Raw genomic sequence first — 55020 nt, forward strand, 5'->3', positions numbered from 1 at the left:
GGCAGGCGCCTCGGGAGCCTGCGCAGGCGGCGGCGCGGCCTGGCGCGCGGAGCGCGGCAGCGGCCGGTGGCTGTTGCGCTGGGGCGGCTCGGTGCCCGGCTGCACGGCGCGCAGCTGTCCGCTGTCGGACATGACCCGCTCGATGATCGCCTGCGGAGCGGTCTCGCTGGGGTCCTCGGCCCGCCTGCGGCGGCGCCGGGTGTTGCGCTGGGAGTCGCCGCCGTACTCGGCGAGCAACTCCGCGACGGTGCGCTGGGTGGGGTCGTTCGCCCCGCTGTCCCGAGTCATCGATTCCACCGTGCCCCGTGCTCAGCCGTCCGTCCAGTTCCTCGCCGCGCGTCCCCCGACTGCTCCAACCCGATCGTCGCCCTGGCCTGGACGGCGGTGCCGCCGTCTCCGTTCGTGTGGTCCAGCCGTCGCAGGATCACTCCCTCCCGCAACGCCCAGGGGCAGATGTCGAGTTCCCGCAACGACAGCGCGCGCATGGTGGCCTCCGCCACCAGCGCCCCGCCGACGAGCTGGTGCGCCCGCGCGCTGCTCACCCCGTCCAGCCCCGCCAGGTCCGCGCTGGACATCCGGCTGATGAAGGCCAGCAGCTGGCGGAGCCCGGTGTCGGTGAGCGTCCGGGGGACGCGCGGACCGGCCGAGGCCGGAGCCGCACCGGTCAGCCGCGCCAGCGAGCGGAAGGTCTTGGAACTCGCCACCACCCGGTCCGGCCTGCCCAGCTTGCGGAAGCGCTTGGCCGTGGGCGCCAGCTGTTCGTCGAGCCACTCCCGCAGCTCGTCGACCTCGTCCCGCCCCGGCGGATCGTGCAGCATCGTGCGGGCCATCCGGCCCGCGCCCAGCGGCAGCGACACCGCCAGGTCAGGCTGCTCGTCGATGCCCATCGCCATCTCCAGCGACCCGCCGCCGATGTCGAGCAGCAGCAGGTTGCCCGCCGACCACCCGTACCAGCGGCGCGCGGCGAGGAAGGTGAACCGGGCCTCGTCCTCGCCCGGCAGCACCTCCAGCTCGATGCCGGTCTGCTCCCGCACCAGCGCCAGCACCTCGGCGGCGTTGTCGGCCTCCCGGATCGCCGAGGTGGCGAAGGCCATCAGCTCCTCGCACCCGGCCGCCACCGCGGCGTCCTGGGCCGCGGCGACGGTGCGGACCAGCTCGTCGGCGTCCTCGGGCCCGAGGTGCCCGTCGTCGCCGATCCGCTCCGCCAGCCGCAGCACGGTCTTCTCCGAAGTCATCGGCGTCGGGTGGGCACCACGGTGCGCGTCCACCACCAGCAGGTGGACGGTGTTGGAACCGACGTCGAGCACGCCCAGGCGCATGACCGACAACGTTACCGGCCGAGAACTCGGTAGCGGGGCAGGTGGTGGGTTCGGCGGGCGAGGGTCACAGGAAGAAGGGGATCCGCCTTGGAAAGAAGCATCCGCCCGCTGGGCGGATGGCCCTTCGGCCATTTGAAGCCCCACCCGGGGCTTCAAACCTCGAACTTGTAACCGAGCCCCCGGACGGTGACCAGGTACTGCGGGTCCGCCGGGTCCGGTTCCAGCTTCGAGCGGAGGCGCTTGACGTGGACGTCCAGCGTCTTCGTGTCGCCGACGTAGTCGGCTCCCCACACCCGGTCGATGAGCTGGCCCCGGGTCAGGACGCGGCCGACGTTGCGCAGCAGGTACTCCAGCAGGTCGAACTCCTTCAGCGGGAGGCTGACCTCCTCGCCGGAGACGGTGACCACGTGGCGCTCGACGTCCATCCGGACCGGACCGGCCTCCAGGACCTGCGGGAGCATGTCCTCGGCCTCCCCGCCGCGGCGCAGGACCGCTCGGACCCGGGCGATCAGCTCGCGCGCCGAGTACGGCTTGGTGACGTAGTCGTCGGCGCCCAGCTCCAGGCCGACCACCTTGTCGATCTCGCTGTCGCGCGCGGTCACCATGATCACCGGCACCGCCGAGCGCTGGCGGAGCTGCTTGCAGACGTCGGTCCCGCTCATGCCCGGCAGCATCAGGTCCAGCAGGACGATGTCCGCGCCGTTGCGGTCGAACTCCTCCAACGCCTCCTGACCGGTCGCGGCGACTGCCGCCGTGAAGCCCTCCTTGCGAAGCAGGAAGGCAAGTGGGTCGGCGAAGGACTCCTCGTCCTCCACGATCAGCACCCTGGTCACCGGACTCCTCCCGTTTCGACGGTTGTGATCCCGTCCGCACTCTCGGTCTTCGACCGCGCGGGCACCCGGTCCGGCTCGGTGGCGAGGCTGCCACCTGTCTGGTGGGCAGAGCTGCCGCCGTCCTCACCGACGCCGTGCCTGGGCACCCGAAGCGTGAAGGTGGACCCGGTTCCCAACCGGCTCCACAGCTTCACCTCACCGCCGTGGTTGGCGGCGACGTGTTTGACGATGGCCAGCCCGAGGCCGGTTCCACCGGTGGCCCGCGACCGGGCCGGGTCGACCCGGAAGAACCGCTCGAACACCCGCTCCTGGTGCTCGGGCTCGATTCCGATGCCCCGGTCGGTGACCGCGATCTCGACGAACTCGCCGGACAGCCTGCGGCTTATCGAGACCGGGCTGCCCGGCGGCGAGTAGGACACGGCGTTGTCGATCAGGTTGCTCAGCGCGGTGACCAGCAGCGTCCGGTCGCCGTCGAGCAGCAGTCCGGACGGTTCGTCGACGGTGATCTCGATGCCCGCGGACTCGGCCGAGATCCGGCAGCGGCCCAGCGACTCCTCGATCACGCCGTCCACGTCGAGCGTGGTCATCTCCGGCAGCCGCTCCGCGCCCTGGAGGCGGGAGAGCGCGATCAGCTCGGAGACCAGCGTTCCCAGCCGGGTCGATTCGTGCAGGATCTTGGTGGAGAAGCGCTTGACCTCGTCCGGTTCGTCGGCGGCGTCGAGCACCGCCTCCGCGAGCAGCGCGAGCGCGCCGACCGGCGTCTTGAGCTCGTGGCTGACGTTGGCGACGAAGTCGCGGCGGGTGGCTTCGAGGCGGACCGCGTCGGACTCGTCACCGGCGTCGATGACGGCGAAGCCGTCGCCGAGCGGGCGGGCGTCGCCGAGTACTGCGGCGGGACCCCGGCCGCGCAGGACGCGGCCGAGCGGGGAGAGGTCGACCGGGGTCGGTTCGCCGGAGGCGATGGCCTGCTCGGCGGCCTTCCTGGCGCGCGGGTCGGCCTGGTTGTCCCGGATCAGGCCGAGTTCGTCGGCCCTCGGGTTGTGCAGGACGACGTCGCCGAACCTGTTCACCACGACGACACCGTTGTTGGTGGTATGGACCAGCCTCTGGAGGAGGTCGGCGACCGTGGGGCCGTTCGAGGGCTTGCGTTCGGTTCGCCGGGTGGCCCTGGCTATCCAGAAGCCGCCCGCCGCTCCGGCGAGCAACAAGGCCATGATCAGGGCGGTATAGCCCAATGCGGTCACGTCAGCATCGTAAGCAGGCGGGTGCGGGGGGAGGCCAGTCCGCGCGGGCGTTCCGTGATGCCCGTGACACGATTCGGCCCGTTCTTCACCCCCATTTCACCTGGAGGACGGGCTCGGTTCAGGTGCGCCCCGACGGACGGTTCCGCCGCGTTGGACGGAGCGACACGAACCAAACTCACATCATTCGCCCCAGTGTCACCCGTTCGGGCGGGACGTCTGCTGGGGACGTCCCGCCCGGTCCGGATCAGCGGCCCTGGTTGGCCACCGCTGCCGCGGCGGTGGCGGCGGCCTCCGGGTCGAGGTAGGTACCGCCCGGGTTGACCGGCTTCAGGTCCTCGTCGAGGTCGTAGCGCAGCGGGATGCCGGTCGGGATGTTCAGGCCCGCGATGTCGGCGTCGGAGATGCCGTCGAGGTGCTTGACCAGCGCGCGCAGCGAGTTGCCGTGCGCGGCGACCAGGACGGTGCGGCCGGCCCGCAGGTCCGGCACGATCTCGCTCTCCCAGTACGGCAGCAGCCGGGCCACGACGTCCTTCAGGCACTCGGTGCGCGGCGCGTCGATGCCGGCGTAGCGCGGGTCGGCGTCCTGGCTGAACTCGCTGCCGAGCTCGATCTCCGGCGGCGGCGTGTCGTAGGAGCGGCGCCAGAGCATGAACTGCTCCTCGCCGTACTCGTCGAGCGTCTGCTTCTTGTTCTTGCCCTGGAGGGCGCCGTAGTGGCGCTCGTTGAGCCGCCAGTCGCGGCGGACCGGGATCCAGTGCCGGTCGGCCACGTCGAGCGCGATGTTCGCGGTCGCGATGGCGCGGCGCAGCAGCGAGGTGTGCAGCACCTCGGGCAGCACGCCGCTCTCGCGCAGCAGCTCACCACCGCGCTCGGCCTCGGCCCGTCCCTTCTCCGACAGGGGCACGTCCACCCAGCCGGTGAACAGGTTCTCGGCGTTCCATGTGCTCTCACCGTGCCGCAGCAGCACCAGAGTCCCAACAGTCATGGGCTCAGGCTATAACCAGCGGTTACGGCGCAACCCTCCCCGTGACGGGAGCCTCAGTCCAGGGCGGCGTCGAGGGTGATCGCGGTGCCGGCGAGCGCGACCGAGACCGGGCAGATCTCCTTGGCCCTGCGCGCCGCGGCGTCGAAGTCCTCGGCGGTCGCGCCGGGCACCTTCGCGCGGACGGTGAGCGCGATCCCGGTGATCGCGAACCCGTCGCCCTTCGGCCCGAAGGACACCTCGGCGCTGGTGCCGATCGACTCCGGCGGCGTGCCCGCCGCGCCGAGCAGCCCGGCCAGCTGCATCGAGTAGCAGGACGAGTGCGCCGCCGCGATCAGCTCCTCCGGGCTGGTCCGGCCGTCCGGGCCCTCCACCCGGGACGCCCAGGTGACCGGCAGCTGCGCGGTGCCGGACGAGTCCAGGGTGACGTTGCCGGAGCCGGACTGGAGGGGCCCGGTCCACTGCGTGGTGGCGTTGCGATCGGTCATCAGTCCTCCTGGGCCGGTTCGGTCGGGCCGGGAACCAGGCTCCCGCAGTGCGCGGCGGACCGCAGGTTTGGTTGCCACCGTCACGCGACGGTTATCTGATCACTGTGCCGTTGTAACCCTAAAGTGGCGCCGGTCACTTCCAATTGCAAACCGACTGCGTCTTGAATCCGGTGCGTTACTTTCAGCTCAAAACATCACCTGAATGGAGTAATGAACGAGGCTTGTGACCGGTGCACGACTCTGCGAAGTTTGGCTTCGCTCTCCTTGATCGGCTCCCACGCACTCCCCGGTCAACGAGAGCGACGAGCGCGGTTCGCTTTCCCCCAAATCCGGGCCGCGCCCCGCCGGGCCGCGGGTGCCCCCCGCCCATCGGCCCGACAGGCGGGATCCCCACGCGGGGTGGTTCGAGCTCGCGACTCCCCCTCTCTCCCGAACCGCCCCGCGCGGGGTCCGCGTGGTTCACGGCTGCGACCGGCGCAGCCTCCGCCTCCTCAGCAGCAGGCCACCGGCCGCGACCGGGAGCGCCAGCACCGCGGCGAACGGCAGCACCGCGCCGAGCGCGGTCAGCGCGAACATCCCGAACCCCCGCAACGCCTCCCAACCGCCGGAGAGCCCGGCCAGGAAACCGCCGCCCTCAGGGCGCTCCGCCGCGGACACCCGCACGTCGACCGTGGCCAGCTCCACCTGGCCCGCGAGCGCGGCCTGCCTCCGCAGCAGCGCGTCCAGCTCCGTCTCGCGGGAGGTCAGCTCGCTCTCGATCTGCACGATCTCGCCGACGCTGCCCGCCCGGGCCATCAGCTCCCGCAGCCGGTCCACGCTGGCCCGCTGCGAGTCGATCCGGCTCCGGGTGTCGACCAGCTGGTCGGTGACGTCCTCGGCGCGCTGGTTGCGGGAGGTGACCTCGCCCAGCCCGGCGAGCTGGTCGAGCAGCCGGTCCAGCTGCGCGGCGGGGACCTTCACGACCAGGTGCGCGTCCCCGCGCGAACCGTCCTCCTCGGCGAGGTGGCCGCCTGCCGACTCGGCCAGCCCGCGGGCCCTGGCCGCGGTGCCCGGCACGTCACCGGTCTCGATGCCCAGCTCGGCGGTCCGCACCACTTGCCGGTCGTCCCGCGGCGGGACCGGCTGCTGCGGAGCGATCTGCTGCGACTCCGAGGACCGGCCGGTTCCGACCGCCGGTGCGGAATCTTCGCTGATCGAGCTCGAACCCGAGCTCGAACAGCCTGCCGTGACCAGCCCCGCCACCAGCAACGGCAACACCGGTAATCGCCACCTGCGTGATCTCATTTCGCCTCCTCGATCTGCGGACAGACCAAGGACGAGCGGAAGCGATCTTCGCGTTGCAGGTCAGTCGCCGCGCTCCACGAGCGCCTGGAACGGGCGGAGGTTGGCCAGCGACTCGCCGCGCGAGGTCCGCCAGTCCCACTCCCGCCGGATCGCGGTGGCGAACCCGAGCTCCAGCAGCGAGTTGAAGTCGCCGTCGGCGGCCTCCAGCACCTGCCCGAGGATCTTGTCCAGCTCGTCGGCGGTCACCGCGTGCAGGCCGATCCGGCCGACCAGGAAGATGTCGCCGTTCGAGTCGATCATGTAGTGCACGCCGTAGAGCCGGGCGTTGCGGCGCAGCAGGAACCGGTAGACGTCCTCGTGCGCCTCGTCGGGCTTGCGGCAGACGAACGCCTCCACGACCAGCGCGTGCTCGGCGACCACCAGCCAGCAGTTGGTCTGGAGCTTCTTGTGGCCGGGCAGCGTGACGAAGAAGCTGCCCTCGCCCTTGTGCTGGTACTCCAGTCCGCTGGAGTCCAGCGCGGACCTGATGACCTCGTCGAGGCTCACGCCGTCACCTCCTCGATCCGGGGGCTGGCGTCGAACGCCATCTTCGCCCGCGCGTAGGTGTCCAGCAGCGCTTCGGCGGTGCGCTCCCACGAGAACCGCGCCGCGTGCGCGGTGGTCCCGGCGGCCAGCTCGGCCCGCCGCCGCGGGTTCTGCACCAGCGAACCCAGCGCGTCCGCCCACTGGCCGGTCCCGTGCCCGGGCACCAGCACCCCGGACACGCCGTCGCCCACCGCCACCGGCAGCCCGCCGACCGCGGCGGCCACCACCGGCGTGCCGCAAGCCTGCGCCTCCAGCGCGACCAGGCCGAACGACTCGTTGTAGCTGGGGACGGCGAGGACGTCGACCGCGCGGTAGACCGCGGCCAGGTCGTCGCCGCGCTGCGGCGGCAGGAACCGCACGACGTCGCTGATGCCCAGGTCGGCGGCCAGGTCCTGCAGGACCCGCGGGCGTTCGAGCCCGGTGCCGGACGGGCCGCCCACGACCAGCACGACCAGCCGGTCCCGCAGGCTCGGGGTCCGGGCCAGCAGCTCCGCCGCGGCCTTGAGCAGCACGTCCGGGGCCTTGAGCGGCTGGATGCGGCCGACGAACCCGAGCACCACGGCGTCGGCCGGGAGGTTTAATCGCGCCCGCGCCGCGGCCTGGTCGCCGGGTGTGAAGCGGTCCAGGTCGACCCCGGGCGGGATGGTGTCGACCGCGTCCGGGTCGGCGTCGTAGCGCCCGACCAACTCGGCCGCCTCGAACTCGGTGTTGGCGACCAGCCGGTCGGCTCCGGCCACCACCTGCTCCTCGCCGACGACCCGGACCATCGGCTCCGGGGTGTCACCCGCGGCGAGCGAGGCGTTCTTGACCTTGGCCAGGGTGTGCGCGGTGTGCACCAGCGGCACGCCCCAGCGCTGCCGGGCCAGCCAGCCGACCTGCCCGGACAGCCAGTAGTGCGAGTGCACGACGTCGTAGTAGCCGGGGTCGTGCCGGGCCTCGACCCGCATCGCACCGGCGGCGAAGGCGCAGATCTGGGACGGCAGGTCGTTCTTGTCCAGCCCCTCGAACGGCCCGGCGAGCAGGGTGCGCACGGTGACGCCGGGCGCGAGCTGCGCCACCGGCGGGATGTCCGAGGAGGTGGCGCGGGTGAAGATCTCGACCTCGGTGCCCATCTCGGCGAGCTTGGCCGACGTCCGGACGACGTAGACGTTCAGCCCGCCGGCGTCCCCGGTGCCCGGCTGTTCCAGCGGCGAGGTGTGCAGGGAAAACACCGCCGCCCGACGCGGCCGAAGTTCTGTCCTGGAGCTCATCTGCGGTCCATCGACGCCTTTCCCAAGCGACCCGAGCCGTTCGGGCGCACTCCCACCCCGACATCCACGGCCGCGAAAACATTCCCGGCGCGGGGCCCGCGACGACGCTACCGCCCTGGCGGCACCGGAGGACCCGTTCGGACGCCGCCACGTGGCGCTGTTCACATCCGCCGGACGCAGGAAAAGACCGCGGACCCCGAAAGGCCCGCGGTCTTCGGTCACCGCTCTGCGAGGCGGAACCTCACAGCGCCGACTTCTGGGTCCACTGGTCCCAGTTGAGCATCCAGTCGAACACGTCGTACTGCGGCGGCATGGCGGTGTTCGACCCGGTGACCTCCACCGGGTCGCCGAGCAGCGCCTTGTCGAAGTACGCCTTCGCGTCGGCCTCGCTGAGGTTGACGCAGCCGTGCGAGTTGTTCACCTTGCCCAGCGCGGCGCGGTTCTCCTCGTTCTCGTGGATGAACTCGCCGTGGTTGGAGATCCGCACGGCCCACTTCTTCTCCACGTCGGTGTAGCCGTAGCGCGGGTTGTCCATGATCTCGACGGGCTTCTTCTCCATCACGATGTAGGTCCCGTTCGGCGTGTTGAGGTTCGGGTCCGCGGACTTGCCGTAGCTGGCCGGGTAGCTGGCCACCTGCTTGCCGTCGCGTTCCACGACCATCATGTGCGTGTTGACGTCGGCCTTGACGATCTGGGCCCGGCCGATGGTGAACTCCGTGCTCAGGTCGGCGACCCCGTACTTGCCGTCGCCGTAGTGCACGCCGTAGAGCTTGGCGTTGACCGAGACCTTGGTGTTGGCGGGCCAGTACTCCTTCGGCCGCCAGTCGACCTGGGTGTCGGACAGCCACGCCCACGCCCCCTCGACCGGAACCGAGGTCCGCACGTCCAGCGCCCGCTGCGCGGCGGCCTTGTCCTGCACCGGCTCGGCGAACTTGATGCTGATCGGCATCGCGATGCCGACCTCGGCGTGGTCGGTCGGGTTGACCGTGGCGCGCACGGTCTTGTCCGGGGACAGGGTCGTGAAGCTGCCCTCGACCGGGACGGTGGCACCGTCGTCGCCGGCGGCCTCGCCCGCCCAGGTGTAGGTCTTGCCGTAGCCCAGCGCCTCGGTGGCCGTCCAGCTCCGGCCGTCCTCGGCGAGCTCGCCCGCGACCTGCTTGCCGTCGGAGTTGGTCAGCGTGACCTCGGTGAACTTGCCGCCGTCCACGCGGGCCCGGATGGGCGCGGTCGGGTTCACGTCGGCCGCGCCCGCGCCCGGCTCGACGGCGATCCTGGCCGCCGACGCCGCCGGGCCACCGCCGCCACCGGGAGCGCTCGATCCGCACCCCGCGACCAGCAGCACCGCCGCCAGCACTCCCGCAACCGCGGCCACCAGCGCCCGCGCCCGCGAACGCCCCAACCTGCTCGACACCTCTGACCTCGTTTCCATTGCTCGGATTTCCCCGTACTGAAGACGTACGACACCTCGAAAAGATGTCGTGATCGACCAGTGTCTCGTGTCACATCGATCGGGTGAAGGCGAGGCTCCCGGTCGCGCGCTGGGGGAAGATCGGGGCGTGAGCACTGACACCCGATGGGCCGTCGTCACCGGTGCCAGCTCCGGCATCGGCGCCGCCACCGCCCGAAAGCTGGCCGCAGAGGGTTTCCACGTGGTGCTGGGCGCCCGCCGCGTGGACCGGATCAACGACCTGGCCGCCGAGATCGGCGGTCTCGCGGTCCCGCTCGACGTCACCGACCCGGACTCGGTCTCGGCGTTCGTCGACCGGGTCGAGCGCTGCAACGTGCTGGTCAACAACGCGGGCGGCGCCAAGGGGCTGGCCAAGGTCTCCGAGGCCGTCGAGGACGACTGGCGCTGGATGTGGGAGACCAACGTGCTCGGCACGCTGCGGATCACCAAGGCGCTGCTGCCCAAGCTGCTCGCCTCCGGCGACGGGCACGTGATCACCGTGACCTCGGTGGCCGCGCTGGAGGTCTACGACAACGGCTCCGGCTACACCTCGGCCAAGCACGCCCAGGCCGCGCTGCACCGGACGCTGCGCGGCGAGCACCTGGGCGAGCCGGTGCGCTTCACCGAGATCGCGCCGGGCCTGGTCGAGACGGAGTTCTCCGAGGTCCGCTTCGGCGGCGACGCCGAGCGCGCCGCGGCGGTCTACCAGGGCCTGACCCCGCTGACCGCCGACGACGTCGCGGACGTGATCACCTTCGCCGCGACCCGGCCCGCGCACGTCAACCTCGACACCATCGTCCTCAAGCCCCGCGACCAGGCATCCGCCACCCGCACCCACCGCCGCGGCAGCTGAGGCACGACGACACAACCCGGCCATCGTCCTCAAGCGGCGCAAGCCGCTTAGCCCACCCGAGCAGCTGGCACCGCCGCGGGTTCTCAGGCGTTCGCTGGCGAGGACAGCTTTTTCCGTCGTATTGGACATACGTCGGAAAAAGTTTCCGCAGCCAGCGGACGCCTGAGGTTCCGCCACCCGCACCGCCACGCAGAACGAGCCGAGAAACCCTCAAACCTCAAGCCGCTGAGTCTCGGTGTAGAGCTCGACATCGAGCTCGGCGAGCACATCGGCGATGGGGCTGGCGAACCCCGCCGCGCCGCTGCCGCTCCCGGCGATGAGCAGGCCCACGACCTGCCCGGTGCGGTCGATCACCGCCGCACCGGCATCGCCGGGCCCGGTGAACCGCGCCGGCCCGCCTGTGATGCGCAACTGCTCGCGCAGCACGCGCACACCGAGCGCGTCGCCGTGGTCGACCCGCAGCGTGGTGTCGATGGACCGGACGATCCCGGTCGTCAGCCCGGTCCCGTAGCCGCTCTTGCGGACCGCTTCGCCCGGGTACGCGCCGCGCTGACCCGTGATCGGGCCGATGCCGTCGATCGCGGCGGAGTGGTCCACGCCCTGCGCGAGCGTGACCGCGGCGGCGTCGACCCGGCCGGACAGCGCGGCCCGCGCGAGGTCGGCGTAGATCTCGCCGACGTCCGGGTCGACCATCCGGTCGCCCACCGACCACGCGTCGTCCAGGCACGCCACGTCGAAAGTGGTCAGCCCCATCGTGACGGTGGCGGGCGCGTTCCCCGTCACCAGCAGCCCGAGGGTGCCGATGCGGCGGTACTCGCCCGGCGCTGGGACCTCCTGCGAGCCCAGCCGCACGGTCCGGTCCGGGGCGATCCCGCCGCCGCCGCGGACCGCGCCGAACCGGTCGGTCCGCCGCTGCCTGGGTGTCACCGGGTCGTGCAAGCCGGTGTGCAGGTGGTGCAGGACCGGCGTCTCCTCGATGACGTCGGTGGGGATGCCGAGCACGTCACCGGGCACCCGCGCCCCGGGGAGCAGCCGCTCCGAGGGCCGCTTGCTGGCAACCGAGACGACGATGACCTGCTTGCCGGTACTTCGTCCGGCCGTGAACTTCTCACCGATGTCGACAGCGGTGACACCGGGAAGATCCAGCAACTGGTCCTCCACGGCCCGCTTGATCGGCCGGATGACCGCACGGTCGCGTAGTTCCCTGATGCTCAGCATGGTGGCCCCTCCACCTACCATTTAACACACAGGGTGATGGGTTAGTCACGAAGAGTCACTCTTACGGCCGGTCAGACGTGCCTGCTACAGGGCACAGTCCACCAGGACCGGCTCCGGGGCCAAGGACACGCCGAACCGCTCGCGGACCCCGTCCCGAACTTCACGCGCAAGGCTGAGAAGGTCCTCGGTGCTGGCAGAACCCCTGTTGGTCAGCGCCAACGTGTGCTTGGTCGACAGCCTGGCCCGGCCGCCCGGACCCGGATGTCCCTTGCCGAACCCGGCCCGCTCGATCAACCACGCGGCCGAGAGCTTGGTCCGCCCGTCACCCGCCGGGAACTGCGGAATCCGCTGGTCGGGGCCCACCCGGGCCACGATCCGGTCCAGTACCCCCGGAAGGTCGGCCTGATCCACGATCGGGTTGGTGAAGAAGGATCCGGCGCTCCACGTGTCGTGATCGGCCGGGTCGAGCACCATGCCCTTGCCCTTGCGCAGCGCGAGCACGGCTTCCCGCGCGGCGGCGACCTCCACGCGGTCCCCGATCTCGACCCCGAGCACGCGGGCCAGCTCGGCGTAGCGGACCGGCGCCGACAACCCGCCGTCGCGCAGCAGGAACCGCACCCGGAGCACCACCGCCGCGTCGCTGTGCTTGAGGACGCTGTTGCGGTAGGTCAGGCCGAGGTCCTCGGCGCGCACGGTGCGCACCTGGCCGCTGCGGCGGTCGAGCAGGTCCACCGAGACCAGCATCTCGGACACCTCGACGCCGTAGGCGCCGACGTTCTGCACCGGGGTCGCGCCGGTCAGGCCGGGGATGCCGGACAGGCACTCCAGGCCGCCGAGCCCCTGCCGCACGGTCTCGGCGACCACCGCGTCCCAGTCCTCGCCCGCCTCGGCGGTGAGCTGCACCTGCCCGTCGCCGACGCTGTCGAACCGCACACCCCTGGTGGCGATCTTCACGACGTGCCCGTCGAACCCGCCGTCGGCGACGACCAGGTTCGACCCGCCGCCCAGCACCAGCAGCCTGCGCCCCGCCGCGTCGGCGTCCCGGACCGCCCCGGTCAGGACGTCGGGGTGGTCGGCCACCACGAGCTCGGCCGCGGGTCCGCCGAGCCGCAGCGTGGTGTGGCCGGCTAGCGGAGACGCACCGGTCAGGGGGGTGCCGCCGGGAGTTCCTCCGGCACCGGACATGAAGGGCTTCACGGTTGCCAAAGGTAACCTCCGCTGCATGGCACGCCGCATCGAGCACCGCAGCACCTCGGAATGGCCCGCAGCTCGGGTGTACGAGGCGCTCATCGACGTCGACTACCTCCAGCAGCGCCTCGCCGAGATCGGCGGTCAGAAGACCGAGCTGGTCGAGCACAACGCGACCGGCGACGACGTGCGGTTCCAGGTCCGCCAGGGGGTGCCCGCGGAGTCGCTGCCGCCGATCGCCCGCACCGTGGTCGGCGGTGACCTGATGATCGACCGCAGCGAGTCGTGGCGGTGCGCCGAGGAGGGGCACTACACCGGCGAGATCGCGGCCGAGATCTCCGGCGCGCCGTGCTCGATCACCGGCTCGATGTGGCTGCGCGACCTGGCCGAACCCGCCGAGGGGCGGGTCAGCGAGTTCGTGGTGGACGGCACGGTGAAGGTCAACGTGCCCTTCGTCGGCGGCAAGCTGGAGGACTTCGTCGCCGAGCAGGTGCAGAAGCTGCTGGTCGCCGAGACCAAGTTCACCTCCGATTGGCTGTCCCGGCACAGCTGATGTCCACCCCTCGCAAGCGCGCGCCCAGGCTGGCCGCGGGCCGCGCCCGCGCGCTCGGGGTGCCGACGCGCGGCACGACCAACCCCAACCGGCTGCGCCGGATCGACCGCTGGATCGCGGGCACCCCGTGGGTCGCGGGCGCGCTTCGCGACGCCGCGGACCCCGTCGTGGTCGACCTGGGCTACGGCTCGTCCCCGGTCACGACCGTCGAGCTGGCGTCCCGGCTGCGCCCGGTCCGCCCCGACGTCCGCGTGTTCGGCCTGGAGATCGACCCGGAGCGGGTCGCGGCGGGCAAGCTCGTGGCCGATCCGCCCGCTCTGGAGTTCCGCCGGGGCGGGTTCGAGCTGGCCGGCCTGGCCGCCGGGATCGGCGGCGCGGCGGGGCCGACGCTGGTCCGCGCCCTGAACGTGCTGCGCCAGTACACCGAGCCGGAGGCGTGGAAGGCGTGGGACGAGCTGTGCTCGCGGCTGGCTCCCGGCGGGCTGCTGGTCGAGGGCACCTGCGACGAGGTCGGCCGCCGCTGCTGCTGGGTGACCCTGGACCGGGACGGCCCGCGGACGTTCACCCTGTCCTGCCTGCCGTCGGACCTCGACCGGCCGTCGGACCTCGCCGAGCGGCTGCCGAAGACCCTGATCCACCGCAACGTCCCGGGCGAGCGGGTGCACGCGCTGCTCTCCGAGCTCGACGCCTGCTGGGCGACCGCCGCACCGCTGGCGCCGTTCGGCCCCCGCGCCCGCTGGGCGGAGGCGGTGACGCTGCTGGCCGGCCGGGGCTGGCCGGTGCTGGACCGCAGGCGGCGCTGGCGGCTGGGCGAGCTGACGGTGCCGTGGGCCGCGGTGGACCCCCGGCTGACACTCCCGGGTCCGGGGTCCGGCGACCTAGACTCCGAGCCATGAGCGCATTCCTCCGCGACGCATTCGCCGAGCAGGCCGCCGCGCTGCGCGCCGCCGCCGTGCACGCCGGACCCGGCGTGCCGGTTCCGACCTGCGAGGGCTGGGACGTCGGCAAGCTGGTCCGCCACGTCGCCCGGGTCTACTCGATGGTCGATCTGTCCCTCGACCTCGAACCGGATGCGGAGCGGCCGGCTCCGGCGCCGGTCTCGGAGGACTTCGACGAGGCGCTCGCGGCCTTCGACCGCAACCTCGCGGTGGTCGCCGAGAAGCTGTCCACAATGGACCCGGATCGCCGGGTGTGGTCGTTCTTCCCCGGCGGGACGCCGGTTTCCTGGACGCGCCGGATGGCGCACGAGACCGCGATCCACCGGCTCGACGCCGAGCACGCGACCGGCGAACACGTGCGCGAGCTGCTGTTCGACCCCCGGCTGGCGGCCGACGGCATCGACGAGATGCTCGCGCTGCTGCTGCCGCTCTCGGACTGGTCCGGCTCGCAGCACGAGGGCCGGGTGCTCTACCACGCCGCCGACGCGGGCCGGGCCTGGCTGGTGACCTACCGCCCGGGCAAGCCGCCGGAGGTCAGCGCCCCGCACGACGCGGCGCTGGGCGAGTACGAAGTGGACGCCACCGTCGCGGGCACCGCGGACGCCGTCTACCGCAAGGCGTGGGGCCGCCCCAGCAACGCGGTCGTCACCGGCGACCCCGCACTCGCGGGCATCGCGGCCGGCCGCTGAGCGGCACCCGGCCCACCCACTCCCGCGAGCATCGCGGCCGGCCGCCGAGCGGCACCCGGCCCACCCACTCCCGCGAGCATCCCGGCCGGCCGCTGAACGGCACCCGGCCCACCCACTCCCGCGAGCATCGCGGCCCGTCGCCGAACGACACCCAACTCACCCGCCCCCGCAAGCATCCCGGCCAGCCGCCAAGCGGCACCGGGCTCACCCGAACCCGCGGGCATCCCGGCCCGTCGCCGAGCTGCACCCGGCGTACTCGATCGAGTACCCGCCGCGAACGGCCGGGTGTCCGGAAAGGACGGTCTCCGGCCTGCGACAATGCTGATCCGTGACCACTCCTGAACGCCGCTTCGTCATCAGCCTCGGCTGCCCGGACCGCACCGGGATCGTCGCCCGGATCGCGAGCTTCATCGCCGAGTGGGGCGGCTGGATCGTCGAGGCCGGTTACCACACCGACCCGGACACCGGCTGGTTCTTCACCCGCCAGGAGGTCCGCGCCGACTCGCTCCCGTTCGAGGTGGACGAGCTGCGCACGCGCTTCGCCTCCGTCGCGCGCGAGCTCGGCGACCGCACCGAGTGGCGGGTGCGGGACACCGGCGAGCGGCGGCGGGTGGTGGTCCTGGTGTCCCGCGAGGGCCACTGCCTGCACGACCTGCTCGGCCGCGTCGCCTCCGGGGAGCTCGACGTGGATCTGCGCGCGGTCATCGGCAACCACCCGAACCTCGGGCCGATCACCGAGGCGCACGGCGTCCCGTTCCACCACGTGCCGTTCCCGAAGGACCCGGCTGGCAAGGCCGAAGCCTTCGGCCGGGTGCGCGAGCTGGTCGACCAGCACGACCCGAACGTCGTCGTGCTGGCCCGGTTCATGCAGGTCCTGCCGCCGGAGCTGTGCGAGGCGTGGGCGGGACGTGCGCTGAACATCCACCACAGCTTCCTGCCGTCGTTCGCGGGCGCCCGCCCGTACCACCAGGCTTACGAGCGCGGCGTGAAACTCATCGGCGCCACCTGCCACTACGTGACCGCCGAGCTCGACGCGGGCCCGATCGTCGAGCAGGACGTGATCCGCATCGACCACGCCGACACCGTCCCGGACATGGTCCGCAAGGGACGCGACATCGAAAAGCTCGTGCTGGCAAGGGGTTTGCGCTCGCACCTGGAGGACCGCGTGCTCGTCCACGGCAAGCGCACCGTCGTGTTCTGACTCCGCCCCAAGGACACAGTGGACGGTCAGCGGCCGAGGGCCTCGATGACCTCCGCGCCGGGCAGCCCGGCCAGCACCGAACCAACGGTAATGATCTTGCTGCGCCGAAGCCCGCTGCCGACCACCACGGCCGGCGTCGCGGCCACCGCGGCGTCGACCAGCACCGGCCAGCCCTCCGGCAGCCCGAACGGCGTGATCCCGCCGTACTCCATGCCGGTCAGGCGCACCGCGTCGTCCATCGGCGCGAACGACGCCTTGCGCACGTCCAGCCAGCGCTTCACGGTGCCGTTGACATCGGCCCTGGTGGTGGCGAGCACCAGGCACGCCGCGTACCTGACCTCGCCGCCGCGCTTGCCCGCCACGACAACGCAGTTCGCGGAGAGCTCCAGCGGCGAGCCGTACTTCGCGCAGAACTCGGCGGTGTCGGCCAGCTCCGCGTCGATCTCGGTGACGCCGACCCGCGCGGCCTCCTCCGGGTCGAGACCGCGGACGGCGGCGGCGACCGGATCGGCGAGCAGTTCAAGGTGTTCCAGCGCGGGCGAGACTTCCAGCGTTCCCGCTGCCGGCGACCAATCGACTCCCATGCGGTGACGATACAAGCGCGTCAGCGCAGGAAGTCGACGAGCATCGCGCGGAGTTCCCGGCGGTGCGTCAGCATCGGCGCGGGCGACTGGAGGATCTCCAGCCGCGACTGCGGAAACGCCGCGGCCACCGCCTTGGCGACCTCGGCCGGGTGCAGCGGATCGTCCGTGGCGCCGATGACCAGGACCTCGGAGGTAACTGCCGCGAGCGCGGCGGCGTCCTCGACCGCGCACCGCTCGGGCAGCGCCCGCAACGCGGGTTCGAGCCGCAGCAGCGCCTCGGCGCGGCGGTCGACGTGGTCGCCGACCTCGATGCCCTCCGGCACCTCGGCGGCCACCGCCGCGCGCAGGCTCGCACCGCCGTCCGACGGCGCCGCCGCGACGGCGTCCGCCAGCCGCTCGAACGCCCACATCGCGGCGATGTCGCGCGGCCGGTCCAGCGATGCAGGCAGCAGCAGCGCCAGCCGCTCGAACCGGTCCGGGTGCTCGGCGGCGATCCGGGTCAGCGCGCCCGCGCCGAGCGACACCCCGACCGCACGGGTGGCCTGCACCTCGTCGGCTACCGCGAGCACATCGGCGGCGACGCGTCCGTAGTCCCAGTAGCCGGGCGGCGCGTCCGGCGCCTTGCCGTGCGAGGGGAGGCTGAGGACGGCGCGCGTGCCGGGAAGTCCGGAAGCGGGGATGCGGGCTTCGCCCTCGGTCGCGCCCAGACCGTGCGCGACGAGCGTGACCGGAGCACCGCGGCCGTGCAGCGTGCGGGTCGCGGCCACTACCAGGAGCTGCCCTTCTGGACTTCGGTCACCTTGGGACGCACGTCGACGATGTAGACGAGCACGGCGACCATGCCCGCGATCCAGAAGATCGTCATCGGTCCCCGGAACAGGATCAGCACCAGTGCGCCGCCGCCGGTGATACCCAGCCAGGCGGGCTTGGACAGCTTGTCGGCCGCGGTGAACGCGTCCGCGCGCTGCAACGCAGCGTGCACGAACGCGTAGATCCCGACCGGGATGCCTGCTCCCCAGATGATCAGCAGGGTCCAGAACGCCAGCTCCACGTCACCCACCCTACGTGCTCGGCCTCCCGAGCGGCACCCACGTGCGCGTGGGCGGCTGCGGGATCCGATGCGGACCGGCGACCGGTCCGCATCGGAATCGCCGTCAGCTCTCGGTGCTCTTCTCGGTCTTCTCAGCCGACTTCTTGGGGGCAGAAGTCTTGGCAGCGGAGGTCTTCGCAGCTGCCTTGCGGGTGGTGCTGCGGGTCGCGGTGGCGGCCTTGTCGCCGGCCTCCCGCACCGCCTCGGCGGCTTCCTCGGCAGCCTGCTCGGTCTGCTCGGCGGCCTTCTCGCCGTAGCTGCGGGTGGTGCGGGTGACCTTGCCGAGCACGTCGTCGGCCAGGTCGCGCACGTCCTCGACGACCTCGCCGACCTTCTCCTGGGCGGTCTCGGCCTGGGTGCGGGCCCGCTGGACCGGCTGCTGGGCCTGGATCCGCTCCAGCGCGCCCTCGCCGCGCTCGGCGAGGTAGTCGTAGAGCTTCACCGCGGACTGGGTGTAGGCGTCGAGCCGCTTGCGCAGCTCGGCGGGGTCGAGCTGCTCGCGCAGCTCGTTGAGGTCCGACGGCAGGTCGGCGCGGGCGGACTCGGCGCGCTTGTCCAGCTCGGTGCGGATGCGGCCGAGCGCGTCCTTCACCGCCTGCGCGGCCAGGTCGCCCGCGCCCAGCGCGGCCAGCAGCGGCTGGCGGGCCTGGCCGACGGCGCCCTCCAGCGCGTGCGCGGCCTGCTCGCGGATCTTCTGCACGTCCTCGGACTTGGGCAGGGTCGGCATGGAGTTCACTCCTCGAATCGCGGTTCGGTGGTCTCGGTTTCCCCGGGGGATGCCTCGCCGGAGTCCGCGTGCTCACGCCGGAACGAGACGTAGATCTCCAGCAACGCCTGCTTCTGCCGCTCGCTGAGACCGGTGTCGGCGCGGATCGCGTCGACCACCGGCCCGGCCTCGGCGCGTTCCAGGATCCCGGCCTGCACGTACAGCGCCTCGGCGGAGATCCGCAGGGCCTTGGCGATCTGCTGCAGGATCTCCGCGCTCGGCTTGCGCAGACCGCGCTCCACCTGGCTGAGGTACGGGTTGGACACTCCGGCCTTCTTGGCCAGCTGCCGCAGCGAGATCTGGGCGTTGCCGCGTTGCGCCCGGATGTAGGAGCCGAGGTCGCTGACCGCCTGGTTCACGGCTTTGTTGACCGTCTTGTCCACACGTTCCACCGGCACTCACCTCTCGGGTCGAGTCCCACGATAGGCCCGAGTGCTAGCTATTGCAAGCACACTGCTTGCACCCTTTCGAGGAGCTCACTCGCACGCGCACACGCAGAACGGGTGACCGTCCGGATCGGCGTAGACGCGGAACTTCGCGTCGAGCCGGTCCTCCGGTTGCGGGAGCGGAACGGCACCGGCGGCGATCGCCCGCTCGTGCCCCTCGTCGAGCGTCCGGACCCGCACGTCGAGGTGCATCATCTGCGGGCGCGCCCGGTCCGGCCAGGTCGGCGGCTGGTAGCCGGGGTCGAGCTGGAAGGCCAGCGGCGCACCGCCCGCCGGGTCGGCGAGCTCCACCCACTCGTCGCCGGAAGCCCGCTCGTCGATCTCCCAGCCGAGCAAGCGGCCGTAGAACCCGGCGAGCGCGCGCGGATCGGGGCAGTCGATGGCGAAAGCGGCCAGCCGCAGGGACGTGCTCATCAGTCGGTCTCCTTCTCGTCAGCGCAGGCAACCGCGCACGGCAACAGGTCCCGGATCCACCGCAGCACCGGGCTTCAGCTCCCGCACCGCGGACGCCCACCAGCGAGCGAAGCGGTCGAGCCACTCGGGCCGCAGCCTGCCGCCCTCACGCAGAGCACGGTCGACTTCGGCGTCGATGGCGGCCCGCGCGGTCCGGTCGCGACTGGGCTTCTCGGACAGCAATGCGTCGATCTGGATCGGGTTCATCACGCTGGAAACCTCTGTTCATGTTTAGATGGTTACTAACTGGCTAGATGATTATGAGGGTTACGCGACGGGGGTGCAACCTCCTATTGGCTTACGATGGTGTTCGTGAACAGCCATGCTGTCGCGCCCGAGACCGCCCGGCCTTCCGCCCAGCAGGCGACCGGCCTGGACGTCGACCGCGACCTAGTGCTCGTCCTGGCTTTCCTGAACACCTGCGACGCTGAGAAGGCCACCGACGTCCTCGACGACGCCGCCCAGTGGCGGAGATGGTGCGCCGAGCGGGAGCTCGGCGAGGCTCCGGAGCCAGCAGCGGTGCGCGAGATCCGCGACTCGATGCGGGCGGCGGTCCTCGGCCGCACGACCCCGGACCCGGCGGTGCCGCCGTCCTGGCCGGTGCAGGTCGTCCTGCGCTCGGGCCTGCCGGTGCTGACCGGGACCGATGCGCTGGGCACGGTGCTGGTGGCCGCGATCCACCTGGTGCACACGGGCCACTGGGACCGGATCAAGATCTGCCCGGCGGACGACTGCCTGTGGGCGTTCTACGACCGCTCCCGCAACCGGTCGCGCACCTGGTGCTCGATGCGGGTGTGCGGGAACCGGGAGAAGGCCCGCTCCTGGCGGGAGCGCCACTCCGGCTGACGCCGGGCCGCATCGGCCGCCGCGCGGGCCGGGACAGCAGTGGCGCGGCTTGGGCGGCAATGGCCCGGCTTGGGCGGCGGTGGCGCGGCTCAGCGGCAATGGCCCGGCTTGGGCAGCCCAAAGGAGTCACGCAACCCGGAGAATCACGCCGCTGCAGGGAGAAGCCACGCCACCCGGAGAGTCACGCCGCTCCGGGCAGGAGTCACGCCACCCGGAACGGCAGGCCCGCTCGGAACAGCAGCTGCGGATCGGGAACAGCAGCCGCCCGGCGGAACAGCAGCGACCCGCTCGGAGCGGCAGCCGCCCGGCTCAGAGCAGCAGTTGCGAGACGGTGTGGATCGCCAGCCCGGCCAGGGCGCCGACCACGGTGCCGTTGATCCGGATGAACTGGAGGTCGCGCCCGACCTGCAGCTCGATCTTGCGGGAGGTCTCCTCGGCGTCCCAGCGCTCGACGGTGTCGGTGATCAGCGTGGTGATCTCCGCCCGGTAGTTGGACACCACGTACACGGCGGCGCCTTCCAGCCAGCCGTCGACCTTCGCCCGCAGCTCCGGCTCCTCGGTCAGCCGCCGCCCCAGCGAGGCAAGCCCTTCCCGCACCCGGATCCGCAGCTCGCTGGACGGGTCCTCGGCCGCGTCGAGCAGCATCTTCTTGGCCGTCCCCCACGCGGAGGAAACGAGGTTCTGCACCTCGGGGTGGTCCAGCACCTGCTGCTTGATCTGCTCGGCCTTGGCCATGGTCTTCGGGTCGTGCTGGAGGTCGTCGGCGAACTCGACTAGGAAGCGGTCGACCGCCTTGCGCATCTGGTGCTCGGGGTCGGTCTTGACCGCCCACGCGAACGACAGCACCTCGGCGTAGATCTTGTCGGCGACCATGGCGTCGAAGAACTTCGGCGACCAGGACGGCGCCCGCTGGCTCACCACCCGCAGGACCGTGTCGTGGTTGTCGCGGACCCAGTCGTAAGCCCGGTCGCAGATCAGGTCGACGAGCTTGTGGTGGGAGCCGTCGGCGAAGACCTGCCCGAGGATGCGCCCCAGCGGCGGCCCCCACGGCTGGGCGAGGACCTTGCGCACGACGGCCTGCTCCAGCACCGCCTGGACGTCCTCGTCCCGCAGCACCTGCACGGCACCGCGCACCGCCGTCGCCAGCTCCGAGGTCACGCGCTCGGCGTGCGCGGGCTGGCTGAGCCAACCGCCCAGCCGTCCGCTGATCCCGGCCCGCCGGAGCTTGTCGCGCACGACCTGCTCGGACAGGAAGTTGGCGCCGACGAAGTCGCCGAGGCTCTGCCCGAGCGCGTCCTTGCGCGTCGGGATGATCGCGGTGTGCGGGATCGGCAGCCCGAGCGGGCGGCGGAACAGCGCGGTCACCGCGAACCAGTCGGCCAGCGCACCGACCATGCCCGCTTCCGCGGCGGCCCGCACGTAGCCCACCCAGGCCGCCGCGCCCGCGCTCTCCTGCCAGCGCGCGACGACGTAGATCACGGTGGCCGCCAGCAAGAACCCGCCGGCCACCGCCTTCATCCGCCGCAGGCCCCGGCGCTTGTCCTCATCGGAAACCGCAGTCCGCTCCACACGTCGATTGTGGCAGTGCCGGGAGGGTCCTCCGCTGTGACACCGTGCGTACCACGCAAACACGACACGGAGGACACGCCCGGTCACCGCAGCTCCCACCGGTCCGCCGACGCTCCGGATCACCTCGGCGCCCCGGTCCCGCGGGCACCGCGAGTCATCCGCCGCCGACGGGTTCCCGCCAATCGGACACCTGCTGCGCGCACCGCCCTTCGACTACGCTCCGGAAACGTGCGTACCCCAGCCCTCACCTCCCGGTTGCGTCCGTTCACGTCGACGATCTTCGCCGAGATCACCGAGCTCGCGAGGAAGACCGGGGCGGTCAACCTCGGCCAGGGCTTCCCGGACACCGACGGCCCGGAGGGCATGCTGCGGATCGCGCAGCAGGCGATCGCCGACGGGGTGAACCAGTACCCGCCCGGCCCCGGCATCCCCGAACTGCGGACCGCCATCGCCGAGCACCGCAGGAACCGGTACGGCAGCGAGCACGATCCCGACAGCGAAGTCCTGGTCACCGTCGGCGGCACCGAGGCGATGTCGGCGGCGATGCTCGCGCTGCTGGAGCCGGGTGACGAGGTCGTGCTGATCGAGCCCTACTACGACGCGTATCCGGTCGCGGTGGCCATGGCGGGCGGGGTCCGCCGCACGGTCGGACTCACCCAGGGACCGGACCACCGGTTCGTGCTCGACGTGGACGCCCTGCGCGCCGCGGTCGGTCCGCAGACCAGGGCGCTGGTGCTGAACTCCCCGCACAACCCCACCGGCACCGTGTTCACCGCCGAAGAGCTCGCGGTGATCGCGGAGGTCTGCCGCGAGAACGACGTCATCGCGATCACCGACGAGGTCTACGAGCACCTGCTCTTCGACGGCCGCAAGCACACGCCGCTGGCCACGCTGCCGGGCATGGCCGAGCGCACCCTGTCGATCTCCAGCTCGGGCAAGAGCTTCAGCGCCACCGGCTGGAAGATCGGCTGGATCTGCGGTCCCGCGGAGCTGGTCGCGGCCGTGCGCTCCGCCAAGCAGTTCCTCACCTTCGTCGGCGGCGCGCCGTTCCAGCCCGCGGTGGCGCACGCGCTGCGCAACGAGCTCGGCTGGGCCGAGCAGCTGCGCAGCGACCTCGAGCGCAAGCGCGACCTGCTTTCCCGTGGCCTCTCGGAGGCGGGCTTCGACGTCCTTTCCAGCGAGGGCACGTACTTCGTCTGCGCCGACGTGCGACCGCTCGGGTTCACCGACGGCGCGCAGCTGTGCCGCGAACTCCCGGACCGCATCGGCGTCGCGGCGATCCCGGTCCAGGTGTTCTGCGACCACCCCGAAGCGACCAGGCACCTCGTGCGGTTCGCGTTCTGCAAGCGCGACGAGGTCCTCAACGAGGCCGTCGAGCGGCTGCACAAGCTCAGCTGACATCAGCGACCTCCGTATCCGAGGCAGACGAAACCCGTTTCGCCGTGCTCCGCCTGGGCTTCCGCCAGTGCCTGCGCGGGTGGGAGTCCCCGGCGCAGCGCTGCGTGGAGCGTGACCATGACGGCCGCGGTGCGGTCGTCGGGCACCGGAATCACGCTGGCGATCACCGTCGCGGTCCCGCGGCCGAGTAGCGCCGCGGCCAGCCCGCTGAGCTGGTCGCAGCCGCTGATCGCGGACTGGCCCACCTCACACGCGGAGAGCACGACCGTCGCCGGACCGCGTTGCAGCCGGTCCAGGTCGTAGCCGTAGAGCGGACCGTCCGCCAGTTCCAGGCAGGACAGCAGCGGCTGGTCGGACCGGAACCGGCCGTGCGCCGCGATGTGCGCGACAGCCGCTCCATCCACTGTGGATAGAACGTCCTCCGCGGTGGCGGAACGGCCGGTCAGCAGTGCGCCACCGGCGACCTCGTGCAGCGCGCGGACTTCCCTTTCGGCGTCGGGCAAACCCGGTCCGGAAACCCAGACCTGACGGTCTCGCCCGGCGCCTTCCCGGAGGTCGGCGACCCCTCGAAGCCAACAGCGCAACGAGGGTGCGACCGTCACGCTCCGACCTCGGCAGGCGGGCAGGGCCGACCACGGCAGCGCGTGCAGGCTGCCAGTGGGAACGACGACGAGTGGTCGTTCCTCCGCGAGCGCGGGAAGAACCGGCCCGAGGACTTCCCGCTCCAGGATCTCCGCGGAAGAGCGGACCCAGTCCTCGAACGCCGCGCGGACGCGCAGACTCGGTCTTTCCGCCTGTCGGGAAAGGAAGTTCCGCAGCCGACCCACTTCACCTCCGACCAGAGATTCCGCCGCCAGGGAGTGGAGTTCGAACTTCCCGTCCACGATGGACACAGCGTGCAGCCGCCCACGGCTGGCGAAGAAGCTCAGCAGCACCGAGTCGCCCAGCTCGGCGACGGCGTCGGCGAAGCCCCAACGGGCCCACGAACTGTCGGTCCGCCCGCTGACCAGCATCGCCCGCCGCCGCACCCGGCTCTCCAGCTCCTCGATCCCGTCCATCGCGGCTGGTTGGTCCGCACGACCGCACACCGCGGAGCGCAACTCCACCAGCGACTCCCGCAGTTCCGGATCGGAAGGCGGGTTCAGCGCGCGGCGGCGCAGCGCGCTGGCCCGCGACCGCTCCGTCCAGCGCAGCACGAGCAGCGGATCGGCGACCCGCATCGCGGCCGAGACCGCGGTATCGGCCAGGTCCGCGGCGAGGCCGAACGTGTGCACCCGGAGCTCGAAAGCCGCGATGGCCGCGGCATGGCTCTCGATCGCCTTGAGCCCACCGGCGCACGCTTCGAACAACCTCGTCAGATCGCCGTCCTGCTCGGCCAGCAGGGCCTGCGCCAACCATCCCGCCGCCAGCTGCCCCGCTCCCGCCCGCGGCGCTTCGCGCGCCGCCGCCGCGAGCGCGAGCAGCTTCCGCGACATCGCCCGCATCCCGGCCTCGCGCGCTGCGCGCCCGGCCGTCAGCCACAGCTCCGCCGCCGGCGCCGCCCACCCGTAGCCCGCGCACACGACTCCCGCCCTCCGGGCGCTCGCGAGCGCGGAGCGCGACCGGTGGCCTCCGGCCAGCTTCGCCTGCCACTCCGTGGCGGCGGCCAGCGCCGCCCACGCCGGGCGCCGGTGCGCCCGGAAGAGCCTGCGGGCTTCGCTTGCCGCTTCGGCTGCCGCCTCCGCGTCGCCGTCCCGGAGCGCGCAGCCTGCCAGCGCGAGCCTGGTCTCGGCCAGCCGGACCTCGCGACCGCGGCCGGCGAGCCGGCCAGCGGCCCGTTCCATCTCGACCCTGGCCTCGCCGTTGAGCCCGGCCGCCGCGAGCGCTTCGGCCCGGTCGACCAGCGCTTCCGGGTTCGAGTCGGTGTCCAGGCCCATCGCCAGGGCGTCGGCGAACAACCGCAGAGCGCGTGGCAGCTCACCGGCGCGGAACGCCACGCATCCCCGGTTGTGCCTGCACCCGGCGGCGCGGCCGGGCTGGGCGCCGTCGGCGAAGATCCGCTCGGCCTCGGCCAGGTCGGACTCCGCCGCGTCGAGGCTGTTCGAGTACATCCGCGCCAGGCCGCGCCCTGCCAGGGCGTTGGCGACCCAGCGCTGATCACCTCCTTCTCGCAGGACGGGCAGGGCTTCGGTCAGTTGCGTCACCGCCGCGTAGAACCGGTCGCCCTGGCAGTGCAGGAGTCCCCGCAGGCACGCCGCTCTGGCCAGGTCCGGACCGCGCAGCCCCGGCTCGGCGCCGGTGAGCTGCTGCCAGCTCGCGTCGGCCTTGCCGCGGTCGAACTCGATCCACGCCAGCGTCAGCCGGAGCTGCGCGACCCGCTCGTCCAGTCCGGCCCGGCGTGCCACGGCGAGGCCCTGCACGGCGTAGCGCCGGGCCTCCCGGAGCCGTCCGCGCTCGACCGCCGCGAGCGCGGCGACGTGCTTGGACAGCACTCGCAGTTCCGGGCCGCAGCCCGGTTCCGCCAACCACTTCTCCGCTTCCCGCAACGCCGTTTCGGGCACCTCGCCCGCGTGTTCCCGCCACCAGAGCGCGGATTCGATCCTGGTGTCACCCGCCGGGAGCACGGCGGTCCCGGCGCTCAACAGACCAGCCAATCCGTGACGGCGGGGGCGGCCTCGTCCTGCCGCAGCACCACGCTCAGCGGGCCGCGCGGGACGTCGTCCACCTCGAAACCGCCTTGGTCGTCCAGTTCTCCGACGCATTCGCCGGTGGCGTGCCGCAGCACGACGTCGCCGCTCGGCGTGCCCTGACCGGACGAGGCGAGCACGAGCCCGGTCGCCCGGTACATGCCCTGCACGGTCGGGACCAGGTCCACTTCCAGCAGACTGCCCGGCATCGCGAAGGTGAGCACCCGTGCCTCGGCGGTGGCCGAGGTGCGGGTTTTCCCCGGTGTGTCAGCCGAATCGCCGATGAGGCGGAGCACCGCCGCACCGCGATCGGCCCAGCGCCGGGACGCCGCCGCGTAGGCGCTCTCGACGGCCCGTTCCGGTGCGGGGTCGCGAGTCTGGAAGAGCTCGCGCAGCACCCGGAGTTCGAAGGGAGGTCGAATCCTCATCACGCAGCCCCTTCCGTGACATCAAGCGCGTCCAACTGCTGCCGCAGCACCGCGAGGCATCGGCCCTTCTTCGGCCCGATGGTTCCCCTGGCGATCCCCAGCGCTTCGCTGACCTGGGCGTAGCTGGCGTCCGGTGCCATCGCGAGCACCCGGAGCAGCTGCTGACACCGCTGCGACAGGCGGCTGAACGCCTTCCACAACCGCATCTCGGCCATCGACCGGAGAACCTTGGTCTCCGGGCTCTCCGACCGCTCACCGGTGTCGAAAATCAACAGATCGAGTCCGGTCGCGGCTTCCCTGCTACGTGCTTTCGCCAACCGGATGGACTCCCTTCGCGCGGTCGTGACCAGCCAGCCCGCCAGCGCGTCCGGGCTGCGCAGCCGGTCGAGGTTCTCGGCGAGCAGCAACCAGGTCGCCTGGTAGACGTCCTCGGCGTCGGTCACGTTCGCCGAATACGCTCTGGCTGTGCCCCAAACGACTGGGCCGTTGCGGTCGACGACGTCCTTCCACGCCCGCTCATCACCGCCCGCGATCTGCCGCACCAAGGCCGGTCCGGTACCGATTTCCCGCATGACGACTCACCTTCCGTTTCTCCTGATCGATCAACTTGCCCAGATATAAGAGAAACGAGGACCGCGTATGGATTCACTTCGCGCGGTTTACCGCCCGAACGGGTAACAACGACGCACGATTTCCCGCACCGCCGCGACATCGTGGCCATCCCGGCGCGCCACGGCAGCAGCGGCCGCGACCTGCGGTGCGGCGAACGAAGTTCCGCTCCAGCGGGCGAATCCGTAGTCGCGCTCGCCCCGTTGCCGCAGCCGGACATGGCTGCTGACCACGTCCACCCCGGGTGCTGCGGCGTCGACCCACGGTCCGGAATTGGAGAACTCCGCCAGCGCGCCGTCATCCCCGATCGCGGCGACCCCGACGACCGATGTCAGCGCGGCGGGCCAGAACGGCCGGGACACCGCCTGATTTCCCGCAGCGGCAACGACAACGGAGTGCCTGAGCGCCTCGATCTCGGCTTGCAGGATCGGCGGGCACAGGTCGTCGGGCGTGTGGCAGCCCGAGGTGAGCAGGACGACGTCCGGACGTTCCCGCCGGAGCGCGCGGAGGCCGGCCGCGACGGTGACGTCGTCGGTGAAACCCAGCGAGGACAGCACGCGGCGCGGCCTGATCACCGCGCCTGGTGCGTGCTGGAGCACGATCCCGGACACGAACGTCCCGTGCCCGGCCTGGCGGTCCTGGCCGGAGTCGTCGTCGGCGTCGAGGACTTCGGGGACGGGTTCGAACCACGGCCTGCTCTCGAACCAGGGATGCGGATCGAGACCGGTGTCGAGCACGCCCACGGTGATCCGCTGCGGCCAGTCCCACTGCGGCGGCTCCACGACCGGCTCGGCCATGCGCGCCTGCGCTCCCGTTCCCCAGATCACCGGCGCGCCGAACATGCTCACCGACCCCAGGTGCACGTGGTTGACCGCGACATCGCGGTGCTCCCGCGCGATGTCGACGCACCTGTCCCGCTCGTCGGGACGGAGCCGGAGCCGCGCCAGCAGCAGGTCGTCGTCGTGGTGCACGTGGTCCACCCAGCGGCGGAGGTCGGTCACCACCGGGTCCAGCAACTCCGCCCGCGCGATCAGCTCACCCCTGCGGACCAGGCACTCCGCCGGGCCGCCGGGATCGTGCAGCAGCAGGTCGTGCCCGTAGCGGGCCCAGCCGTCCCGCAGCTCACCGGCCGAGAAGCGGTTCTGTCGGTCCACGGCGCCACTGTGCCGACCGGTCCTGCCGTCCACAGCGGACACGCCCGCCGGGGTTGCGGGATCACCCGACCGGCTCGTGATAGGACCTTCCCGACGATTCGAATGCGCCGAAGTTTCCCGGTGATCACTGCATTTGGCGGCAGCACACCGCCTGTACGGGTGGTTGAAGCCGACGCGAGGTGCCGACCATCCTGGCCGAGGAGACCATACGGCGCGGAACCTGACGACGGGCGGTGATGACGGTGACCCGGACCTGCGCACAGCGCAGCCGCTGGTCCCGGCTTCGCGCCCGGGCCGTGCGGCTGGCTTTCCTCGGGGGAGTCGCGACCGGTTTCCTGCTCGGCGGCTCCGCCGTCGCGTCCGCGGTCACGATTCCCGAGGTCGACGTGGCCGAGCGGATCGCGGCGACTAGGGAAGCCGTCGCGCTCGAGGCGTCCGAACCGCCCGCCGAGCCCGGCCGGGTGGAACCGGAGAAGCCGGAGGTCACCGAGCCGGAGACCCCGGAACTGGACCTTTCCGACGTCGCCGAACCCGCGGACCCGGACCCGGCCGAGCCGCCGGTCACCGAGCCGCCGGAGGCCGTCGAGCCGCCCGCCGACGACGTCGAACAGCCCGCGGCTCGGACCGCCCCACCGGATCCCGCACCGGTCCGGATCGCGAGCCCGCCGGAGCGGCGGCCCATCGCCAACAGCCCACCGCGGGAAGCGCCCGCCGAACCCGCCGAACAGCCGCGAACGAACGGGGACGAGGCACCGCAGCCCACCGTCCCCGTGCAGGCACCGCCGTCGACCTCGACGGCGGGCTCGACGGCCGCAGCCGGCCACCGGATCGCCCCGGCGATCCTGCTCGCGGGCCCGGAGCTGCCCGCCGGGTTCCCCGGCGCACCGGTGCACCACGAGACGTTCCCGCAGCACCGGCTGGTGCCCTTCGAACTGCCCGCTTCGCCCGACTGATCCGGCGGAGCCGCCGAACCACACCGCAACGACTCCGGTCCCGCCGACTGCGCCCGGCTGGACCGGATGCGGGCACCACTGGCCTGACACCGGCACGAACCTGCCGGGACGCGTTCGGGCTGGTGCCCCGGCTCCGGTGCCGCAACTGCCCCTGCGGCACCGGAGCCTTGCCAACCCACCCGCCGGCACGACGAGGGGCCGTGCCGGCGGGTGGGATCAGGTGATCGGGCCCTCCAGGGCGATCGACGGCGCCGCTCCGGCCGAGCAGGCGGCCCGTGAGATCCGCTGCACCGCCTCGCGCAGGGACGCGGGAGGCAGCGTGTAGGGCAGGCGCAGCCAGGACTCCAGGGAGCCGTTCACCGCGAACCGCGAGCCCGTGGCGAACCGGACCCCGTGCTGCTCGGCGGTCACCGCGAACCTGCTGCCGACCGGCGCTCCCACATCGCACCACAGCGCCAGACCGCCGTCCGGGATGCGGAACTTCCAGTGCGGCAGGTGCTCGCCGAGCGCGGCGACCAGGGCGTCCCGCCCGGCGGCCCACTCCGCGCGACGGCGGCGCAGCCCCGGTTCCGGGTCGGCGAGCAGTTCGGTGAGCAGGAGTTGTTCCATGACCGGGCTGCCGAGGTCGACCCGGGCGCGACCGGCGATCATCCGCTGCACCAGCTCCACCGAGGCGCGGATCCAGCCCAGCCGCAGCCCGCCCCAGAACGCCTTGCTCGCCGAGCCGATGGTGATCGTGTTCTTCTCCGCGAACGAGGCCACCGGCGGTGGCGGGGTCTCGTCGGTGAGATCGACTTCGAGCATGGTCTCGTCGATCACCGCGACCGTGTGGGTGCGGCGCAGCGCGGTCGCCAGCCGTGCCCGGTCCTCGGCCCCCATCCGGGTGCCGGTGGGGTTCTGGAAGTCGGGGATCAGGTAGGCCAGCCGCGGCGAAGCCTGGTGCATGGTGGCCTCGATGAGTTCGAGGTCCCAGCCGTCCTGAACCATCGGCGCGGCGACCGGGGTGGCGTTGACACCGCGGATGGCCTCCAGCGAGTTCGGGTAGGTCGGGTGCTCGACGAGCACGCGTTCGCCGGGCGCGACCATCAGGTGCAGGACCAGGGTGAAGGCGTTCAGGGCGCCGTTGGTGACCAGGATCTGGTCGGGGTCGGTCGGCAGACCGCGCCGGGCGTAGCCCTCGGCGATGCGCTCCCGCAGCGGGAGATGGCCCTGGAGCAGGTAGCCGTGGCCGCGGATCTCCTCGACCAGGCGCAGCCGGGCCCGGTCGGCGGCCTCCGCGAGCTCCGGCGGAGCCGGTGGCGTGGCCTGGGCGAGGTCGATGACCTCGGACTCCGCTCCGGCCGGGTACCAGCCGCCCTGCGGAGCGCTGGCGAGCTTGCCGTCGGGCAGCTTGACCCAGGAGCCCGCGCCTCGCCTGCTCGCGGCGAAGCCGTCCTCGCGCAGGCGCTCCAGCGCACGCGCGACCAGGGTCCGGCTCACGCCGAGCCGGTCGGCGAGGTCGCGCTCGGCGGGCAGTCGCGTTCCCGGTGGCAACCGCCCCTCCAGTACCAGCTGCTTCACACCTTGGGACAGCGCGCGGGAGGTCGGGCGCTGCTGGCCGTACCAGGATCCGAGCAGCTCGACGAGTTTCCGCCCGGGAATGTGGCCCGCAGGAATCACGCTCATGCGACCAATGCTGGCAGATTGGACTTCAGCTCAAAAGCCAATACCACGCAGGATGTGAGCTTGCCGTCTGGGAGAAAAAAGATCTCCCGTAGTAGAGACATCTGGAGTACCACGAAGTAACATGAGTGTCGTCCACCTGACCCCCAGGGGTGGACTGCACGCCCCCGCACTCCCGGTGACCCCCAGGCCGGTTGAGCGCGGGGGCGTTTTTAACTCCTCCCCCACGGCATCAGACTCGCATGAGCAGCTGACAGCGCGGTGAACGCGAACCAGCCCGCGGAGACCGCTGCCCGATCGGCGTCGTGACGTCCAGCTGAACGAGCAGGTGCGCAGACCCAACCCAGGGCGTACGACCATCGGTTGATCAGCACGAGCGCGAAGGATGACGACCGCGCACGCCCTGGACGGGCATCGTGGGTTTCACCGGGGCAACAGCACCGGAGAAACGACTTCGAAGGAAGGAAACGATGCACGCGCTGCTCGCCAACCAGACCGCTTTGGCCATGGATCAGGAGAACGTCCTGGGCTTGGGTCTCGCCGGCCTGATCGCGCTCGTCCTCCTCGCCTACGCGGTGCTGTTCATCGGCGCCCTGATCAGCATCCTGACGTCCAGCCACAGCGGCGGGATGAAGCTCGCCTGGGTGGTGTTCGCGTTCGTGGCGCCGTTCCTCGGCAGCCTGCTCTGGTTCCTGGTCGGCCGCGGTGACTCGCTGCGGCGGGCCGGCGCCACGCGGGCGGTCTGACCCGCGGCGGCCCCTGCTGACCTCGGCAGGGGCCGCCGCCGACGGACGTGAAAAAGCCCCTGCCGATCTCGCCAGGGGCTTCTCGCTGATCTACGGAGTGGCCAGGGGCGGGGTCGAACCGCCGACCTTCCGCTTTTCAGTTCTACGAACGCCGGTTCAGCGGAGGCCACGGAGGGAAAACAAGCAGGTCAGAGGATCGCCGTGAACGTTCCGAGCCGCTTTCAAACTGCCGCAACGCGTACGAATGAGACCATGCGCACCGCACGCTGGCGGTCACGACTGGTCGGGCCGCAGCGCGAACGCAACCAGGTGAAGAACTGCATAGGCCTGGTACACGGGAGCAAGGTTCGCCCAACCTCAACCATCATGCTGGCCAGCCGTGAAAACCGGATGGACTCATCTCGCGGATGATGGTCGACTGACCTGGTCCAGCACGCTGCCGTGGTGAGGAGAGGTATGTAGCGCTCTGCGAGCGCGGCAGTCCTACTAGGGGCAGGCGCCTTCGTTGTCGGTACTTGCGAGCTCGTTCTGGCGGGTCTACTACCCGGACTCGGGCGGTCCCTGGGAATCTCGGTCGTGACAGCCGGACAAGCTGTGACAGTTTTCGGCCTTACGGCCACGATCTCTGGCCCACTGCTAGCGACGGCGACCGTCCGGTGGGATAGGCGGGCCGTTCTCCTCTTGGCATTGGGCTTCTGTCTGCTCGGGACCGCCATGAGCGGCGTAGCCGGATCATTCGGTGTCCTGCTCACCGCGCAGGTTCTCGCGGCATGCGGAGCAGGCTTGTTCTTGCCCACAGCGACCGTTGCGGCTGCGGCGCTCACGGGACAGGAACGGCAAGGACGAGCGGTAGCTACTGTGACAACCGGGATGACGGCGTAATCGCGGTAGGCGCTCCGCTTGGTACTGTGCTGGCGGCACTCGCCATCTGGCGGGCGACGATGGTCACTCTGTCGACGCTGGCGGTCCTGGTAGCGATGGCGGTCCTCATGTGGATTCCTCCAGTTCAGGCAAGCGACCACGAGACGATCGGGCTACGGCAACGGTTGTCACCAATCATCGACCGCCGAGTGCTGGCGCTCCTAGGAACCACTCTGGTCGCATTCACGGCGATCTATGTCCCGTACACCTACATCTCGGTCGTCGCAGCCGACGCCACGGAAAGGCGTGGCCTGTGGTTGGCAGCGCTCCTGTCCGTCCTCGGAGTCTCGGGCATCGTCGGCAACCTCCTAGCCGGCCGTCTCGCGGACCGACTAGGAGGACGCCCCGTTGTCGCCAGCGCGCTACTCGGACTCATGATCGTGTTCCTGCTGACACCGCTTTGGAGCACATCGCTCCCGACAGCCTTGCTCGCTACGGCGGCATACGGGCTGATCGGATTTGGGGTCAGCGCCCCGCAGGACCTATCGCATCCTGGGCCTCGGCGAGCAGCCGTCGCTCTCAGTGGCGCTCAACGGTGGAGCCCTCTACCTCGCCATCGCGCTGTCCGGAGTGATCGGCGGCGTAGCCATCACGACCCTTGGTCCAAGCTCCCTCGGCCTACTTGCCGCCGCAGGACTGATCCTCGTGCTAGGCCTGTCCGAGGTCGCTCATCGACTCCCGGAGCGAACGCCGCTCTGGACGCGCGCGTAACTGGTTCCACATTAGTCCACTGCTGTGGTATTGATCTGATCTGCCTTGCAGGAGGTTAAGGGCTGTCGTCAGGCATGAGACTGTTCCGCGGATCCAACTACCCAGGTCGCGGCAATGCCAGCTGATTTACAAACTGTCTGCGGGGTGGGGTTTGACCTGCGGAAACGGCTCACGGGGTGGCACGTTTGGCCAGACATTGGCCAGATAACGCGTCGCGCCCTCACTCGGTGGCTGTCTATGCAGGGGACGGCGTTGGCGCGACAGCTACTTGATCTTGTCATATCACTATGCAAATATGGCAAATATGACAGATCTGACGGTCGTCCCGACGCTTCTCCAGGCCATCCGCGCCGCGCTCGACCTCACACAGGCCGAAGTTGCCGAGCGGCTAGGTGTCTCCTTCGCCACGGTCAACAGGTGGGAGGGCGGCTCCAACAAGCCTCAGAAGGCGCAGTTCGCCAAGATCATTGCGCTGGCCGAGGAAGCGGGTGTCGACGTCGGTGACGCACCAACCGCTGGCGGCACGGTCCTCAGCCGCAAGCGTGGTCGTCAGGCCAAGTCAGCCACGCCGACTACGAAGCCGATGGAGCAGATGCTGTGGGACGCGGCCTGCTCGATCCGTGGCGAGAAGGACGCACCGAAGTTCAAGGACTACTTGCTGCCGCTGCTGTTCTTGAAGCGTCTTTCCGATGTGTTCGACGATGAGATCGACCGGCTCGCCGACGAATACGGTGACCGCGATGTGGCTCTGGAGATCGCTGACAACGACCACGATCTGCTCCGCTTCTATCTCCCGCCCGAGGCACGATGGGGCGTTATCAGTGGGCGGGTGCAGTTCGAGTGGCCAGATGATGACCGGGGGCGTTCAACCCGTCCGCGCGACATCGGTGAGCATCTGACCAAAGCAGTGCGCGCAGTTGTCCGCCACAACCCAAGCCTCGCCGGAGTGATCGATGTCGTCGACTTCTCTGCCGAGCGCAATGGCGAACGCGACATCAACCCGGCCAGGCTCAATGGGGTCGTCGAGGCCTTTTCCGACCCGCGTTACCGGCTCGGCCTCGCCGACGTGCAACCAGACTTCCTCGGCCGTTCCTACGAGTACCTACTCCGCAAGTTCGCGGAAGGCTCGGGTCAGAGTGCAGGTGAGTTCTTCACCCCGACCGAAGTGGGATTTCTTATGGCGCGCTTGCTCCGCCCCAAGCCAGGGCAGACATGCCACGACTATGCCTGCGGATCAGCCGGGCTTCTCATCAAGCTTCAGCTCGTTGCGAAGGAGCTGGACCCCACGGCGAAGGTGCCGCTCAAGCTGTACGGCCAGGAACTCCAAGCCGAGAGCTACGCCGTCGCGCGGATGAACGCGATCATCCATGACATGGATGTCGATCTTCGTCGCGGCGACACCATGATCAATCCGAAGTTCCGTACCTCGTCTGGGGCACTCGACAAGTTCGACCTCGTGGTCGCTAACCCGATGTGGAACCAGCCGTTTGACACCAGCCTCTTCGAGGACGACCCGTATGACCGGTTCATCAAGAACGGCGGAGCTACCTCGGGTAGGGGTGACTGGGCCTGGCTTCAGCACACCTATTCCGTGCTCAAGGACGGCGGGCGCGCTGCCGTTGTCCTTGACACGGGTGCCGTCACACGCGGCTCGGGTTCGAAGAACGAGGACCGGGAACGCAACATTCGCAAGTGGTTCGTCGACCACGACCTTGTCGAGGGCGTAATCCTCATGCCCGACAACCTCTTCTACAACACCGCTGCAGCAGGTGTGATCGTCGTGCTCAACAAGCGGAAAACCGAGTCCAAGAAGGGCAAGATCACCCTCGTCAACGCCAGCAAGCGGTTCACCAAGGGGCGGCCCAAGAACCACCTTGCTGACGCAGACGTCGTCGATGTCGCCAACCTTTTCAACGCTGGCGAGGACATCGAAGGTGGGGTTGCAGTCATTAGTCTTGAGCAGGCCGCTGGGGCCGACTACAACCTCAGTCCCAGTCGCTGGGCTGCTGCCGTAAACACAGACGACGCAGGCGACGTGGGCGAGCTCTTGGCAGAGTTGGACTCTTTGAATCAACAGGATGCTGGCCTCACATCGGATTTGCTAAAGCTCCTCACCCCTCTGACGAACGTGGGTGTATCGCGATGAATCCAACTACGGCGCACTGGCCTGTTCGCCCATTCGCCGAGGTGGCAGACTATAAGGCAGGAAAAACCCCTGCTAGGGCAAACGCTGCATATTGGGCCAAATCCGAGAATGTTGTCCCATGGGTCTCGATCTCAGATCTCGAACCGTTTGGTGTCGTGATGTCGACAAAGGAGGAGGCCAATCAACTCGCCTTCAATGAGGTTTTTCGCGGCAAACTCGTCCCCGCGGGGACTCTCTTGATGAGCTTCAAGCTAACGATCGGCCGTGTAGCCACTCTCGGGGTTCCGGCAGTGCACAACGAGGCGATCATTTCGATATATCCGCGCGCTGGAATAGATCAGCGGTTTCTCGGCTACTATCTTTCGAAGTATGACTACGGACAACTTCAAGATCGACAGATCAAAGGAAACACTCTAAACAAGAGCAAGATTGACCGTATTCCTGTACCTGTCCCGCCTGAGGAAGAGCAGGCCGCAATAGCCGACGTGCTCGATAGAATCCGGCAGGGAATCCTGCTTCAGGACAGTATCTTCTCGAACCTCTCGAAGTTGAAGCGGGCTGCGATGCAGCAATTGTTCACGCAGGGACTGCGGGGCGAGGTGCAGAAGTCGACCGAGATCGGTCCGATTCCAGAGAGTTGGTTCGTTCGTCGGCTCGATTCGCACGCCGACGTGCTGTCTACCCGCATGTCGTACACAGAGTTGCAGGGCATGATGCCATCAGACGGGGAAACGACAGTGCGCGTGCTCGGCATCAAGGTTTCCGACATGAATACCCCGGGCAACGAGGTCGAGCTTGATGATGCGGCCCTCGAGGTCTCAGTTGACATCGATGTAGCAAAGGCCCGGTGTGCGCCACCGGGCGCGATCATCTTTCCCAAGCGAGGGGCTGCGATCGCGACTAACAAGAAGCGGATTGCCCCGACCTGGACCGCCTTCGATCCGAACGTCATTGGCGTCGTCGCTCGTCGGGGTTTGAATCAGCGATTCCTCTTTCACTGGTTCCAGTCTTTTGACCTCCGAACGATTACCGATCTAGGCCCTACGCCACAGCTCAACAAGAAAAGCCTGGAACCACTTCTCCTCCCGTTGCCGCCATCAACGGACGAGCAAGAGGAGATTGCCGAAGTGCTTGACTCTCTCGATCGAAAGATCAACTTGCACCGCCGCAAGCGCGAAGTCCTTGATCAGCTTTTCAAGTCAGTGCTGCACAAGCTGATGACTGGCGAGTGTGCGGTTAAGGACCTCGACATCAGCGCGCTTTCAGTCGCAGAGGGGAAAGTGGCATGAGCCAGATCAAGATATCAGAGGCGAAGTCGGTTCAATTCCCGATGGTCACACATGCCTCTGCCATAGGCTGGAAGCAGCTCACACCCGAAGAGTCTGAGCACATGCGTCGTGGCCGAGCAAACATGCTATTTACCGAGGTTCTGGAAGACAAGCTCCAGGAGTTCAATCCGTGGCTTACCGAGGACCAGGCGCGAGCAATCGTAGAGAGCATCGATGCGCTCCCCGACACCATCGAAGGCAATCGTGAGGTGTTGCGGTGGCTGCGCGGTGAGCGTCAGTGGAACGACGAAAATGAGCAGCGCCAGCGTCCCGTTCAGGTCGTCGACTTCGAATTCGCGGATCGGAACGAACTGCATGTGACATGGGAATGGAAGATCGAACCGCCCGCTCGGGCGAAGGGAAATCGTGCCGATGTCATGTTTGTAGTCAACGGCATCCCGGTCACCATCGTCGAACACAAGAACCCCAAGGACCATGACGCCCTGACCCGTGCCGTTACGCAGCTCCGGCGCTACGAGAAGGAGACGCCCGAACTCCTCACCCAGGTTCAGCTTCACAACGAAACGCACCTGATCGATTACTGGTATGGAGTTACGTGGAACGTCAGCCGCCGCACTCTCTTCAAGTGGAAGCACACGAGCGATGAGCCCTACCGCGATGCGGTGCAAGCGTTTTTCGAGCCGCGTGACTTTCTGCGCACACTCCAAGAATGGGTGCTTTTCTACATCGAGGACGGCGAGACCAAGAAGTCCGTCCTCCGTCAACACCAGCGCAGTGCAGTCGATGCTGTGGTTGAACGGTGCGCTGACCCAGCAAAGAACCGCGGTCTCATCTGGCACACGCAAGGGTCCGGCAAGACTTTCACTCTTCTAACCTCCGCACAGTTGATCCTCAGCCAGAAAGAGCGCTTCCAGAACGCGACAGTAATCCTTGTCGTCGATCGAACCGAGTTGGAGGGCCAGCTCAAGGAATGGGTCGACAGGCTGCTCGGTGAGATGCAGGCGAATGACATCCCCGTACGTCGCGCCAACAGCCGGAACGATCTCCAGGAAATATTCGATTCCGATTTCCGTGGCCTGGTCATCTCGATGATCCACAAGTTCGATGCGATCCGTAAGGACAGCTCCAACCGGGACAACATCTACGTCTTTATCGACGAAGCCCACCGTTCGGTGGCGGCGGACCTCGGCTCGTACCTCATGGCGGCGGTACCGAGCTCTACGATTATTGGATTCACCGGTACGCCGGTCGGCGGCACGCAGGGAGGCGGATCCGGCTCATTCCAGATCTTCGGTCCGCAGGACGAGCAGGGCTACCTGCACAAGTACTCCATCGTCGAGTCGATCGAAGACGAGACCACGCTGCCGATCAAGTACATGCTAGCGCCGTCATCGATGTCGATGGCACCCGAGGACCTGGATGACCAGTTCTATGCTCTGGCCTCCGATGAGGACGTCACGGACATCGATGAGCTCAACAAGGTGCTGCAGCGAGCCGTCGGGTTGCGCACCTTCCTCGGTGCTGACAATCGTGTGAAGCAGGTGGCCGCCTTCGTCGCGGACCATTTCAAGGAGAACGTCGATCCGCTCGGTTACAAGGCGTTCCTCGTCGCGGTCGACCGTGAGACGTGCGCGAAGTACAAGCGTGCCCTGGACGAGCTGCTCCCGCCGGAGTGGTCCGAGGTTGTCTACAGCAAGAACGCCAACGATGTGGTGGACCGGCCGGATGTCCACGCACTGCAGCTCTCCGATGACCGAGAGAAGGAGGTGCGCCGACAGTTCAAGAAGGCAGACCAGCACCCCAAGATCCTCATCGTCACCGACAAGCTGTTGACCGGATACGACGCTCCGCTCTTGTACACGATGTACCTCGATAAGCCGATGCGTGACCACGTGCTGCTCCAGGCTCTTGCGCGGGTGAACCGGCCTTATGTCGACAGCGAGGGTGTACAGAAGAAGGTGGGCCTCGTCGTCGACTTCGTCGGCATCCTGAAGGAGTTGCACAAGGCGCTGCGCTTCAATTCTGCTGATGTCGAGGGTGCGTTGGAAGACCTCGACGTACTCATGGCAGATCTTCTCCAGAAGCTGGACACTGCCTCGGCCGATTACCTCCAGGTTGAGAGTGGGCAAGGCCATGACAAGCAGTTGGAAGGCGTCGTCTACGGCAAGTTCCTCGCTGAGGAGGAGCGCAAGCGGTTCTTCGACGACTACCGCGACATCGAGTCGCTGTGGGAGATCCTCTCGCCATCGGCGGAATTGCGCGACCACATCGCGACCTACAAGCGACTGTCCGTGTTGTATGCGGCTGTCCGCAACGCGTACTCGGAGGCCACCAGTTTCACGGCTGACTTGGAGCACAAGACGAAGCGGCTGATCGAAGAGAACGCTACGCAGGACGGGCTCGGCCGCTTCACCAAGGTCGCTACGTTCGATGTTCAGACGCTGGAGTCATTGCGCGAGGACGACGGCCCGCACGGGGAGAAGGTTTTCAACCTCCTGCGCGGACTTCGGAAGGAGATGGAGGACAACCCGGCCGCCGCCGTTGCGCTTCAGAGCATCAAGGAGAAGGCAGACCGCATCATCGAGGGCCTAGAGGAGCGCAAGGTAAGTGGTCTTGCAGCCCTCGACGAGCTCAGAGCCCTTGCCGACGAGACGGACAAGCTGCGCGAGATCGCGAAGGAGAGCGGACTGTCCGATCGAGCGTTCGGGATCTTCTCAGTGCTCCGCAGGGAGCCTGCCCTCGAAGGGCAGAAGATCGACATCCAACATCTGGCGGTCAACATCGAGGCCGAAGTCGAGAAGTTCCCGCACTGGCGGCACAATCCCGACGAGGAGCGCCGTCTTCGCGGCAGCCTCTACAAGCCGCTGCTCACACTACCGGCTGAGCCTCGCAAGGAGATCATCGAGAAGCTCATGAACGTATTGGAGAAGGTCTGATGGCGCGCTCCCGCATGGCCTTGACGGCTGATCAGCTGCTCACGCGAAAGGCGATGACATGGGCGACGCACATCCGCGTCAACCCGTCGCGCATTGCGATCGCTGATCTGCCGAAGAAGTGGGGCTCGTGCGCGCCCGACGGTGTCATCACGCTCGCCCAAGACCTCGTCGACATGCCTGAGAAGTTCCAGGATTACGTCGTCGTTCACGAGTTGCTCCACCTCCGCTACCGGTCTCACGGCAAGGCGTTCACCGCCATGATGACCGCCCTCGTCCCGGGTTGGCGCGAGTTGGAAGCGTCAAGCTCGGTGCGGGAGGTTCGCCGATAAGTGTGTACGTGTCCGTGCCGGAGAGCCCTACTCACCTAGATCCATTAATGGTGAGCGGTTCTGCGAACCTATAGTTAACTCGGAGCTGTGCCATGGCGACTGACCATGTCAGTCGCCCTGCTCGGTGCGCAGCCTCTTGATCTGCTCGCGTACGTCGTCGAGGTCCCAGCGGTAGTGGCCGCCGAGGGTGGTCTCCGTCGGCTTGAGTAGGCCGTCCTGGACGTAACGCGCCATGCGCTGGACTGTCGCAGTTGACCCTGCCAGGTGAGGGATGGGCAGAGATCCTGCTGGAGAAGCCAGTCTCGGGGTCTCGGCGGACTACTCGGACAGCGGCACGGCGAGCGACGAACGCTCACTCAAGCACCGCAACGACGAGCCCACCCGTTCCGTTCAATGGCCGCCCGAGCTGACCGAACATCTTCATCGCCATTTGGAGCGCTACGGCACCGGGCGGACCGGACTGTTGTTCTGGGGCGGCAGTTTGTTGCAGGCGCTCGTACCGACTCGCCGTCACATCCTCCACGGATGACACGACGTTGTTTCAGTTTCTTCTGCTGCCGTCACGACTCTGGAACACACCAACCCGGGCGGGCAGGTCGGTCAGCTCCATGCCCCCGAATTCTGCCGAAATCGGCTGGAGAGAGCTGGCGGTTTTCGGTCGTCGCACCTACACAGCCCGAGCGCTTTGACGTTGTGCTCGATCGGGGCGTGCTGGTGCTGGCATGCTGGATCTTGTCTCCCGCCGGAGGTGTTAGCCCCAAGGGACGCCCTGGGTCGCCGGCGGGGGTACCCCGGCGGGAAGGTAGAGGACCATGTCCGAGGAGTCGTTCGGGCAGGCCTTGCGGCGGCATCGTCGTGCGGCCGGCCTGTCTCAAGCCCAACTTGCCCAGGAACTCCACCTCGACCAGGGCAATCTCTCCCGGTACGAGAACGACCGGCAACGCCCCGAGCCGGCGACCGTGGACGCCTTAGACGCGCTCCTGTGCGCAGGCGGCGAGCTCTGAGCCCTGACCAGCGCCACCACCCCACAACCCGCGACCAGAGGCATTCCGGCTCCGCGATGCAGCCGAGCGATGAGACCGACGCGATGGAGCTGGCCCGCAGGGTCGCGGCCTCCGACATAAGCGCCGAGACGCTGGCCCAGCTGGAAATGGCGTTCGATGACCTGGTCCGCACGATCTTCTGCCCCGGCTGCGCGAGCACCTGGGCTACATCTCCCAGCTCATCGACGCACCCCGCAAAACCCTCGCCGCCCACCGCCATCTCCTGGTGCTCGGCGGCTGGTTCTCCCATGCTGGCCGCCACCGTGCACATCGACCTGAATCAACACGCACCGGCCACCGCCCGGCTGCGCACCGCCGCCGGACTGGCCACGCACGCCGAGCAGGACGAGATCCGCGCCTGGTGCTACGAAACCGAAGCCTGGCGCACCCTCACCGGCGGCGACTACCGACGAGCCGCCGAGCTCTCCCAACACGCCCAGTCGATCGCCCCGTCCGGGAGCTCCGCGGAGATCCAGGCGACCACCCAAGAAGGCAGGGCGTGGGCGAGGCTCGGGGAAGCCGACGCCACGTACCGCACCGTCGAGCACGTTCATTCGCTGTCGGCGCATCTGCCGAAGCCGGTGCCGGCCGAACACCACTACCGCTACGACCCCGGCAAAGCCGCGGCCTACACCGCCACTACGCTGGCCTGGCTTGGCGACCCGGGAGGCGAACAGCACGCCCGCGAGGTCATCGCCCGCTTCCGGCCCACCAACGACTTCCAGCCCTGGCCCCGCCGCTACGCCACCGCCCATGTCGACCTCGTCCTGTGCGCAGCACGCAACGGCCGCCTGGACGAAGCCGCCGACGCGGCCCAGACCGCGATCGCCTCCGGGCAGGTCACCCCGTCCAACTGGTGGCGCGTCCGCGAAGTCGTCAACCACGTCACCGCCGGAAAGCTCCCAACCGCAGGCGAGCTCCAGGACTCCTACCAGACCATGATCAGCCGCTAACCACGCATGGCTATGCGCATCAACGTTTGGGTTGATGCGCATAGCCCCGCATTCAAGGGTGCGGGACCCGCTCCAGCGAGGGCTCCCTGCGAACTCGTCTGCTCACCGACTGCCGCACGGTCTTCGCTGAGCACACCGAGATTTCCAGCGCGGAGCTGGTGCGCCAGCTCAACGCCGACCCGGAGGCGCCCTGGCGCGATCTCGGCCCGGCCGGGCTCACCACCGCGAGGCTCGGGCGCCTGCTCGGCGAGTTCGACATCAAGTCGGCGAACGTGCGCTTCACCGACGGCAGCCAGGCCAAGGGCTACCGGCGTGGCGACTTCGCCGACGCCTGGAGCCGCTACTGCCCTCTGCCCCAGCGGGAGGCGTCCCATCCGTCCCAAGCGTCGCAGCCGAGGTCAAAGCGGGACGCCTCTGATGACCGGGACGGATTGAAGCGTCCCGTGCCGCCCATCCGTCCCACGCTGACCAGCATCGGGACGCTTGGGACGGATGGGACGGATATCCCCTTCAAGCCCCAAGGCAGGGGTGCCGCATGACAGCCGCAGACCACACAGCGGAGATCGCCGCCACGCTGGCCAAACTCGCTGCACTCATTGCCGACCAGCACCGCAACGAGGCCGAGATCCCAAGCCCGGAACCGCGGACCATGCCCGAACGGACGCTCCTCACCGTTCAGGAAGCCGCTGACCGCCTCCGGATCGGCCGAACGAAGGTGTACGCCCTGGTCAAGTCCGGCGAGATCGAGTCCGTCCGAATCGGTCGCCTCCGCCGAGTCCCTGTCTCAGCGATCGACGACTACGCCGCCCGCCTGGTCGCCGAGCAGGCCGCCGAGAAGAACGCCGCCTAGGAGAACACCTTGACCGAGAAGAAGACCCGAAATGCCAACGGCCGTTCGAGCATCTACTTCGGGAAAGACGGCTACTGGCATGGCCGCGTCACGGTGGGCACCAAGGATGACGGCACGCCGGACCGCCGCCACGTTCAGCGGAAGGACAAGGATCAGGTAGTCGAGGCGGTCGGCAAGCTCGAAGCGGAGCGTGATTCCGGGAACGTTCGGAAGATCGGCGAGAGCTGGACGGTGGAGTCATGGCTGATGCACTGGCTGGTGAACATCGCGCCGCTGACGACCCGCTACAAGACGTTGCGCGGCTACCAGACAGCGGTGATCAAGCACCTGATCCCCGGTCTCGGGGCTCACAAGCTCACCAAGATCCAGCATGAGCCGGAGCGTTTCGAGAAGCTCTACATGAAGATGATCAGAAGCGGTCTCAAGCCGGGGACGGCGCATCAGGTGCACAGGACCGCCCGGACCGCCTTCGGCGAGGCGCGCAAGCGCGGAAAGATCGACAAGAACCCTGTTGAGATCGCCAAGGCGCCCAAGGTCGAGGAGGAGGAAGTCGAACCGCTGGAGGCCGACGACATCCGGGAGGTAATCAGGGTCGCGCTGAAGCGCCGGAACGGTGTCCGGTTCGTGGTCGGCTTGGCGCTCGGCACCAGGCAGGGCGAAACGCTCGGGTTGCACTGGAAGCGGCTCGACCGGCGTAAGCGAGCACTCCGGATCCGGCAGGCGCTCCAGCGGCACACCTGGCGACACGGCTGTTCGGATCCGCACGCCTGCGGAGATCGCTATCACAAGACGAAGCCCTGCCCCAAGGGCTGCAAGCGGCACACCCGCGAGTGCCCGCCTCCGTGCCCAGCTGACTGCACCGAGCACGCCCGCTGGTGCCCGCAGCGCGAGGGAGGTGGCCTAGTCCTCGTCGACGTGAAGTCCAAGGCTGGACGGCGCACGATCGGCGTACCGGACGAGCTGTTCAATCTGCTGTTGCTCCACGAGGCAGCGCAGGACGCCGAACGGGAACTCGCTGGCTCCGAATGGCACGAGGGTGACTGGATGTTCTGCCAACCGAACGGCAAGCCGATCGACCCTCGGCGGGACCTGGAGGAGTGGAAGGACATCCTTGAGGAGGCTGGCGTCCGGGAGGTTCGTTTGCACGACGCCAGGCACACCGCAGCGACCGTGCTCCTGCTGCTTGGGGTCGACCCCCGGCTCGTCATGGAGATCATGGGCTGGTCGACGGAGGCCATGCGCAAGCGATACATGCACGTGACCGAGCAGCTCCGGCGCGATGTAGCCGACCTGGTCAACGCGTACTTCTGGAAGACCAACTGAGACGGAAACTGAGACGAAACAGCCCCCACCAAGACCTTGGTGGGGGCTGTTTTCGCTGGTCAACGGAGTGGCCAGGGGCGGGGTCGAACCGCCGACCTTCCGCTTTTCAGGCGGACGCTCGTACCAACTGAGCTACCTGGCCGTTCGCGCCCGGCGAATTGCCGATCCGCTGTGGCGACCCAGACGGGACTCGAACCCGCGACCTCCGCCGTGACAGGGCGGCGCGCTAACCAACTGCGCCACTGGGCCATGTTCTGTTGTTGCGTACCCCCAACGGGATTCGAACCCGCGCTACCGCCTTGAAAGGGCGGCGTCCTAGGCCGCTAGACGATGGGGGCTTGGCCGATTCGGAACCGACCCGGCCTTGCCTCCAACCGGCTTCCCTTTCTGGGGCGCCCCGTTGGGAGCAGTGAAAGCTTACGACATGCCGTCCCGGCCCCCAAACAGGGGGGTGCCTTAAGCCGCGCGAAAGCCGGGACCACCCTGGCCCACGGGCGGAACCCGGCGCCAGCATATGGCACCTGACCAGCGTTTTCCACCTCCTTCCCCAGGCGTGGGCACGCGGGGCCGAGGCGACTGGGCGGGGCGTCGACAGGGCCAGGAAGGGCGATTCGGGGCGAAAAACGAGCCCGAGCAGGAAATGTGACCTGCGCCTCAAGATCAGGGGTTGCTGCGGAGCCAGTCCGCGCTGGCGACTCCGCGGAGGAGGACGCGCCAGATCTCGGCGACCCGGTCCGCGGCGGAGGCACCGGGGCCGAGCGCGCGGACTCCGACCAGCGCCGCGTGGAGGACCCGTGCCGCCGCGCGGGGATCGACGTCGGGGCGGAGCTGGCCTCCGTCGGCCGCCTTGGCGAACAGCTCGGTGAGGGACCGCTCCCAGTCGAGCGGCACGCCGCCGGCCTCGCGGCGGCAGGCCAGCGCGGTTCCCGCGCGGATCACGACGTCGTCGTCGATGAGGCGGACCACCTCGTCCACCAGCCCGACCGCGGTGGACAGCGGGTCGAGGCCGGACCGGACCCAGCGCTGGAACAGCGCGGTCCAGCGTTCGCGCTGGATGCGGATCAGGACCTGGGCCACCGCCTCCTTGGAGGCGAAGTGGAAGTAGAAGGCGCCCTTGGTCACGCCCCCGCGCCGGAGGATCGCGTTGAGCGGTGTCGCCCGGTAGCCCTCGCGGTCGAACTCCTCCGCCGCGGCGACCAGGATGGTTCGCCGGGTGACTTGGGCCCGACGCTGCTGCGGCATGACGCGGCTCCGGCGAGGAGGAACGTCGAACTCGGGACTTCACCGTCCCAGTCCACGAACGAGTGATCAACTACGCCGTGAAGTTACCGCGAACAGCCATCGCGTGGCTATTGGCGTTCTCCGGGTGACGCCCGTGAGCGCAGCGCCCGGGGCGTTCCCGCGAAAAAGACCGAGGGGTATGTTCTGCGCACCGGGAGCACTCCGTCGTGCCCCCGCGCTCGGCGTGAGCCGCGGACCGGGGGGTGTGCGGCTCACGCCGGATCACCGGGTGACCGGTGGTTCACCGTCCTCGTCCGGCACCAGGCCGAGCATGTCGAGCAGCAGCCGGCAGTCCTCCGCGCTCTCCGCGCTGCGGGCGACCGCGACCCTCGCCCGGTGGACCTGCTCGGGTGATATCCGGACGGTGTCCCCGCTGCGCTGCGCGGGCACGCCGGAACCGGACCGCGAGAGCCCGTCTTCCTGCTGCCACAAGAACTTTCGTACATCGAGCGACCCGTACATTGCGCCTCCCCGGCTCGGGTTTCGCCGCAGGCTATCCACAGGTTGTCAACAGCCGCAGCCCCCCACAGAGTGATTCGATATCGACGCTGAGTAATCGAGCCGAACGGCCTCGATCCACATCGGATGCTGGCCCGGCCGGCCTCCGGCGGCAACCCGGCGGGACCGGGTGGAGGTGGTCCACACTGGACGATCCGGCCCGGCGCGGCGGACCCGGGCGCAGCTACCCCTGGGGGGTACATTCGGAGGCGAAGTCCCCGGAACGCCACCGAGAGAGGATCCGAATGAGCACCCAGACCTTCACCGTCACCGGGATGACCTGCGAGCACTGCGTCCGCTCGGTCACCGAGGAGCTCTCGGAGATCGCCGGCGTCACCGACGTCCAGGTCGCGCTCGACACCGGCCTGGTGTCGGTCACCAGCGAGCAGGAGCTCAGCCGGGAGGCGGCCACCGCCGCCGTCGACGAGGCCGGCTACCAGGTCACCTCCTGGAACTGACGAAACCCGTGCGGCGCGACGTCTCCCCACATCGGGTGCCGCCGTGCCACAATCGCAGGCGCTGACAGACCCCCGGTCAGCAACTGTGGAGATCCCCTCCGGGCCCCCGTGCTCCTCCCCCTGGCGCGGGGGCCCTCCGCTGTGTCGGACGACGCACAGCGGTGGGCAGATCGCAATCGAACCGTTATCGTGTCCGCGTGGCTCTAGGACGAACCAAGATCGGACGCCGGCAGAAGCCGGACCTGCCCGCCGAACCGGAGGCGGCCGAACCGGATCACGAGCTTGAGTCGTACCTCGCGGCGCTGGCCCCCGAGGAGAGCGTCGAGACCACCGGCTCCGGCAGGCGGTTCGGCGGCTCGCAGGTCTACCAGCTGCGGCTGCCGCTGATGGCCAACGAGAAGCTCAAGGAACTCGCGGCGAAGCAGAACACCTCGCCCGCCGCGCTCGCGCGGGACTGGATCATGCAGCACCTCGCGGAGGAGGACCACGGCTCGCCGGCACAGCAGCAGGTCCCGCCGCGGACCCAGCAGGTCCAGCAGCCCTACGCCGAACCGCAGGGATACGCCGAGCAGCAGCCCCGCGGCGGGCAGCAGTACGGCCAGGGACCGGCGTGGCCGGAGGACCAGGACACCCGGGAGGACTTCCGCCCGGTGCGGCCCCAGCCGCAGTCCGACCTCGAGCAGACCGACAACCTCGCGCAGGCCGCCGACACCGAGATCACCATGCCCCGCGGACCGCAGCAGCAGCGGGTGAGCCCGTTCTTCCGCTGAGCAGACTTCCGGGAGAGGGCGGACCCCCGACTCCGCCCTCTCCCGGATCCGAGGTCACATCCCGAGTTCGCGGGCGATGAGCATGCGCTGGACCTCGCTGGTGCCCTCGCCGATCTCCAGGATCTTCGCGTCGCGGTAGAAGCGGCCGACCGGGGATTCGTTCATGAAGCCGTAGCCGCCGAAGATCTGCGTCGCGTCGCGGGAGTTGTCCATCGCCGCGTTCGACGACACCAGCTTCGCGATGGCCGCCTCCTTGCGGTACGGCTCGCCGCGCAGCATCCGCCCCGCCGCGTCGTAGTAGGCCAGGCGGGCGGTGTGCGCGCGCATCTCCATGTCCGCGATCTTGAACTGGATCGCCTGGTACTCCCCGATCTTGTGGCCGAACGCCTCGCGCTCGCCCGCGTAGCGCAGGCACTCGTCCACGCAGCCCTGGGCGAGGCCGACGCTCAGCGCCGCGATCGCCACCCGGCCCTCGGTGAGGATCGACAGGAACTGCGCGTAGCCGCGACCGCGCTCGCCGAGCAGGTTCGCGGCAGGCACCCGGCAGTTGTCGAAGCTGAGCTCATGGGTGTCGGAGGCGTTCCAGCCGACCTTGGAGTACTTCTTGGCGACGGTGAAGCCGGGGGTGCCAGAGGGCACGATGATCGTGGAGATCTCCTTGCCGCCGTCGGCCTTCTGGCCGGTGACCGCGGTGACCGTGACGAACCCGGTGATGTCGGTCCCGGAGTTGGTGATGAACGCCTTGGAGCCGTTGATGACCCACTCGTCGCCGTCCAGGACCGCGGTGGTGCGGGTCGAGCCCGCGTCCGAGCCGCCGCCGGGCTCGGTCAGGCCGAAGGCGCCGAGGATCTCGCCGGTGGCGAGCCTTGGCAGCCACTCGCGCTTCTGCTGCTCGTTGCCGAAGCGGTAGATCGGCATCGCGCCCAGCGAGACGCCCGCTTCGAGCGTGATGGCCACCGACGAGTCCACCCGCGCGAGCTCTTCCAGGGCCAGGCACAGGGCGAAGTAGTCGCCGCCCATGCCGCCGTGCTCCTCGGAGATCGGCAGCCCGAACAGGCCCATCCGCCCCATCGTGCGCACCAGCGGGTACGGGAACGCCTCGCGCTCGTAGTAGTCGCCGATGACCGGCGCCACTTCCTTGCGGGCGAAGGTCTGCACGCTCTCGCGCAGGGCCTCGTACTCCTCGTTCAACCGGTTATCCACCATGTCAGGACTCCTGTGCTGCGGCGACGACGGCCAGCGGCTGGTCCAGCCCGACCGACTGTCCCTTTCGGACATTCACTTCGGTGACGACGCCGTCGACCGGGGCGGTGATGGTGTGCTCCATCTTCATGGCCTCGACGACGAACAGGGTCTGGCCGCTGCGGACCTGCTGGCCGGGGCTGACCTCGGCGACCAGGACGGTTCCGGGCATCGGGCTGGTGACCGCGCCGTCGGAGCCGCCCGCCGCGCCGTCGCGGTCGGCCAGCAGCCGGTGCTCGTGCAGCGCCCACGCGTGGCCGCCCGCGGCCAGCCAGGTCACGCCGTCGGCGCGGGCGACCCGGTAGCGCCTGGTCGCGCCCTGGTAGGTGACGGTGAGCAGGTCGCCGCGGAGCTCGGCGCGGGCCGGGCCGACGACGCCGCCGACCTCGACCTCGGCGTTGTCGGCGCGTCCGCGGATGCGGACCTCGACGTCCTCGAACCGCCAGACCGCGGGCGCGGGAGCGCCGAGTCGCCAGCCGCCGGGCACGTCCCACGGGTCGACGACCGGGCCCGCGGGCTCGTCGGCGATCAGCCGGTCCAGCGCGGCGGCGACGTGGACCTCCTCCGGGGTGCCGGAACCGGACGCGACCAGGGTTTCCAGCTCGCGCTCGACCAGTCCGGTGTCGAGCCTGCCCGCGACCACCTCGGGGTGGACCACCAGGGAGCGCAAGAAGGCGATGTTGGTGTGCAGGCCGAGGACCGCGGTCTCGCCGAGCGCCGCGTCGAGCCTGCGCAGGGCGTCGGAGCGGGTCGGGGCCCAGGCGATGACCTTGGCCAGCATCGGGTCGTAGTCGGAGCCGACGCGCATGCCGGTCCAGATGCCGGAGTCGACCCGGATGCCCGGTCCGGTGGGCTCGTGCGCGTCGAGGACGTCGCCGCCGGTGGGCAGGAAACCGCGGGCCGGGTCCTCGGCGTAGACGCGGGCCTCCACCGCGTGCCCCTCGATCCGCAGCTCGCCCTGCGCCCAGAGCAGCGGCTCGCCCTGGGCGACGCGGACCTGCTGCTCGACGAGGTCGATGCCGCGCTCGCCGCCGGCGGCGGTGACCAGCTCGGTCACGGGGTGCTCGACCTGGAGCCGGGTGTTCATCTCCATGAAGAAGAACTCGTCGGGCCGGTCGGCCGAGACGATGAACTCCACGGTGCCCGCGCCGACGTAACCGACTGAACGGGCGGCGTCGACGGCCGACCGGCCGATGCGCTCCCGGGTCCCGGCGTCGAGCAGCGCGGACGGGGCCTCCTCGATGATCTTCTGGTGCCTGCGTTGCAGGCTGCACTCGCGTTCGCCGAGGTGCACGACGTTGCCGTGCTGGTCGGCGAGGACCTGGACCTCGATGTGGCGGGGCCTGCTGACGTAGCGCTCGACGAACAGCGTGTCGTCGCCGAAGGACGCCCGCGCCTCCCGCCGCGCCGAGGCGATCGCCTCGTCCAGTGCGGACTCCTCGTGGACCGCCCGCATGCCCTTGCCGCCGCCGCCCGCCGACGGCTTGAGCAGCACCGGGAAGCCCGCGTCGACCGCGGCCCGGTGGATCTCGTCGTCGGTCATGCCGGGCTCGCTGCGGCCGGGGACGACCGGGACCCCGGCGGCGCTGACGGTCTGCTTGGCGCGGATCTTGTCGCCCATCGAGTCGATGGCCGATGCGGGCGGGCCGATGAACACCACGCCCGCGTCGGCGCAGGCAGTGGCGAAGGCGCTGTTCTCGGCGAGGAACCCGTAGCCCGGGTGGATCGCCTGGGCGCCGGTCCGCTTCGCCGCGTCGAGGATGCGGTCGATGCTGAGGTAGCTCTCGGTGGCCGCGCGCGGGCCGATGTGGACGGCGGTGTCGGCCTCGGCGACGTGGCGGGCGGAGCGGTCGGCGTCGGAGTAGACCGCGACCGAGCGGATGCCCAGGCGCCGCAGGGTCCGGATCACGCGGACCGCGATCTCCCCCCGGTTGGCGACCAGCACCGTGTCGAAGCGCTGCACGATCCTCATCCCTCCACTTCGCGAAGTTCCGAGCTCCATCACGGGCCTCACATCCGGAAGACGCCGTAGCCGACCGGCTCCAGCGGCGCGTTGGCGGCGGCCGAGATGGCCAGGCCGAGCACGGTTCGGGTCTGCTTGGGGTCGATCACGCCGTCGTCCCACAGCCGCGCGGTCGAGTAGTACGGGTGCCCCTGGTGCTCGTACTGGTCGCGGATCGGCTGCTTGAACGCTTCCTCCTCCTCGGCGGGCCAGTCCTGCCCGCGGGCCTCGAACTGGTCGCGGCGCACGGTGGCCAGCACCGACGCCGCCTGCTCGCCACCCATCACCGAGATCCGCGCGTTCGGCCACATCCACAGGAAGCGCGGCGAGTACGCCCGCCCGCACATCGAGTAGTTGCCCGCGCCGAACGACCCGCCGATGACGACGGTGAACTTCGGGACCCGGGCGCAGGCGACGGCGGTGACCATCTTGGCGCCGTGCTTGGCGATCCCGCCCGCTTCGTACTCCTTGCCGACCATGAAGCCGGAGATGTTCTGCAGGAACACCAGCGGGATCGAGCGCTTGTCGCACAGCTCGATGAAGTGCGCGCCCTTCATGGCCGACTCGCTGAACAGGATCCCGTTGTTGGCGACGATGCCCACTGGATGCCCGTGGATCCGCGCGAAGCCGGTCACGAGCGTGGCGCCGTAGTCGCGCTTGAACTCCTGGAAGCGGCTGCCGTCGACGACCCGCGCGATGACCTCACGGACGTCGTAGGGCGTGCGGCTGTCGGTGGGCACCACGCCGTAGAGCTCGTCGGGGTCGACGGCGGGCGCTTCGACCGGCGCGACGTCCCACGGGCGCGGGGCGCGCGGTCCGAGGGTGCTCACGATCGACCGCACGATGCGCAGCGCGTCCGGGTCGTCGACGGCCAGGTGGTCGGTGACGCCGGAGGTGTGCGAGTGCAGCTCGCCGCCGCCGAGCTCCTCGGCGGTCACCTCGGCACCGGTCGCGGCCTTCACCAGCGGCGGACCGCCGAGGAAGATCGTGCCCTGCCTGCGGACGATCACCGCCTCGTCGCTCATCGCGGGCACGTACGCGCCGCCCGCGGTGCACGAGCCCATGACGGCGGCGATCTGCGGGATGCCGCGCGCGGACATGGTCGCCTGGTTGTAGAAGATCCGCCCGAAGTGCTCGCGGTCCGGGAACACCTCGTCCTGCCTGGGCAGGAACGCGCCGCCGGAGTCGACCAGGTAGATGCACGGCAGGTTGTTGTGCAGGGCGACTTCCTGCGCGCGCAGGTGCTTCTTGACCGTCATCGGGTAGTACGTGCCGCCCTTGACCGTGGCGTCGTTGGCGACGATCACGCACTCGCGGCCGGAGACCCGGCCGACGCCGGTGATGATCCCGGCCGACGGCGCCTCGTCGTCGTAGAGGCCGTGCGCGGCCAGGGTGGACAGCTCCAGGAACGGCGAGCCGCGGTCGAGCAGCGCGTCCACCCGGTCGCGGGGCAGCAGCTTGCCGCGCTCGACGTGGCGCTGCCGGGACTTCTCCGGGCCGCCGAGGCGGGCGCGGTCCAGCTCGGCGTCGAGGTCGGCGACGAGCTTGCCGTGCTGCTCGGCATAGCGCGCGTAGGACTCCGAGGCCGGGTCAACGGTCGTGGTCAGAACCGGCGCATCCATGGGTCGGACACCTTCCGCGGTCGGCGCGTTAGTCATCGTTAACTCGCCGCCGATGTTAACGACGACTAACCTCGTCGTCTAGTATCTGACCGATGTCGGACACCGCCAAGTCGTCCCGCCGCGCCCAGATCCTCGACGCGGCGGCGGACCTGTTCGCGCGCTACGGCTTCCACGGCGTCGGCATCGACGACATCGGTGCCGCCGTCGGCATCTCCGGGCCCGCCCTGTACCGGCACTTCCGCAGCAAGGACGCGATGCTCGCCGAGATGCTGACCGGCATCAGCGACAAGCTGCTGCTCGGCGGCCGGGGCCGGGTGGGCACGGCCGACGACCCGCGAGCGGCGCTGGACGCGCTGGTCCGCTGGCACGTCGAGTTCGCGCTGACCAACTCGGCGCTGATCACCGTGCACATGCGCGACCTCGACAGCCTCGCCGCCGCCGACCACCGCCGGGTGCGCGAGTCGCAGCGCAGCTACGTCGAGGTGTGGGTCGACGTGCTCCGCAAGGTGCGGACCGACCTCGACGAGCCGACCGCGCGGGCGGCGTCGCACGCGGTGCTCGGACTGATCAACTCCACGCCGTACAGCGCGCACCTGGGCACCGAGGCCATGTCGGACCTGCTGCACTCGATGGCGCTGAACGCGCTGGGTACCGGAGCTTGACGAGCGCGGCCTGGCGCACAGCTTCCAGCTCTACCCGGACTCCGAGGCGGTGCTCGCGCACTGGAAGATGTCCGACCCCTACATCCAGGACGTGATGGAGCACTGCACCGTGGAGTCGTTCGAGACCTACGGCGAGATGTCCGACGAGGTGCTCACCGGGCTCCGCTCCGGACTGGCCGGCGCGGCGGTGGAACGGCCGCTCGTCACCGGTTTCACCCGGTTCCGGTGATCGCGTTGCCGTGGGTTGACGACGGGTCAAGACTGGGAAGGTCGGCAAGCCCGTTTGGAGGCAGGCCATGGCCGCGGTCAGCGAACGCCCGTCGCCGGTGCCGACGCGCGCGTACACGCGCACCCGCGCGCGCAAGGGGTCGCGGATGCTGCCGTGGCTGCACACCACCGACCCCAAGCAGATCGGCCTGCTCTACCTGATCACCGCGTTCGGGTTCTTCATCGCCGGTGGCGCGATGGCGCTGCTGATGCGCGGTGAGCTGGCCTACCCGGGACTCCAGTTCCTGTCCCAGGAGCAGTACAACCAGCTGTTCACCATGCACGGCACGGTCATGCTGCTGCTGTTCGCCACGCCGATCGTGTTCGGCTTCGCCAACGTCGTCCTGCCGTTGCAGATCGGCGCTCCGGACGTCGCGTTCCCCCGGCTGAACGCCTTCTCGTACTGGCTGTTCCTGTTCGGCGGGCTGATCGTGATGAGCGGGTTCCTGATGCCCGGCGGCGCCGCCGACTTCGGCTGGACCGCCTACGCGCCGCTGTCCCGGATCAACGTCGGGTTCGGCGGCGACCTGTGGATCACCGGGCTGATCGTCAGCGGTCTGGGCACCATCCTGGGTGCGGTCAACATGATCACCACGCTGATCTGCATGCGCTGCCCCGGCATGACGATGTGGCGGATGCCGATCTTCTGCTGGAACATCTTCGCGACCAGCCTGCTGGTGCTGATGGCGTTCCCGATCCTGACCGCGGCGCTGTTCGCGCTGCTGGCCGACCGGCACCTGGGGGCGCACGCGTTCGACCCGGCCAACGGCGGCGCGATCCTCTACCAGCACCTGTTCTGGTTCTTCGGGCATCCCGAGGTCTACATCGTGGCGCTGCCGTTCTTCGGCATCGTCACCGAGATCTTCCCGGTGTTCAGCCGCAAACCGCTGTTCGGCTACACCGGCCTGGTGATGGCGACGCTGCTGATCATGGGGCTGTCGGCGGTGGTGTGGGCGCACCACATGTTCGCGACCGGCGCGGTGCTGCTGCCGTTCTTCTCGTTCGCGACGTTCCTGATCGCGGTGCCCACGGGCATCAAGTTCTTCAACTGGATCGGCACCATGTGGAAGGGGCAGCTGACCTTCGAGTCGCCGATGCTGTTCAGCACCGGGTTCCTGGTGACCTTCCTGCTCGGCGGGCTGACCGGCATCCTGCTGGCGTCCCCGCCGCTGGACTTCCACATCACCGACACCTACTTCGTGGTGGCGCACTTCCACTACGTGCTGTTCGGGACGATCGTGTTCGCGGTGTTCGCCGGGGTGTACTTCTGGTTCCCGAAGATGACCGGCCGGATGATGGACGAGACGCTGGGCAAGCTGCACTTCTGGCTCACCTTCGTCGGGTTCCACCTGACGTTCCTGGTGCAGCACTGGCTGGGCGACGAGGGCATGCCGCGCCGGTACGCCGACTACCTGGAGCTGGACGGCTTCACAACGCTCAACCAGGTCTCGACGATCGGTGCCTTCGTGCTCGGCGCCTCGATGCTGCCGTTCCTCTGGAACGTCTTCCGCAGCTACCGGTTCGGCGTGGTGGCCAACGTGGACGACCCGTGGGGGCACGGCAACTCGCTGGAGTGGGCGACCTCGTGCCCGCCGCCGCGGCACAACTTCACCGCGCTGCCGCGGGTGCGGTCGATCCGGCCCGCGTTCGAGCTGCACTACCCGCACATGACCGAGCGGCTGGAGCTCGAAGCGCACGCCACCCTGCGCCGCGACAAGAGTCCGTGACCGATTCGTGATGGAACCCGGGGAAATCCCATTTCAGAAGCCTGCGCGCGATTTTCCCGGCCGCTTTCCGCAACGGCGTTTTCGCAGGTCAGCACAAACATGAACGGACGTTTCACGTTTGACAGGGCCAATTCGAGCGGGCAATCATTGGCTGATCCGAAAAACCACCCCTGACCAGGGGTTTCTTCGTCATGCCCAGCCAACCCCGCAAGGAGGGGACGATGATCCATGCCCGCGGACTGACCCGGACGTTCAAGGTCAGACGGGAGTCGGTCGAGGCGGTGCGCGGCATCGACCTGGACGTCGAGCCCGGCCGGCTGGTCGCGTTCCTCGGCCCGAACGGCGCAGGAAAGTCCACCACCCTGCGCATGCTCACGTCGTTCCTGCCGCCGACCTCCGGCAGGGCGACCGTCGCAGGCCACGACGTGGTGGCCGACCCCGCCGCTGTCCGCGCCCGGATCGGCTACGTCGGCCAGAAGAACAGCGCGGGCGAGAACTTCCGGGTCCGCGACGAGCTGGTGACGCAGGGCCGCTGCTACGGCCTGACC

Annotated in this window: 56 protein-coding genes, 3 tRNA genes and 2 pseudogenes (1 of these 61 only partly in view); 27 read left to right on the forward strand and 34 right to left on the reverse strand. The window is 69.4% G+C overall.

Features of this window, described 5'->3' with window-relative positions:
* The 10 genes and pseudogenes from ABD691_RS31315 to ABD691_RS31360 form a co-directional block, all read right to left on the reverse strand.
* A pseudogene (locus ABD691_RS31315) lies at window positions 1-288 on the reverse strand (hypothetical protein); the annotation flags it as partial.
* Window positions 285-1319, reverse strand: coding sequence for a Ppx/GppA family phosphatase (locus ABD691_RS31320; protein WP_344685933.1), 1035 nt, complete (start codon window positions 1317-1319; stop codon window positions 285-287). The gene ABD691_RS31320 and the pseudogene ABD691_RS31315, both read right to left, overlap by 4 nt.
* Window positions 1320-1471: 152 nt before the next feature.
* Window positions 1472-2152: a response regulator gene (locus ABD691_RS31325; protein WP_344685935.1), complete on the reverse strand. Its 681-nt coding sequence runs from the start codon at window positions 2150-2152 to the stop codon at window positions 1472-1474.
* Window positions 2149-3366: a sensor histidine kinase gene (locus ABD691_RS31330; RefSeq protein ID WP_344686020.1), complete on the reverse strand. Its 1218-nt coding sequence runs from the start codon at window positions 3364-3366 to the stop codon at window positions 2149-2151. Before ABD691_RS31330 ends, ABD691_RS31325 begins: the two co-directional genes overlap by 4 nt.
* Before the next feature lie 274 nt (window positions 3367-3640).
* Window positions 3641-4381 carry a phosphoglyceromutase gene (locus tag ABD691_RS31335; RefSeq protein WP_344685937.1) on the reverse strand — a complete coding sequence of 247 codons (741 nt, stop codon included), beginning with the start codon at window positions 4379-4381 and terminating at the stop codon, window positions 3641-3643.
* A gap of 53 nt (window positions 4382-4434) precedes the next feature.
* Window positions 4435-4866 (reverse strand): OsmC family protein, encoded by a 432-nt coding sequence (locus tag ABD691_RS31340; RefSeq protein WP_344685939.1) that lies wholly within the window; start codon window positions 4864-4866, stop codon window positions 4435-4437.
* Between the two features lie 459 nt (window positions 4867-5325).
* Window positions 5326-6150: a DUF4349 domain-containing protein gene (locus tag ABD691_RS31345; RefSeq protein WP_344685940.1), complete on the reverse strand. Its 825-nt coding sequence runs from the start codon at window positions 6148-6150 to the stop codon at window positions 5326-5328.
* 60 nt (window positions 6151-6210) lie between these two features.
* A complete protein-coding gene (locus tag ABD691_RS31350) occupies window positions 6211-6696 on the reverse strand; it encodes a type III secretion system chaperone family protein (protein ID WP_344685942.1) in 486 nt (161 codons plus the stop codon).
* Window positions 6693-7985, reverse strand: coding sequence for a D-inositol-3-phosphate glycosyltransferase (gene mshA / locus ABD691_RS31355; protein WP_344685944.1), 1293 nt, complete (start codon window positions 7983-7985; stop codon window positions 6693-6695). Before mshA ends, ABD691_RS31350 begins: the two co-directional genes overlap by 4 nt.
* 241 nt (window positions 7986-8226) lie before the next feature.
* Complete coding sequence (locus ABD691_RS31360; protein WP_344685946.1) at window positions 8227-9396, reverse strand: L,D-transpeptidase; 1170 nt, start codon at window positions 9394-9396, stop codon at window positions 8227-8229.
* Window positions 9397-9541: 145 nt separating this feature from the next.
* On the opposite strand from ABD691_RS31360, the gene ABD691_RS31365 reads away from it, so the two are divergent.
* On the forward strand, window positions 9542-10285 hold the full coding sequence (locus ABD691_RS31365) for an SDR family NAD(P)-dependent oxidoreductase (RefSeq protein ID WP_344685947.1): 744 nt from the start codon (window positions 9542-9544) through the stop codon (window positions 10283-10285).
* Window positions 10286-10495: 210 nt separating this feature from the next.
* On the opposite strand, the gene ABD691_RS31370 is transcribed toward ABD691_RS31365, so the two are convergent.
* Window positions 10496-11503, reverse strand: a complete 1008-nt coding sequence (locus ABD691_RS31370; RefSeq protein WP_344685948.1) for a chymotrypsin family serine protease — start codon at window positions 11501-11503, stop codon at window positions 10496-10498.
* 84 nt (window positions 11504-11587) lie between these two features.
* Window positions 11588-12688, reverse strand: coding sequence for a UDP-N-acetylmuramate dehydrogenase (locus ABD691_RS31375; RefSeq protein ID WP_344686021.1), 1101 nt, complete (start codon window positions 12686-12688; stop codon window positions 11588-11590).
* Window positions 12689-12725: 37 nt separating this feature from the next.
* Here ABD691_RS31375 and ABD691_RS31380 point away from each other — a divergent pair, with 37 nt between their 5' ends.
* The 4 genes from ABD691_RS31380 to purU all read left to right on the forward strand — a co-directional run bounded on the left by ABD691_RS31380 (window position 12726) and on the right by purU (window position 16072).
* Window positions 12726-13244: a DUF2505 domain-containing protein gene (locus ABD691_RS31380; RefSeq protein ID WP_344685949.1), complete on the forward strand. Its 519-nt coding sequence runs from the start codon at window positions 12726-12728 to the stop codon at window positions 13242-13244.
* Window positions 13244-14140 carry a class I SAM-dependent methyltransferase gene (locus ABD691_RS31385; RefSeq protein WP_344685950.1) on the forward strand — a complete coding sequence of 299 codons (897 nt, stop codon included), beginning with the start codon at window positions 13244-13246 and terminating at the stop codon, window positions 14138-14140. The genes ABD691_RS31380 and ABD691_RS31385 overlap by 1 nt, the downstream gene beginning before the upstream one ends.
* Entirely contained in the window at window positions 14137-14871 is a 735-nt protein-coding gene (locus ABD691_RS31390) for a maleylpyruvate isomerase N-terminal domain-containing protein (protein WP_344685952.1), read from the forward strand. Before ABD691_RS31385 ends, ABD691_RS31390 begins: the two co-directional genes overlap by 4 nt.
* A 328-nt stretch (window positions 14872-15199) precedes the next feature.
* Complete coding sequence (gene purU, locus ABD691_RS31395) at window positions 15200-16072, forward strand: formyltetrahydrofolate deformylase (protein ID WP_344685954.1); 873 nt, start codon at window positions 15200-15202, stop codon at window positions 16070-16072.
* Between the two features lie 26 nt (window positions 16073-16098).
* On the opposite strand, the gene ABD691_RS31400 is transcribed toward purU, so the two are convergent.
* The 7 genes from ABD691_RS31400 to ABD691_RS31430 all read right to left on the reverse strand — a co-directional run bounded on the left by ABD691_RS31400 (window position 16099) and on the right by ABD691_RS31430 (window position 19618).
* Entirely contained in the window at window positions 16099-16656 is a 558-nt protein-coding gene (locus ABD691_RS31400) for a YbaK/EbsC family protein (RefSeq protein ID WP_344685956.1), read from the reverse strand.
* A 20-nt stretch (window positions 16657-16676) separates the two neighbouring features.
* A complete protein-coding gene (locus ABD691_RS31405) occupies window positions 16677-17423 on the reverse strand; it encodes an alpha/beta fold hydrolase (RefSeq protein WP_344685958.1) in 747 nt (248 codons plus the stop codon).
* A complete protein-coding gene (locus tag ABD691_RS31410) occupies window positions 17423-17707 on the reverse strand; it encodes a DUF2516 family protein (RefSeq protein ID WP_344685960.1) in 285 nt (94 codons plus the stop codon). Before ABD691_RS31410 ends, ABD691_RS31405 begins: the two co-directional genes overlap by 1 nt.
* Before the next feature lie 103 nt (window positions 17708-17810).
* Entirely contained in the window at window positions 17811-18473 is a 663-nt protein-coding gene (locus ABD691_RS31415; protein ID WP_344685962.1) for a hypothetical protein, read from the reverse strand.
* Window positions 18474-18478: 5 nt separating this feature from the next.
* A complete protein-coding gene (locus ABD691_RS31420) occupies window positions 18479-18904 on the reverse strand; it encodes a helix-turn-helix domain-containing protein (RefSeq protein ID WP_344685963.1) in 426 nt (141 codons plus the stop codon).
* Window positions 18905-18988: 84 nt separating this feature from the next.
* Window positions 18989-19372: a VOC family protein gene (locus ABD691_RS31425; RefSeq protein WP_344685965.1), complete on the reverse strand. Its 384-nt coding sequence runs from the start codon at window positions 19370-19372 to the stop codon at window positions 18989-18991.
* Window positions 19373-19390: 18 nt separating this feature from the next.
* Window positions 19391-19618: a hypothetical protein gene (locus tag ABD691_RS31430; RefSeq protein ID WP_344685967.1), complete on the reverse strand. Its 228-nt coding sequence runs from the start codon at window positions 19616-19618 to the stop codon at window positions 19391-19393.
* A 96-nt stretch (window positions 19619-19714) separates the two neighbouring features.
* Between ABD691_RS31430 and ABD691_RS31435 the strand changes: the two genes are divergently transcribed.
* Complete coding sequence (locus ABD691_RS31435) at window positions 19715-20257, forward strand: CGNR zinc finger domain-containing protein (RefSeq protein ID WP_344685969.1); 543 nt, start codon at window positions 19715-19717, stop codon at window positions 20255-20257.
* Between the two features lie 309 nt (window positions 20258-20566).
* Here ABD691_RS31435 and ABD691_RS31440 read toward each other — a convergent pair whose 3' ends face one another.
* Entirely contained in the window at window positions 20567-21775 is a 1209-nt protein-coding gene (locus tag ABD691_RS31440) for a DUF445 domain-containing protein (RefSeq protein WP_344686022.1), read from the reverse strand.
* A 279-nt stretch (window positions 21776-22054) separates the two neighbouring features.
* Between ABD691_RS31440 and ABD691_RS31445 the strand changes: the two genes are divergently transcribed.
* Entirely contained in the window at window positions 22055-23224 is a 1170-nt protein-coding gene (locus tag ABD691_RS31445) for a pyridoxal phosphate-dependent aminotransferase (RefSeq protein WP_344685971.1), read from the forward strand.
* Window positions 23225-23226: 2 nt separating this feature from the next.
* Here the strand turns inward: ABD691_RS31445 and ABD691_RS31450 are convergent, their stop codons facing one another.
* From ABD691_RS31450 to ABD691_RS31465, 4 genes are all read right to left on the reverse strand, one after another.
* Window positions 23227-25845, reverse strand: a complete 2619-nt coding sequence (locus ABD691_RS31450; protein WP_344685972.1) for a CHAT domain-containing protein — start codon at window positions 25843-25845, stop codon at window positions 23227-23229.
* Window positions 25842-26318, reverse strand: coding sequence for a hypothetical protein (locus ABD691_RS31455; protein ID WP_344685973.1), 477 nt, complete (start codon window positions 26316-26318; stop codon window positions 25842-25844). Before ABD691_RS31455 ends, ABD691_RS31450 begins: the two co-directional genes overlap by 4 nt.
* Window positions 26318-26890, reverse strand: coding sequence for an RNA polymerase sigma factor (locus ABD691_RS31460; protein WP_344685974.1), 573 nt, complete (start codon window positions 26888-26890; stop codon window positions 26318-26320). The genes ABD691_RS31455 and ABD691_RS31460 overlap by 1 nt, the downstream gene beginning before the upstream one ends.
* Window positions 26891-26977: 87 nt before the next feature.
* A complete protein-coding gene (locus ABD691_RS31465; protein ID WP_344685976.1) occupies window positions 26978-28081 on the reverse strand; it encodes a S8 family peptidase in 1104 nt (367 codons plus the stop codon).
* A 236-nt stretch (window positions 28082-28317) separates the two neighbouring features.
* Here ABD691_RS31465 and ABD691_RS31470 point away from each other — a divergent pair, with 236 nt between their 5' ends.
* A complete protein-coding gene (locus ABD691_RS31470) occupies window positions 28318-29034 on the forward strand; it encodes a hypothetical protein (RefSeq protein WP_344685978.1) in 717 nt (238 codons plus the stop codon).
* 216 nt (window positions 29035-29250) lie between these two features.
* Here the strand turns inward: ABD691_RS31470 and yczR are convergent, their stop codons facing one another.
* The gene (yczR, locus tag ABD691_RS31475) at window positions 29251-30699 is read right to left on the reverse strand and encodes a MocR-like transcription factor YczR (RefSeq protein WP_344685980.1); all 1449 of its coding nucleotides are present in this window, start codon (window positions 30697-30699) and stop codon (window positions 29251-29253) included.
* Between the two features lie 467 nt (window positions 30700-31166).
* On the opposite strand from yczR, the gene ABD691_RS31480 reads away from it, so the two are divergent.
* From ABD691_RS31480 to ABD691_RS31500, 7 genes and pseudogenes are all read left to right on the forward strand, one after another.
* Entirely contained in the window at window positions 31167-31442 is a 276-nt protein-coding gene (locus tag ABD691_RS31480; protein WP_344685982.1) for a PLD nuclease N-terminal domain-containing protein, read from the forward strand.
* A 504-nt stretch (window positions 31443-31946) separates the two neighbouring features.
* Window positions 31947-32324 (forward strand): annotated as a pseudogene (locus ABD691_RS33825) (MFS transporter); the annotation flags it as partial.
* Window positions 32213-33133: an MFS transporter gene (locus ABD691_RS33830; protein ID WP_425565202.1), complete on the forward strand. Its 921-nt coding sequence runs from the start codon at window positions 32213-32215 to the stop codon at window positions 33131-33133. The pseudogene ABD691_RS33825 and the gene ABD691_RS33830, both read left to right, overlap by 112 nt.
* Window positions 33134-33378: 245 nt before the next feature.
* Window positions 33379-35220, forward strand: coding sequence for an N-6 DNA methylase (locus ABD691_RS31485; RefSeq protein WP_344685984.1), 1842 nt, complete (start codon window positions 33379-33381; stop codon window positions 35218-35220).
* The gene (locus ABD691_RS31490; RefSeq protein ID WP_344685986.1) at window positions 35217-36509 is read left to right on the forward strand and encodes a restriction endonuclease subunit S; all 1293 of its coding nucleotides are present in this window, start codon (window positions 35217-35219) and stop codon (window positions 36507-36509) included. The genes ABD691_RS31485 and ABD691_RS31490 overlap by 4 nt, the downstream gene beginning before the upstream one ends.
* Window positions 36506-39445, forward strand: a complete 2940-nt coding sequence (locus ABD691_RS31495; protein ID WP_344685988.1) for a type I restriction endonuclease subunit R — start codon at window positions 36506-36508, stop codon at window positions 39443-39445. Before ABD691_RS31490 ends, ABD691_RS31495 begins: the two co-directional genes overlap by 4 nt.
* The gene (locus tag ABD691_RS31500; RefSeq protein WP_344685990.1) at window positions 39445-39774 is read left to right on the forward strand and encodes a M48 metallopeptidase family protein; all 330 of its coding nucleotides are present in this window, start codon (window positions 39445-39447) and stop codon (window positions 39772-39774) included. The genes ABD691_RS31495 and ABD691_RS31500 overlap by 1 nt, the downstream gene beginning before the upstream one ends.
* Window positions 39775-39882: 108 nt before the next feature.
* Here the strand turns inward: ABD691_RS31500 and ABD691_RS31505 are convergent, their stop codons facing one another.
* Window positions 39883-40008, reverse strand: a complete 126-nt coding sequence (locus tag ABD691_RS31505; protein WP_344685992.1) for a hypothetical protein — start codon at window positions 40006-40008, stop codon at window positions 39883-39885.
* Between the two features lie 37 nt (window positions 40009-40045).
* Between ABD691_RS31505 and ABD691_RS31510 the strand changes: the two genes are divergently transcribed.
* The 6 genes from ABD691_RS31510 to ABD691_RS31535 all read left to right on the forward strand — a co-directional run bounded on the left by ABD691_RS31510 (window position 40046) and on the right by ABD691_RS31535 (window position 43943).
* Window positions 40046-40303 (forward strand): hypothetical protein, encoded by a 258-nt coding sequence (locus ABD691_RS31510; protein WP_344685994.1) that lies wholly within the window; start codon window positions 40046-40048, stop codon window positions 40301-40303.
* A 283-nt stretch (window positions 40304-40586) separates the two neighbouring features.
* Window positions 40587-40778: a helix-turn-helix domain-containing protein gene (locus ABD691_RS31515; RefSeq protein WP_344685996.1), complete on the forward strand. Its 192-nt coding sequence runs from the start codon at window positions 40587-40589 to the stop codon at window positions 40776-40778.
* Window positions 40779-40834: 56 nt separating this feature from the next.
* A complete protein-coding gene (locus ABD691_RS31520; RefSeq protein WP_344685998.1) occupies window positions 40835-41770 on the forward strand; it encodes a transcriptional regulator in 936 nt (311 codons plus the stop codon).
* Window positions 41771-41820: 50 nt separating this feature from the next.
* Entirely contained in the window at window positions 41821-42309 is a 489-nt protein-coding gene (locus ABD691_RS31525) for a DUF3631 domain-containing protein (protein WP_344686023.1), read from the forward strand.
* On the forward strand, window positions 42306-42620 hold the full coding sequence (locus ABD691_RS31530) for a helix-turn-helix domain-containing protein (RefSeq protein ID WP_344686000.1): 315 nt from the start codon (window positions 42306-42308) through the stop codon (window positions 42618-42620). Before ABD691_RS31525 ends, ABD691_RS31530 begins: the two co-directional genes overlap by 4 nt.
* 9 nt (window positions 42621-42629) lie before the next feature.
* Window positions 42630-43943 carry a tyrosine-type recombinase/integrase gene (locus ABD691_RS31535; protein WP_344686002.1) on the forward strand — a complete coding sequence of 438 codons (1314 nt, stop codon included), beginning with the start codon at window positions 42630-42632 and terminating at the stop codon, window positions 43941-43943.
* 68 nt (window positions 43944-44011) lie between these two features.
* Here ABD691_RS31535 and ABD691_RS31540 read toward each other — a convergent pair.
* The 5 genes from ABD691_RS31540 to ABD691_RS31560 all read right to left on the reverse strand — a co-directional run bounded on the left by ABD691_RS31540 (window position 44012) and on the right by ABD691_RS31560 (window position 45686).
* Window positions 44012-44085: transfer RNA gene (locus tag ABD691_RS31540), tRNA-Phe, on the reverse strand.
* A 30-nt stretch (window positions 44086-44115) separates the two neighbouring features.
* Window positions 44116-44192 (reverse strand) — tRNA-Asp (locus ABD691_RS31545).
* Window positions 44193-44208: 16 nt separating this feature from the next.
* Window positions 44209-44281: transfer RNA gene (locus tag ABD691_RS31550), tRNA-Glu, on the reverse strand.
* A gap of 322 nt (window positions 44282-44603) precedes the next feature.
* Complete coding sequence (locus ABD691_RS31555) at window positions 44604-45185, reverse strand: ScbR family autoregulator-binding transcription factor (RefSeq protein WP_344686004.1); 582 nt, start codon at window positions 45183-45185, stop codon at window positions 44604-44606.
* A 261-nt stretch (window positions 45186-45446) separates the two neighbouring features.
* Window positions 45447-45686, reverse strand: coding sequence for a hypothetical protein (locus ABD691_RS31560; protein WP_344686006.1), 240 nt, complete (start codon window positions 45684-45686; stop codon window positions 45447-45449).
* A gap of 281 nt (window positions 45687-45967) precedes the next feature.
* Here ABD691_RS31560 and ABD691_RS31565 point away from each other — a divergent pair, with 281 nt between their 5' ends.
* A complete protein-coding gene (locus tag ABD691_RS31565) occupies window positions 45968-46180 on the forward strand; it encodes a heavy-metal-associated domain-containing protein (protein WP_344686008.1) in 213 nt (70 codons plus the stop codon).
* 197 nt (window positions 46181-46377) lie between these two features.
* Entirely contained in the window at window positions 46378-46950 is a 573-nt protein-coding gene (locus ABD691_RS31570; protein ID WP_344686009.1) for a hypothetical protein, read from the forward strand.
* Between the two features lie 54 nt (window positions 46951-47004).
* On the opposite strand, the gene ABD691_RS31575 is transcribed toward ABD691_RS31570, so the two are convergent.
* The 3 genes from ABD691_RS31575 to ABD691_RS31585 are packed head-to-tail and all read right to left on the reverse strand — an operon-like array spanning window position 47005 to window position 51816.
* On the reverse strand, window positions 47005-48156 hold the full coding sequence (locus ABD691_RS31575; RefSeq protein WP_344686010.1) for an acyl-CoA dehydrogenase family protein: 1152 nt from the start codon (window positions 48154-48156) through the stop codon (window positions 47005-47007).
* A gap of 1 nt (window position 48157) precedes the next feature.
* Window positions 48158-50164, reverse strand: coding sequence for an acetyl/propionyl/methylcrotonyl-CoA carboxylase subunit alpha (locus tag ABD691_RS31580; protein ID WP_344686011.1), 2007 nt, complete (start codon window positions 50162-50164; stop codon window positions 48158-48160).
* Window positions 50165-50202: 38 nt separating this feature from the next.
* A complete protein-coding gene (locus tag ABD691_RS31585) occupies window positions 50203-51816 on the reverse strand; it encodes a carboxyl transferase domain-containing protein (protein ID WP_344686012.1) in 1614 nt (537 codons plus the stop codon).
* A 92-nt stretch (window positions 51817-51908) separates the two neighbouring features.
* Here ABD691_RS31585 and ABD691_RS31590 point away from each other — a divergent pair, with 92 nt between their 5' ends.
* The 4 genes from ABD691_RS31590 to ABD691_RS31605 form a co-directional block, all read left to right on the forward strand.
* Window positions 51909-52478: an SACE_7040 family transcriptional regulator gene (locus tag ABD691_RS31590; RefSeq protein WP_344686013.1), complete on the forward strand. Its 570-nt coding sequence runs from the start codon at window positions 51909-51911 to the stop codon at window positions 52476-52478.
* Between the two features lie 49 nt (window positions 52479-52527).
* Window positions 52528-52707 carry a hypothetical protein gene (locus ABD691_RS31595; protein WP_344686014.1) on the forward strand — a complete coding sequence of 60 codons (180 nt, stop codon included), beginning with the start codon at window positions 52528-52530 and terminating at the stop codon, window positions 52705-52707.
* 67 nt (window positions 52708-52774) lie between these two features.
* Window positions 52775-54472 (forward strand): aa3-type cytochrome oxidase subunit I, encoded by a 1698-nt coding sequence (gene ctaD, locus ABD691_RS31600; RefSeq protein WP_344686015.1) that lies wholly within the window; start codon window positions 52775-52777, stop codon window positions 54470-54472.
* A gap of 221 nt (window positions 54473-54693) precedes the next feature.
* A protein-coding gene (locus tag ABD691_RS31605) for an ABC transporter ATP-binding protein (RefSeq protein WP_344686016.1) crosses the window boundary here: on the forward strand, window positions 54694-55020 show its 5' end (the start). 627 nt of this gene lie beyond the right edge of the window; 327 of the gene's 954 nt are visible here — the first part of the coding sequence; the start codon lies at window positions 54694-54696; its stop codon lies beyond the right edge, outside the window.

The organism is Saccharopolyspora taberi, assembly GCF_039534165.1.
GTDB lineage: Bacteria > Actinomycetota > Actinomycetes > Mycobacteriales > Pseudonocardiaceae > Saccharopolyspora_D > Saccharopolyspora_D taberi.

What these genes read in the sequence shown, in the direction of transcription:
- ABD691_RS31320 (WP_344685933.1), bottom strand. Translation starts at nt 1,319, where the DNA reads ATGCGCCTGGGCGTGCTCGACGTCGGTTCCAACACCGTCCACCTGCTG.
- ABD691_RS31330 (WP_344686020.1), bottom strand. Translation starts at nt 3,366, where the DNA reads ATGGCCTTGTTGCTCGCCGGAGCGGCGGGCGGCTTCTGGATAGCCAGG.
- ABD691_RS31335 (WP_344685937.1), bottom strand. Translation starts at nt 4,381, where the DNA reads ATGACTGTTGGGACTCTGGTGCTGCTGCGGCACGGTGAGAGCACATGG.
- ABD691_RS31340 (WP_344685939.1), bottom strand. Translation starts at nt 4,866, where the DNA reads ATGACCGATCGCAACGCCACCACGCAGTGGACCGGGCCCCTCCAGTCC.
- ABD691_RS31345 (WP_344685940.1), bottom strand. Translation starts at nt 6,150, where the DNA reads ATGAGATCACGCAGGTGGCGATTACCGGTGTTGCCGTTGCTGGTGGCG.
- mshA (WP_344685944.1), bottom strand. Translation starts at nt 7,985, where the DNA reads ATGAGCTCCAGGACAGAACTTCGGCCGCGTCGGGCGGCGGTGTTTTCC.
- ABD691_RS31370 (WP_344685948.1), bottom strand. Translation starts at nt 11,503, where the DNA reads ATGCTGAGCATCAGGGAACTACGCGACCGTGCGGTCATCCGGCCGATC.
- ABD691_RS31375 (WP_344686021.1), bottom strand. Translation starts at nt 12,688, where the DNA reads ATGTCCGGTGCCGGAGGAACTCCCGGCGGCACCCCCCTGACCGGTGCG.
- ABD691_RS31380 (WP_344685949.1), top strand. Translation starts at nt 12,726, where the DNA reads ATGGCACGCCGCATCGAGCACCGCAGCACCTCGGAATGGCCCGCAGCT.
- ABD691_RS31385 (WP_344685950.1), top strand. Translation starts at nt 13,244, where the DNA reads ATGTCCACCCCTCGCAAGCGCGCGCCCAGGCTGGCCGCGGGCCGCGCC.
- ABD691_RS31390 (WP_344685952.1), top strand. Translation starts at nt 14,137, where the DNA reads ATGAGCGCATTCCTCCGCGACGCATTCGCCGAGCAGGCCGCCGCGCTG.
- ABD691_RS31400 (WP_344685956.1), bottom strand. Translation starts at nt 16,656, where the DNA reads ATGGGAGTCGATTGGTCGCCGGCAGCGGGAACGCTGGAAGTCTCGCCC.
- ABD691_RS31415 (WP_344685962.1), bottom strand. Translation starts at nt 18,473, where the DNA reads ATGCCGACCCTGCCCAAGTCCGAGGACGTGCAGAAGATCCGCGAGCAG.
- ABD691_RS31425 (WP_344685965.1), bottom strand. Translation starts at nt 19,372, where the DNA reads ATGAGCACGTCCCTGCGGCTGGCCGCTTTCGCCATCGACTGCCCCGAT.
- ABD691_RS31430 (WP_344685967.1), bottom strand. Translation starts at nt 19,618, where the DNA reads ATGAACCCGATCCAGATCGACGCATTGCTGTCCGAGAAGCCCAGTCGC.
- ABD691_RS31435 (WP_344685969.1), top strand. Translation starts at nt 19,715, where the DNA reads ATGGTGTTCGTGAACAGCCATGCTGTCGCGCCCGAGACCGCCCGGCCT.
- ABD691_RS31440 (WP_344686022.1), bottom strand. Translation starts at nt 21,775, where the DNA reads ATGAAGGCGGTGGCCGGCGGGTTCTTGCTGGCGGCCACCGTGATCTAC.
- ABD691_RS31455 (WP_344685973.1), bottom strand. Translation starts at nt 26,318, where the DNA reads ATGAGGATTCGACCTCCCTTCGAACTCCGGGTGCTGCGCGAGCTCTTC.
- ABD691_RS31460 (WP_344685974.1), bottom strand. Translation starts at nt 26,890, where the DNA reads ATGCGGGAAATCGGTACCGGACCGGCCTTGGTGCGGCAGATCGCGGGC.
- ABD691_RS31470 (WP_344685978.1), top strand. Translation starts at nt 28,318, where the DNA reads ATGACGGTGACCCGGACCTGCGCACAGCGCAGCCGCTGGTCCCGGCTT.
- yczR (WP_344685980.1), bottom strand. Translation starts at nt 30,699, where the DNA reads ATGAGCGTGATTCCTGCGGGCCACATTCCCGGGCGGAAACTCGTCGAG.
- ABD691_RS31480 (WP_344685982.1), top strand. Translation starts at nt 31,167, where the DNA reads ATGCACGCGCTGCTCGCCAACCAGACCGCTTTGGCCATGGATCAGGAG.
- ABD691_RS33830 (WP_425565202.1), top strand. Translation starts at nt 32,213, where the DNA reads ATGCGGAGCAGGCTTGTTCTTGCCCACAGCGACCGTTGCGGCTGCGGC.
- ABD691_RS31485 (WP_344685984.1), top strand. Translation starts at nt 33,379, where the DNA reads ATGACAGATCTGACGGTCGTCCCGACGCTTCTCCAGGCCATCCGCGCC.
- ABD691_RS31490 (WP_344685986.1), top strand. Translation starts at nt 35,217, where the DNA reads ATGAATCCAACTACGGCGCACTGGCCTGTTCGCCCATTCGCCGAGGTG.
- ABD691_RS31495 (WP_344685988.1), top strand. Translation starts at nt 36,506, where the DNA reads ATGAGCCAGATCAAGATATCAGAGGCGAAGTCGGTTCAATTCCCGATG.
- ABD691_RS31500 (WP_344685990.1), top strand. Translation starts at nt 39,445, where the DNA reads ATGGCGCGCTCCCGCATGGCCTTGACGGCTGATCAGCTGCTCACGCGA.
- ABD691_RS31505 (WP_344685992.1), bottom strand. Translation starts at nt 40,008, where the DNA reads ATGGCGCGTTACGTCCAGGACGGCCTACTCAAGCCGACGGAGACCACC.
- ABD691_RS31510 (WP_344685994.1), top strand. Translation starts at nt 40,046, where the DNA reads ATGGGCAGAGATCCTGCTGGAGAAGCCAGTCTCGGGGTCTCGGCGGAC.
- ABD691_RS31515 (WP_344685996.1), top strand. Translation starts at nt 40,587, where the DNA reads ATGTCCGAGGAGTCGTTCGGGCAGGCCTTGCGGCGGCATCGTCGTGCG.
- ABD691_RS31520 (WP_344685998.1), top strand. Translation starts at nt 40,835, where the DNA reads ATGCAGCCGAGCGATGAGACCGACGCGATGGAGCTGGCCCGCAGGGTC.
- ABD691_RS31530 (WP_344686000.1), top strand. Translation starts at nt 42,306, where the DNA reads ATGACAGCCGCAGACCACACAGCGGAGATCGCCGCCACGCTGGCCAAA.
- ABD691_RS31555 (WP_344686004.1), bottom strand. Translation starts at nt 45,185, where the DNA reads ATGCCGCAGCAGCGTCGGGCCCAAGTCACCCGGCGAACCATCCTGGTC.
- ABD691_RS31560 (WP_344686006.1), bottom strand. Translation starts at nt 45,686, where the DNA reads ATGTACGGGTCGCTCGATGTACGAAAGTTCTTGTGGCAGCAGGAAGAC.
- ABD691_RS31565 (WP_344686008.1), top strand. Translation starts at nt 45,968, where the DNA reads ATGAGCACCCAGACCTTCACCGTCACCGGGATGACCTGCGAGCACTGC.
- ABD691_RS31575 (WP_344686010.1), bottom strand. Translation starts at nt 48,156, where the DNA reads ATGGTGGATAACCGGTTGAACGAGGAGTACGAGGCCCTGCGCGAGAGC.
- ABD691_RS31580 (WP_344686011.1), bottom strand. Translation starts at nt 50,164, where the DNA reads ATGAGGATCGTGCAGCGCTTCGACACGGTGCTGGTCGCCAACCGGGGG.
- ABD691_RS31585 (WP_344686012.1), bottom strand. Translation starts at nt 51,816, where the DNA reads ATGGATGCGCCGGTTCTGACCACGACCGTTGACCCGGCCTCGGAGTCC.
- ABD691_RS31590 (WP_344686013.1), top strand. Translation starts at nt 51,909, where the DNA reads ATGTCGGACACCGCCAAGTCGTCCCGCCGCGCCCAGATCCTCGACGCG.
- ctaD (WP_344686015.1), top strand. Translation starts at nt 52,775, where the DNA reads ATGGCCGCGGTCAGCGAACGCCCGTCGCCGGTGCCGACGCGCGCGTAC.